The sequence below is a fragment of the Streptomyces sp. NBC_00271 genome, from assembly GCF_036178845.1.
GTDB lineage: Bacteria > Actinomycetota > Actinomycetes > Streptomycetales > Streptomycetaceae > Streptomyces.
Genome location: NZ_CP108070.1, coordinates 56084 through 111698, shown reverse-complemented (window position 1 = coordinate 111698; position 55615 = coordinate 56084). Strand labels below are relative to the sequence as shown.

The window sequence follows — 55615 nt, the reverse complement described above, 5'->3', positions numbered from 1 at the left end:
CCCGGAGGAGGTGGACCGGCTGCGGGCGGTCCTCGACCGGCGACTCGTGCGCGCGGACGGCGCCGAGGCGCCCGGAAGCCCGCGGAGCCGGGGCCGGGCCGTCGGCCGCGGGGTCGCCTCCGTCGGGCTGTTGCTGCTGGGGCTGCTGCTGTTCTTCTTCGCCTTCGCCGCCGTTCAACACGCCGCGCACCCAGGCCGCTTTCCCGGGATTCAGAAGAACACCGCCCCGATATCGGCCGTCATGCTGGGGCTGGGGGCGCTTGCGGTCGCCGGGGCTTGGTGGCTCGTGCGGCGGATGACCGCCATGCGGATTGTGACCGCACTGCTCGCCGTCCTTGTCCTGCTGGCCGGTGGCACCGCCCTGTACCGCGTCGGGCCAATGCTCCACTGCTGGGGCTCGGACCGGATTGCCCGCGGGCCTGAGGGCGCCTACGTCTGCTACGACTTCTGAGCGGGCCTCGGTCTCCGAGCGGGTCCGGAGATCATCTCTCGGCGGCGAGCCGCAGAAGCCGCGCAGTCAGCAGGGCGGTAAGAACCGTGTCACCGATCCTGCTGGCTTATTCGGTCACGCGGCGAGGGAGAGGTCGAGGCGGGCAAGCCGGGAGCTCGATCTCCTGCCCGGCGGCACCGAGACCGTCATGGGCGCCGACAGCACCCTCAAGGAGGCGGTCGACCGCATCATGCTCGACACCGGCTTGGTCGGCCTTCCCGCACTCGATCGCTAAGAGGGCATCTGATCTAGGTAGTTGGTAGTTAGGGATGTTTTTGTGACTGTCGGGGATGGCTGTCGTTGAGCGAGGCGTGAACGCTCGTCGCCTGTACCGCAGTGATGTCTCCGATGCCCGCTGGGCCTTGATCGAACCGGTTTTCACGGCCTGGCGAGCCGGCCGGACCGGCCCCGGTACGGCGGCCCGGGTCCACGACTTACGGGAGATCGTCAACGCGATCCTCTACGTCAACCGAACCGGCATTCCCTGGGAGTACCTGCCGCACGACTTCCCGCCGTACAAAACCGTCTATGACTACTACGCGAAGTGGGAAGCGGATGGCACGACCCAGCGGGTCCACGACCTGTTGCGTGAACGGACCCGACGTTCCCACGGCCGCAACGCGGAGCCAACCGCCGCCGTGATCGACGCGCAGAGCGTGAAGACTTCGGCAAACGTGGCCGAGACCAGCCAGGGCATCGACGCCGGCAAGAAGATCAAAGGACGCAAGAGGCACCTGATCACCGACACACTCGGCCTGGTGCTGGCCGTCCTCATCACCGCCGCCAACGTGCACGACACCGCCGGCGGCAAGCTCCTGCTCGACGACCTGGCCGCCGCCCATCCCGGCGTGACCAAGGTGTGGGCCGACGGCGGTTACCAGACCAGCATCCTCAACCACGGCGCCGGACTCGGCATCGACGTCGAGGTGGTGCAGCGGCCTCGGGCGAAGGGGTTCGAGCCCCTGCCGAAGCGATGGGTGATCGAGCGGACCTTCGGCTGGCTCATGCAGCACCGCCGCCTCGCGCGGGACTACGAAGCCCTCCCACAGAGATCCCGCACGATGATCCACTGGGCAATGGCTAACAAAATGTCCCGCGAGCTGACCGGAGAATCCACCCCAACGTGGCGAATCGAAACGGACAACACTGCCATAGCAATCTGAAAGCTGATCAGATGCTCTCTTAGTGCGTGTTTCTCAACTCGCAGCGTCGAAGACGTGGCGGGCCGGGGGCGATAGATAGAGAAGTTGACGGATGGCGACGCGGCCCACGTACGGGTGCCCGTCGATCTCCGCGCGCCGAGCGGCTTGCTCGGGGTCCTGCCGGTGAGGCTGCTGGACCGGGCGCTTGCGATGTCGGCTTGCCGCCTCCACTATTCCGTCTTGCTAAGTACCGGTAGTCAGCGTTACTGTGTACCGGTACTCAATAGCGCTGACTAGTGCAGGGAGGAGGTGTTCTGTGACCAAGCTGGAGACGGAGATGCTCAAGGGCACGCTGGAGGGCATCATCCTCGCGTCCCTGGCCGGTCGGCCTGCCTACGGCTACGAGATCACGGCGCGGCTGCGGGAGCAGGGTTTCTCCGACATCGCCGAAGGGACCATCTACGCGCTGCTTCTCAGGATGGAGAAGCGCGGTCTCGTCGACGTGGAGAAGGTTCCCTCAGAGAAGGGGCCGCCACGCAAGGTGCACTCCCTCAACGCTCAGGGACGGGAGTACCTCGAAGAGTTCTGGAGGACGTGGAGCTTCCTCACGGAACGACTGGAACAGCTCCGCGAAGGGGGAAAGTAGCCATGTCCGATGTGGAAAAGAGCGGCTTCATCTCGAAGGTGATCGGGCCCAAGAAGCGCTGGAGGGCGTACAAGGCGCGCGTCAAGGAGCTTCCCGAGAACTACCGTGCGGCGGTCGAGGCGATCGAGCGGTACCTGATGCACTTCGTGCCGACCGACGGCGAAAGCAACGCGTCGATGTTCGAAGACCTCGCCGACCTGTTCGAGCAGGCTGCGGTGAACGGAACTCCGATCCGCGAGGTTGTCGGGGAGGACCCGGTGGAGTTCGTCAACGCGTTCGCCGAGAACTACTCGGAGGGCGGCTACGTCCCCGCCCGTGCACGGAAGCAGCTGACCGACGAGATCGAGCGCGCCGCCGGCAACGAGACCGGAACAGACGACAAGACGGTCTGATCGCGCCTCAGCACATCGCCCCCCGAGGGGGGCCGAGCGCCACTTTCATCGCCTTTCTGCACAGTGCGGCCGCGGGGTCATGCCCGGCCGGCCGCCTCGCGTCGCATGCCCGCGGCGCCGTCGAGACCGACCACTGCGTGCAAGGAGATTCATGATGGGAAACGGCAACAACGGCTTGTCCGAAGCAGGGCTGCGCCGACTGCGCGAGGTACTGGAAGCGCATGTTGAGTCCAAGAAGATCCCCGGACTCGTCGCCCTGGTCGGCCGGGGCGGCGAGACCCATGTCGAGGTGATCGGGACGATGCGCCATGACGGTGGCCCGCCGATGCGCCGGGACACCATCTTCCGGATGGCCTCGACGACCAAGCCGGTCGCGGTCTCCGCGACGATGGTCCTGCTGGACGAGTGCCGGCTGCGACTTGACGACCCGATAGATCAGTGGCTACCGGAACTGGCCGACCGGCAGGTACTCAAGCGGCCCGACAGCCCGCTGGACGACACCGTGCCGGCACGGCGTCCGATCACCGTGCGGGACCTGCTCACCTCCACCTGCGGGCTCGGGCTGGACACGACGGCCATGGGCTCCCCGATGATGAGCGCGTACTTCGAGCAGAAGGTCTACGGCGAGAACGGATGGATGCTGCCGGCGGTGGAGCCGGATGAGTGGATGCGCCGCCTGGGCACGCTCCCGCTGATGTACCAGCCCGGAGAGCGGTGGCTGTACAACGTCAGCGACGACGTGCTCGGGGTGCTGGTGGCCAGGGTCACCGGCCAGTCGTTCGAGGCGTTCCTGCGCGAGCGCATCTTCGATCCGCTGGGCATGAAGGACACCGGTTTCCACGTGCCCGCCGACAAGATCGACCGGCTGCCGCCCCTGTACGCCCCCGATCCGCAGACCGGGGAGTTCACCGTGGAGGACAAGGCCGAGGGGGGACACCACAGCAGGCCTCCGGCGTTCCAGTCCGGCGGCGGCGGACTCGACTCCACCGCCGACGACTACCACGCCTACTTCCGGATGCTCCTCAACCACGGAATGCACGGCACCGAACGGATCCTGTCCCGGGCCGCCGTCGAGCTGATGACCACCAACCGCCTCACACCCGAGCAGACATCCGCCCTACAGGCCTGGGCCCGCAGCGTCATCCACCTGTCACACGGCCAGGGGCAGACCGGCGGCTGGGGCTTCGGGATGACCGTGCGCACCTACCGAGGCGACTACGCGCCCATCGGCCAGTTCGGCTGGGACGGCGGAGCCGGCACCACCACCTACGCCGACCCGCACAACCAACTCGTCGGCATCCTGCTCACCCAGACCGGGATGTCCACCCCGGACTCGGCACGGGCCATGCAGGACTTCTGGACCACCCTCTACCAGGCAATCGACAACTGACCTGCCTACCTGGTCGAGTCGGCTGGCACCGGATTCCTCGACCAGCTGGGGGTGGCGCCTTTCCGGGCCAGGCGCCTGGTCATGAGGGTGATGGCAGCCCAGGTGATCAGAGTCTCGGAGTGCTGGACGAGCCGTTCGTAGTCCCGGGCATGCCGGCGCGCGTGCATCATCCACGCAAGACTGCGTTCGACGACCCAACGACGAGGCAGCACGACGAAGCCTGAGGCGTCCTTGGGACGGCTGACCGGCTTGATCGTCAGGTTAAGGTGCTGTTTGGCCCAGTCGACGAGCTTGCCGGCATAGGCGGAGTCCGCCCACACGATCGTGATCTCGAGGTGCATCAGGCGCAGGCGGAACAGGACCTCCTTCGCCGCAGCCGAGTCGTGCAGGTCAGCGGGGGTGACCATCACCATGAGAGGCAGTCCGCGGGTATCGACGACCATATGGCGCTTGCGGCCGTTGATTTTCTTGCCCGCGTCGTAGCCGCGAGTGGCCTTGGAGACCGTCTCGGCAGCCTTCACGCTCTGGGAGTCGATCACGGTGGCGACCGCCCGGGGGCCTATGCCCATGCCCCGGCGGATCCGACCGGCGAGCTGGTCGCGGATCTGCCCGACAATCCCGGCCGCTGCCCAGCGGGCCATAAACCCCCAGACCGTGCGCCAGGGCGGGAAATCCGCAGGCAAGGCCCGCCACTTGCAGCCCGTATCGACGACATAGCGGATGGCATCGACGATCTCGCGGCGCGGATGCTTCTCCGGCCGCCCGCCGGTGGACGTCTCACAGGCCGGAGTGGGCAACAGCGGCTCGATCAGCGCCCATTCAGAGTTCGTGGTGTCCGAGGGGTAGCGGCGAGAGCGCATGACGAAGGCCTTCGAGCTGTGCGGTGGGGCCGCCCACAGGGCGGCCCCACCGCAGGTCAGGAGCTGGCGACGAGGTCGAGGGTGGATTCGATGGAGTTGAGCTGGGCGACGATGTGCTTGACCCACTTGTCACCCGGGTGGGCGGCGGCGTGCGGGGCGACCGTGCCGGTGATGAACCGGCGGAACTCGGTCAGCTTCTCCCTGACCACCGCCCGTTCGTATGCCTCCAGCACGTCCCGTTCCGCTCCGAGCTGGTAACCGCCCGCCCGGTTCCAAGTCAGCGGGGGCCATCCCTTCTCCGCGGCCTGGTCCTTCAGCGCAGCAAGTCCGGAGCGGACCTGGCTAGCGGTCAGGTCGCTGGCGCGTACCAGCTGGGGGAACTCAAGGCCGGCGGGTCTGGCCTCGAACAGCACGAACCGGAGAGTGTCCGCGTGACGTCTGGCTGCATCGCCCCGTCGCCGTGAGGGACGGGGCATCCTCATTCGCCCTTCAGAAGACGGGCGAGCTCGTCGTCGACGTCGACCCTGCCGGTGTCGACGGCCGTCTCGACCCAGTCGAGCGTCGCCCGGCAACGTGCGACGTTCTCGTGCACGATCGTGCGCTCGTCGTCGCTGAAGGTGTGGTTGCGCAGTCCGGGAACGATCCGCCCGGCCGCCGCGACGAAGGAGTGGAAGGCCGTGACCAGGTCCAGGAACTCCATGCTCCGCTCGATGTGCCGGACCGCGGGCGCGACCGGGCTGGTGCGTTCGAAGTCCTCGCGGGCTTGCCGGCTGCGTTCGTTCTGGGCATGGTTGACCTGGAACCGGGCGGTGTCGTCGCTCATCGCCCTGAACGCGACGTCCGGCCTGCGCAGCAGGCTGGTCGCGGCGTTAGCCGCGACCGACTCGTCGCGGGTGAACTCCTCCACCACCCGGGCCTTGTCCACCGTGGTCACCTTGGCGGTCACCTCGGGCCGCTTCAGGAAGTCACTCGTCACCGCCGCGGCGACCTGGTCGTCCTAGGCGAGCGAGTGAATCGCGGTGATCTTCTCCGTCGGCGTCACCGGCGTCTCGACTTGGTTGCCCACCCGCCGTTTGGCGTCGTCCGGTGTCCATCGCCCCTTGCCCTCGGGCGGCGTGAGGATCGCGGCGAACCGCTCCTCGTCGTCCTCGATGTAGGCCAGTGTCCGGTGAACCGTGTAGGAGACGCCCTTCTGCCGGCGCTCCGCCGGCCAGCGCGAGGACGTCCACCTCGCCGACTTCACTGTGCTGAACTTCAGGCCGATGTCCTCGGCAAGCCGCATCAGCGTCGCGGTCACCGACCATTCCGCATCGCCTCGGCTGTTGCCGCCGTGCTCCCGGATCGGCTCGATCTCCAGGGCGCGGTCCCCGATCGTGAACTGGCCACGAGTCTGCTGCTCCACCACGTCCCGCAGCTCGGCCACGATCTGCTCGTAACGGGACTGGCTTACGTTTCCGACGTTGTTGGTCTCCTCGGTCATGGTGTTTCACCACCAACTGCGGGCCGGGGCACGCGCCCGTCAAATCGGTACTCGGCTGGTTTTCGGCAACGGGGAGCAAGTGTCCACGGTGGCCGACCGACTGGCCTCCGGGCAGGATCCGCTCCCGGCTCTGGACGGGCTGGACTACGAACCGGACCCGCCGATCTTCACTCCCCGTCTGACCGTGATCGCGGACAACCACGAGGGCGGCGAGGCTTGGTTCGGTGCCGCGCGACGCAGCACCGCGGACCGCACCGCCACGAACAGGCTCACCCTGCACGTCAGCGACCTGGCTCCCGGCGAGGGAGTGCTCATGACGACCTATCGCTCGGATGGGCAGGAGATCGCCACCGGTGACCCATTCATGGAAATCCGCACCACCGCTGAGACGAGCAGTGATCTCCTCGACGAGCTGTGGTCGGGGCTGCCGTCCCAACTCCGCATTGCCGCGGCTGTCTTCATGCCCGGGGACTTGAAGAGTTCCGGCATGCGACAAGCCTCAGGCACTTGCGTCTGATCTTCCTCCGGTGCTGAGCCCCCGGGCTCAGCACCGAGAATCCACTCGGCAAGATCACTTCAAGAACAGACGCACGCCGACAGGCCAGAGGTTGGGGAATTACGTGACCACAGCCCCTGGGGAACTACGCGGCTCTGACCGCGATTTCGTGAACGATCTTGAGTTGGGCTGGCGCGCCAGGAGATGCTGCAGTTTGTGAGGAACGAGCGCGGAGACAAGCGGGCGGCGGTGGAGGACGAACTGCGGTTCATGCTGTCGCAGCCGCTGGCGCGGTTGGTCACCACTGAGGATCGGCCACTGTTCATCGGGGTAGCTCACGAGTGGGACATCCCCCAGGGCGACCGGATTGCCCTGAGCGAGTGGGGCCTGCCGCAACTGCCGCTCTTCACGCCCAGGCCGCAGGCCGGACCGGATCCAGTCCTGGTACCAAACGTGGCAGGCGAGCACGAGCGCCGGCTGGTCAAAGACGGCCAGCAGCTCTACGACCTGGGATTCTGGGGGCCCAGCGAGGACAGCTTCGTCGTCGGCGTGGTTCCCGGCGATGGCCGTGTCATGTGTCTTCGTCCCGCACCGATCACCGTCGACGACATCCCAGAGGTCCTCCGGCCATACCATGCAGGCCTGCACAAGCCAGCGGTCTCCTTCTTGAGCTCCTCGGTTGCCCAGTACGTCGAGACTGCCTGGCGCTGGAGCGCGGCGATCCAGATCCTCCGGAAGGTCGAGGAACCTGCATACACGGCTTCAGAAGCGGACCATGTCCGCCACTACGACCGTCTCTACGCATGCGTGGAGCTTGTCGTGGACGCCGCACGACGCCTCGACCATGCAGTCGCGGCTGAGGATCCTCAGCCGGTCTGGATCGAGCTGATTCGCGAGAACTCCATCTGACCTGGCAGTCATGAGCCTTCGCGGAACTGCGGTCAAAGCCAATTACGCCGTCGTCGACACGCCGTTACCTCCCGCTGGGCCTGGTCGTCCGGCAGCTGCGCCATGACCTCCACCGCGAGCTCCTCCACCACCACGCCGTACCGCATTCCGCACACCCCCGTGTGATCGACTTGGCCAGCAGCGTATGTAGGAACTGCCCATCACCGTCCGGCCCGTGGATAAGAGGTCATCTCAGTTGGCGAGTCAGCCGTCGCAGATCAGGGAGCGGGCGGTGGCGGCGAAGGCGAGGAGTGGTCGGCCGTGTCGCATGATCAGATATCGTGCGCGGCCATGGGTGAACTGATAGTGATCAGGCATGGCCAGACTGAATGGAGCCTGTCGGGCCAGCACGCTGGCCGTACCGACGTTCCGCTGACTGCCGCGGGCGAGGCCGCGGCGAAGGAGCTCGCTCCGAGGCTGGCACGACGCCATCTGGTGGCGGTTTTCAGCAGCCCGCTGAGCCGCGCTTTGCGGACGGCCGAGCTGGCGGGCCTGGCCGGCGTCCGGCCCGATCCCGGTCTGCTGGAGTGGGACTACGGCGGCTACGAGGGCCTGACCTCGGCGCAGATCCAGGAGATGAAGCCGGGTTGGGACCTGTGGCGGGACGGCGTCATTCCCGGCGACGACGACCATCCTGGCGAGCGGCTCCAGCAGGTGGCAGCGCGTACGGACGCGGTGCTGGACCGGATCCGGCCGCTGCTGGACGACGGCGATGTTGCCGTCGTCGCGCATGGTCATCTGGCGCGCGTGCTCACGGTGCGCTGGCTCGGCCTCGACGCCTCCGCCAGCCGGCTGCTCGGCCATCCGCATCCAGGCACGCTCAGCTTCCTGGCCACCGAGGACGGGCAGCCGTTCATCGCCGCCTGGAACGTCCCGTAGCGGCAGTGCCGCTGCCTCACGCCTGCGGCGAGAGGCGCCGGAAGCACATGAGTGCCGCGGCGAAGCCGTACAAGCTGCTGCGGATAGCACTGGAGCGGTCGTCGAAGGTGGCCATCGCCAAGTACGCCTGGTCCGGGCGGGAGCGGCTGGGCATGTTGCGGGTGCGGGACGACGTGATCGTGCTGCACGCCATGCGCTGGCCGGACGAGATCCGCGACCCCGCCGAGCTGGCTCCCGAGGCCGTCGAGCTCACCGACAACGAGATCGAAGAGGCTCAGCACCTCATCGAGCGGATGTCCCGTGACGGCCTCGAAGGAGACGAGTTCACCGACCGGTACACGGAGGCCGTGGAGAAGCTCATCGACGCGAAGCGGGAGCACAAGGAACCGCCCAAGGCGTCCGAGGAACAGGCAGCCCCAGGCGGGGTCGTCGACCTGATGGCCGCCCTCCAGGAGTCCGTGCGCAAGGCGCAGGCCTCCCGCGGCGAGGCCACCGTCAACGAGATACCCAAGAAGACGACGGCCAAGAAGACGACGAAGAGGGCGCCCACCAAGAACGCGGCTACCAAGAAGGCCACCAAGAAGCCGGCGCCGAAGAAGCCACACAGCGCCTAGTTGTCCGGGCCTGACCTTTCACCGCTTCGTGCAGTGGCTATGTTCATGAGAACGGGCTCTGGCGCAATTTCTGTGGCGTCAGCAGTCTTCCGCCACGTAGAGCATGCGGCGCCCCGGCTCGGTGCGGAATTCGTGAGCCAGGCAGCGCCCGGTCGATCCGCTTCCACCAGGTCCCCTGTAGTCGTTTTTGATCCGGTCCCAGAGTGCCGAGCGTTCGGTTTCGGTCGTGGGACGCGGTCTGATGCCGCCCATGTCCGCCCACACCACTGATGTGGCGGCGTCCTTGATGAGTCGGCGCACGATGCGGAGGTCCACCCGCCTACGGTGGAGCACCCAAGCGGTGCCCTGTTCGTCGAGGAGTGTCACAGGGTCGTGCAGGCTGTCAGGGTTCGCGGGGAAGGACTCCATCCGCCCAGCCTTCCACCGAGGCTTCCGCCGGCCTGCGGCTGGGTGACGCGGTCGACCAGCCCCTCGGCACGCAGCCTGGCCAGCCTGCGCCTCGTCTGTTCGAAGCGCGCCGAAGGGGCGATCATCCGGTGCATCTGCTCGGTGGTGGCCATCCGGTACTGCGTCAGCACGCCCAGCGCCAGCCGGTCTCCGCTGCCCGCGTCCACGCCGATCATCACGGATCTGCTCGCTTCCCGTCCGGTGCGGCACCGGCTTGTCCGGCGCCGCGCGTACCGGTCACAGCAGCAGCCAGCCCTCACCAGAACCCCGACCACGAAGGCCCGACCACGGTCACGAAGCGACAACGCCTCCGTGGACCAGGCTCACATCCCTTCCGACAACCCGGCCGACAACCGTCCGCACCCACTCCCGCACCCGCCCGGGAACGCGCAGGTCACCACGCTGGTGCGGCCGTGGTGGGGAGGCCGACATCCCCTCTACGCCCCCGGACACGCCCCACAGCAGGAAGAACAAGGAAAGTGGGTGGGTGGGACAGGTCCCGGGCGGCGGGCGAGGGGATCGGGCGCCGGCGGTGCTCCTCGCGCGTCGGCCGGGGCCGCCGCGCTGCGCCGCGTCAGAGCGGCGCCGTCAGACGGGCGACATCGGTGGGGAAGAGGTCGGGGCGGGCGCGGTGCCGGCCTGCAGGGTGGCACCACCGGCCGGCAGCGTCGCGTGCGACGTCGACTTTTATCACCAGCTCGGGTTCCACCAGCGTGACGTCCAACGTTTCCCGGCTGCCCCACCCGACGCTGAACGACCAGCCTGTCCACGGATGACCGCCCCGTCCCGGAGCGAGTAGGCCAGCGACCGCCGCACCTGCCGCCTGGGCGAGGGTGGTGGTGCGGCCCGACGTACTGAAGGCGGCCTTGGTCGTCGTACCTGCCGAGCAGCAGCGTGCGGGGAGTGGCCAGAGGGCCGGTGACTGTGCCGACGATCGCCTCGCTCGTCTCTCGGACCTTGTATTTCTGCCAGCCCCTCACCGAGGGCCGGTAGGCATCGTCCAGCCTCTTGAAGATCACCGCCTCCATCCCGACCGTCGACCCCGTCAGCCACTCGCGCACGACGTCGGCCTCTGCTGTCGACGGGCACAGCGTCCACGGCGCCGACAGTTGGCGGGCGGCGAACACGGACTCCAGCGCGGCCCTGCGCCGCCGGTACGGCCAGCCGGTCGTGTCCGCGGGGCGGCCAGGCCGGGTCACCAGGGGCGGGGGGCCGGGCCGCTCGCGCCGGGGAATGGACGTCCGGCGCCACAGCTCGCAGGACCTACCGGGACTGGATCGGGTCAGACCCGGGGCTTGCCCAACGGGACCAACTCTTCAGTTCAGGATGGCGGAGAGGGCGCCTGTCACGGCAGCAGCAAGGGTGAGGACTGCCGCGAAGGCGGCGGCGGACCGCATCAGGGCGGCCGGGTATGTGGCGCCGTCCAGACGGGCTAGCTTGCCGGTGCCGGCGGCTACCAGCAACGCGACGAGTACCACCAAGACGACGGCGAACAGTACAACAGCGACACTCGACACCACGAGCTCCCAGAGGACGGTGGGACATTGACGTGACCCAAGGTCCCGGAAGCGGTGTTCGCCGTGGTTCAGCCGGGCGAAGATGAACATCGGCGAACACACCGAGCAGGAGACGGTCGGATGCACGACGGGCGTACGAAGCGCGAGGCCGCGCACGTCGAGTTACGCCGCAGGCTGACCGACGGTCTGGCTTTGGCTGGACTGACCAAGACGGCACTCGCCCGCAGAGCAGCGTTGGGCCGTACCACTGTGCAGCTCGCGTTCCAGGCTGATGCTCCCGCACCCTCGGCTGAGACCGTCGCTGCTCTGGCTCGCGCCTTGCGGCTGCCAGAGCAGCCATTGTTGGATCTGCGCAGGACCGCGTCGGGGGACGACGACGAAACCGTCTTCGCTTCAGGTCTGGGCAAGCGAATCAGCGAGTGGGGCCCGCATCAGTTGGAGGTGCATCCGGCCGGGCCTCTTGGACGTGGGTATGCCTCCCACCCTGTGTCGGCGCTACCTCGATATGTGCCACGTGACCATGACCATCTACTGGCTGACGCAGTGCGAGATGTCCAGCAGAGCAAAAGCCGGATGGTGGTCTTGGTCGGCTCCTCGTCCACTGGCAAGACACGAGCGTGCTGGGAAGCGGTTCAACCTCTTGCCGATCAAGGATGGCGATTGTGGCACCCCTTCGACCCCACGCGCGCAGAGGCCGCTCTCGCCGATCTCGTGCGTGTAGAGCCGTTCACGGTGGTGTGGCTGAACGAAGCTCAGCACTACCTCGGCGCCATGGAAAGCGGCGAGCGGATCGCAGCCGCCCTGCACAGCCTGCTCACTGAACACGAACGCCAGCCAGTGCTCATCTTGGCCACTTTGTGGCCGGAGTACGCGAATCGGTTCACTGCCCTGCCTGGTGCCGGCGCCCCGGACCCCCATAGTCGAGTGAGGGAACTGCTCGCTGACCGCATGCTCTCCGTCCCAGAAGCCTTCAACCAAAGGGCTCTGCGGGCAGCGGCCGCTTTTGCTAGGGATGGAGACCGTCTCCTGGCTGATGCCCTCAGCCGGGCTGGCGGTGATGGGCGTGTGACACAAGACCTCGCGGGGGCGCCGGAGCTGCTGCGCCGGTTCGAGCACAGTTCGCCCGCGGCGAGAGCGGTCCTGGAGGTCGCCATGGACGCGCGTCGTCTCGGAGTGAGCTTGAACCTTCCACAGGCCTTCCTCGTGGATGCCGCGATCGACTACCTCAGTGAGAACGACCATGCCCAGCTCAGCGAGGACTGGGTACAGGCCGCATTGGCTGAACTTGCCCATCCGGTCCACGGGAAGCAGGCTCCCCTTCGCCACACTCCAGTCCGCCCCAAGCGGCGCTCGCCTGGCAGTCTTACGCAATCCGCTCTTCCGTCACCTCCGGAAGAGCCTGTGTTCCGGCTCGCCGACTATCTTGAACAGCACGGCCGGGCTACACGCGGCCTCGTCTGCCCGCTCGCATCGTTCTGGGACGCTGCGTACAGGCACCTCATGTCGGCGACGGGTGAATCGTGACCCTCTGACGGCGGATCAAAACTGACCCACTTCGTGGTCTTCTGACCAACCTGATCTTGATCGAAGGTCAGGAGAAGAGGGTGATTTCCGTGGAGGACTGGGCAGAGATCCGCAGGCTGCACCGGGCCGAGCAGATGCCGATCCGGGCGATCGCCCGGCAGCTGGGCATCTCGAAGAACACCGTGAAGCGGGCCCTGGCCACGGACCGGCCGCCGGTCTACTCGCGGCCGCCGAAGGGCTCGGCGGTCGACGCGGTCGAGCCGCAGATCCGGGAACTGCTGAAGCAGACCCCGACGATGCCGGCGACCGTGATCGCCGAGCGGATCGGCTGGGAGCGCGGGATGACCGTCCTCAAAGAACGCGTACGCGAGCTGCGGCCGGCCTATCTGCCCGTCGATCCGGTCTCGCGCACGACGTATCAGCCCGGCGAGCTGGCTCAGTGCGACCTGTGGTTCCCGCCCGTCGACATCCCGCTCGGATACGGGCAGAGCGGCCGGCCTCCGGTGCTCGTGATGGTGTCCGGCTACTCGCGGATCATCGCCGCGCGGATGCTGCCCACCCGCACCACCGGCGACCTGATCGACGGGCACTGGAAGCTTCTGACCGGCTGGGATGCAGTGCCGCGGATGCTGGTCTGGGACAACGAGGCCGGGATCGGCCGGGGCAAGGTGACCGGGGACTTCGCTGCGTTCGCGGGCCTGCTCGCCACCCGGATCTATCTCTGCCGGCCTCGCGATCCCGAAGCGAAAGGGCTGGTGGAGAGGGCGAATGGCTATCTGGAGACCAGCTTCCTTCCCGGCCGCACCTTCACCGGGGCCGATGACTTCAACACCCAGCTGACTGCCTGGCTGGCCGTCGCCAACCGGCGCCAGCACCGCACCCTGGGCGCCCGTCCGGTTGACCGGTGGGAGGCCGACCGGGCCCAGATGCTCGCCCTGCCGCCGGTCGACCCGCCACGCTGGTGGCGTTTCGCGACCCGCATCGGCCGCGACCACTACATCCGCGTCGACACCTGCGACTATTCCGTGCACCCCTTGGCCATCGGCAAGAAAGTCCAGGTCCGCACCGACACCGACGAAGTCATCGTCACTCTCACCCCCGGCGGGGCGGAAGTCGCGCGCCATCCGCGGTGCTGGGCCAAGCAGCAGACCATCACCGACCCGGACCATGCCCGCGCCGCCGCCCTCCTGCGCGGCGACTATCGCCACCACCAAGCCTCCCAGGCCCTCGCCGCCCGTGGGCAAAACGCTGCGACAGCCAGTGATCTCGTCGAGGTCGAGCAGCGCCAACTCGACTCCTATGACCGCATGTTCACCCTCATCGAGGGTGGCGGCGGACACGACGAGCCGGAGGTCTCCTGATGCCCGCCACCACCAAGACCGCCGCCGCGGACAAGCCCAGGACGGGCCGTCAGACCGCCGCCGACCTGTCCTTCCTCGCCCGGGCGATGAAGGCCCCGGCCCTGCTGGACGCTGCCGAGCGGCTGGCCGAACGCGCTTTGAAGGAGACCTGGACGCACACCGAGTTCCTCGTCGCCTGTCTCCAGCGGGAGGTCTCCGCCCGTGAGTCCCACGGCGGCGAGGCCCGCATCCGCACCGCCCGCTTCCCCGCGATCAAGACGATCGAGGAACTCGACGTCACCCATCTGCGCGGCATCACTCGCCAACAGCTCGCGCATCTGGGCACGTTGGACTTCATCGCCGCGAAGGAGAACACCGTCTTTCTGGGACCGCCGGGCACCGGGAAGACGCACCTGGCGATCGGGCTCGCGGTCCGCGCCTGCCAGGCCGGTCACCGGGTCGCGTTCGCCACTGCCGCCGAGTGGGTCGACCGCCTGGCCGCAGCCCACCACGCCGGACACCTCCAGACCGAGCTCACCAAACTGTCCCGCTATCCGCTGATCGTGGTCGACGAGGTCGGCTACATCCCCTTCGAAGCCGAGGCCGCGAACCTGTTCTTCCAGCTGGTCTCGAACCGCTATGAGAGAGCGAGCGTGATCGTCACGAGCAACAAGCCCTTCGGACGCTGGGGCGAGGTCTTCGGCGACGAGACCGTGGCCGCCGCCATGATCGACCGCCTCGTCCACCACGCCGAGGTCCACTCTCTCAAAGGCGACTCCTACCGCATGCGCGGACGCCAACTGGGACGCGTCCCCACCGCGACACACGACACCGACTGAACACCGGCAACCAGACCCGGTGGGTCAGAACTCGACCGTCCAAACTGGGTCAGGATTCAGCCGCCGCCGACACCTCACAAGGCCCGAAGACCTCAGATCGCTTGCTCAAGCAGCCAATGCGCGTGCGCGCTTCCAGTGGGCCTACTACCTCCTCTATCGCAGTGGTGAGGTCGGCAGCACGAGCGCCTTTATCCAGCTTGCGCGCCAACGTGCCGCGGTTGGGGAATCTGACGGGGCCGAGGCTCTCTATCGCAAAGCCGCTGAGGCTGGCGACATCGATGCTCTGATCACGCTTGCGCAGCATCGGGCAAGGACTGGAGACCATGAGGAGGCTCTGGAACTTGCCCAGCGAGCCGCTGATGCAGGGGACGCCACTGCATTTCATAACCTCGCACTCCTTCGCGCCAGTGCTCGGGATCATGACGCAGCCGAGGCCATCTACAGGAAGGCCGCTGATGCCGGTGACATCCAGGCTCTCGTCAAGCTCGTCTGGCTGCGCGAGGAGGCCGGAGATCATGACGAAGCTGAAGCCCTCGCCCAGCAAGCCGCCCAAGCGGGGGACACCGGCGCCTACTTCAGCATTGCCCTGCTACGGAGGCGGCTTGGAGACCGCGATGGCGCGGAGGCCGTCTACCGGCAGGCTGCCGAGATGGGAGACGTTCACGCACTGATCGCACTGGCGCGAGTCCGAGAAGAAGCCGGCGACGTTGGCGCGGTCGATACTTTGGCTGCCCGTGCTGCTCAAGTCGGCGACGCGCCGGCCCTCACTGCACTGGCGGAGGATCGGGCAGAGACTGGGGACCACGAGGCCGCCGAGGCGCTTTACGAGAACGCCGCAGATGCGGGCAGTGCCCCAGCGTTGTTCCGATTGATGCAGATCCGGGAAGTAGCCGGCGATTATGAGGGAGCGGAGGCCTACGCCCAGCGAGCCGTTGACGCCGGCGACAACAGCGCATTCTTCGACCTCATGCGAATCCGGGAAGTAGCCGGCGATTATGAGGGAGCGGAGGCGTACGCCCAGCGAGCCGTTGACGCCGGCGACAACAGCGCATTCTTCGACCTCGCGCTGTGGAGGGAAGAAGCTGAGGACTATGACCGGGCTGCGCGTCTCTTCCGTCGGGCAGCCGACGCCGGCGATGCCAGAGCGATCGCTCACCTAGTGCAGATCCGGGAGGAGGCTGAAGACCATGCCGACGCCGAAGCTCTCGCCCGAGAGGCGGCTGATGTCGGCGACGCGAGCGTCCTGGTCGTCCTCGCTCGGCTACGGGAGGAAGCCGGAGCCCACGATGATGCGGAAGCCCTCGCAGGGCAAGCCGCAGACACCGGTGACACCAGCGCCCTGTTCTACCTTGCTCTCCGTCGTGAGGACGCCAGAGACTACGACGGAGCAATGGCCTTCGCCCAACGGGCTGCTGAGGTCGGCGACACACAGGCCCTGCTGTCCCTGGCAAGAGCGCGAGGGCACTCAGGTGACCGTGACCGAGCGGAGGCGCTGTACAAGCGTGCGGCCGAGGCCGGTTCCGTCGCGGCATTGACAGCCCTCGCACGTCTACGGGAAGCGGCTGGAGCCCATGTCGAAGCCGAATCCCTCGCCCAACAGGCTGCCGACGCCGACGACACCAGCGCCCTCTTCGACCTCGCTCTGCGACGAGAGGAAAGTGGAGAGCATCTGCAGGCCGAGACCCTCGCTCGGCAGGCTGCCGACGCGGGCGACACCAGCGCCCTCGTGGACCTAGTCCGTCTTCGAGAAGCAGCCGGAGAACATGAGAGGGCTGAGTCACTCGCGCAGCAAGCCGCCGAAGCCGGTGACGCAAGTGCCGTCTTCGACTTGGCCCTTCGACGAGAAGAGTCCGGTGAGCACGACCGAGCAGATGCCCTCTACAAGTGCGCGGCCAAAGCCGGACTCGCTGCGGCCCTAACCCACCTCGCGGGTATGCGAGAAGAAGCCGGGGCCCATGCCGAAGCCGAGGCCCTCGCCCAACAGGCTGCCGACGCCGGCGACACCAACGCCCTCTTCGACCTGGCCTTGCGACGAGAGGAAACTGGCGACCGAGAGGGGGCTGAGGTTCTGGCCCAGCAAGCAGGTGCTGGGGGCGACACAAGCATATTGATCGCACTGGCACAGCTGCGTCGCGCTCAAGGCGACCAGGTGGGAGCAGACGCCCTCGACCGGCAAGCCGTCAACGCCGGCGAGCTGAACCACACTGGGCTCAAAGATCGCTGGCCGTACGGCTTGGACGCTGACGGCGAGCCAAGTCCCCCCTGGACCGCGGCAATCGCCAGCGCTGTAACCCACCCAGTGGACGCGTCGGCGGACTAGAGGGCTCCCGTGACCGCAGGAACGAACACAGCGCCCGCCCGCGCATCCAGCCCGGCACCGGCAGCAGCGGCCGGACCTCGGCCCACTCCGCGTCCGTCATGTCCGTCGGGTACCGGCGCTGCCGTTCGGGCCGGTCGGCCGCGTTGCCGTACACGTGCGCGAGGCAATCACACGTTGGAGCGGCCGAGTTGGACCGTCCGGCCATCGACACGGAAGACTGCAGCACAGGGGCCTCCTGTTGCTCTATGGATTCGACACCCACGAGCTGTTCAGGAGGCCCCGCCTTCATGCTCTGGCCACGACAGGATCACCCGACCGGGAATCCGCGTTCGACCGCCACCGCTCAAAATCGAAAAGACAACAGCTTCTACGTGGCTCCTGGGTGCGATGTGTCGGCTTCGTGTCAGTGAGAGCGTGTCAGTCACGGTTGAGTGGGAGAACTGTGTACCTGCTGGTCGTCGGCCTGTGGCTGGGGGCTTGCCACTGACACGGCGGTGGTACTTCGCGACCTCGCGGCTGTCATGGGGTGGTACATCCCCAGCTGGGTCACTGCCACGAAGCCGGCACATCGCAACCCGCCAGCGCGAACGCGCGATGAAAGGCATCCGCTCCGTCGGCGCGGCCCAGCGGTTCCTGTCCGCATTCAGCGGCATCTCACCCCCACTTCCGGCCCCACCGTCACCTGATGACCGCCTCCGACCACCGCGCCGAGATGACCATCCGCTTCGCCGTCTGGGACCACGTCACCGGAGTCGTCGCCACAGCCACCACGGCCTGACCACAGGCCGGCACCCGGGCCCCACCACGCTCCGACGCGCCATCAGGCACCCACACACACAGCAACGTGACAACGCCCTCAAAAGCCATACCCGGTGTCTCTGGGCCTCTGGACCTTACGATGGCCCGTCCAACCCACGAACAAGTTAGGACCGCTCAACTTTGAAGACCCACTTTGGCGAGGAGGTCGAGGATCAGGACTGGCTGCTCGGTGAGTTCACCCGTCGGCGCGGCGGGAAGCCGTGTCACGGGCGTGAGGCCACGTCCTGACATTGAGTGTCCCGGTCGGTGCCGCTCAGCCTGCGCTACCCTCCGCGGACGGTGGCGCCCCGGGAGACGAAGCCGCGTGCGAGCTGAGGGAGCCTGGCGGCCTCGAAAGCGCTGTACATCCCGCTCGCGACGAGTTGGAACTTGACGCCCTCGCGGCCATCGGGGCGCTCGTAGCCGTCGGGGAGGAATCGGCGGTAGTGCTCGCTGGCGCGTTGGAAGAACTGCGGGCGCTCGGCGCGGGAGAGGCACCCCTCAAGATTGAGAAGGAAGAGGTAGTGACGAATCATGCGAGTGAAGAGAAAGGGAGCCAGAGCGTCCAGGGCGGTGCGCTCCTGCAGCAGACCGAAGCTCTCTTCGTACCTGGCGAAGACGTCGAAGTGGGTGCCGCCTGGCGCGTCTGCGGGGTGTTGGGTGAGCCGGCGGCGGATTTGCACGCAGTTCCATCTCAGAACGCCGATCCGGTCAGCGGCGAGCATGGCGCGGTGGACGGCCGAGACCTCCTCGTAGAGACCGTCGGGAAATGAGAGGTGCTGCCGGATCCACATGTCGCGGCGGAACAAGCGGTCCCAGGAGTAGGCGGGGGCACCGAACAACTCAGGCAGATCGATCGGGGCGAAGGACTCACGCCCCTGCTGGGCAATCAGCTCGGCGGCGGCACCGTGCCAGGAGCGACGGTGATGCAGACGCGTATGCCCGAAGAGAAGAACGTCCGGCTCGTCTGTAGCTTGCAGCTGGTCGGCCATGGCCTGAAGTGTTGTACCCCCGACGATGTGATCGCTGTCCAGGAACAGCAGGTAATCACCGGCGGCGTGCTCCGCGCCTGCGTTACGTATCCGGCCGATGCCGACGACACCCTTCAAGCGCACGACGGACACGCGCCCGTCACGCTGAGCGTAGTCATCCACCACGTTCGCAGGGCACTCAGGCGACTGGTCCAGGACCGCGACGACCTCCAGATCCCGGAAGGACTGGTTCAGGATCGAACGCAGGCAGCTCTCCAGCTGACCCTGCAGGTCGTGAGCGGCGACTATGACGCTGATCATTGGGGATGTGCGCATGATCATCGAAACATAGGTCGGCAGCTCAAGGCATGACAAGCTATCGGACGTGAGGGTCTGGTGCACGACCGGGTGACATCTGAACTGGCTTGCCCTGTGGGGCGGGTCGGAAGGATGTCGCTGTGCCCAAGCCTTATCCCGAGGAGTTCCGCGGGGACGTCGCGCGGGTCGCGAGGAACCGCGGTCCGGACGTGACACTCGAGCAGGTGGCCGCCGACTTCGGCTGTGAGGTCTCACTGATGTTGCTGCGAGCGCCTTATCGTTGACCTGCGCCCCCGCAGGTAGATTGCGACGGGTTTTGCTACGTTGGCAGGCCGTTTGATCTGCGGTGCTGCAGGTCGGATGCGACGGCCGCATATGGATTGAGAACGGGGCGCGACCACCCGGATCCACGCACCGTTTCCCGTCGACATCGATCCCGCCGGGCTCACCCGCCAGTAGCCGGGCACCGCCGCAGTGAGAGCCAAGGCGACCGATGACCTGGAAAGGACCGCCCCGCAACGCGCGGCAGCCATACGTTGCCGCGCTATGAACTGGATCTCGAACGCACTGCTTTCACGAAGGGCGTCGTCATATGCGTCTGATGACCAGCACGGCCACGTCGTCGAGGTGGTCCACCGCGACCGCGGCGTCGAGGATTCGGTCAGCGATCGCCTCGGCGTTCAGCCCGTCGTGGAGGGCTTGGGCGGCCAGTGTTCCGGCTCGCTCCAGGCCGTCGTCCAGTGTGAGGCCCGGTCCTTCGACCACACCGTCGGTGACCATGATCAGCGCGGTGCCCTCCTCGAGCGTGAAGGTCTCCTCGAGGTAGTCGGTGCCTGACAGGACTCCCAGCACCGGACCGCCCGGCAGTTCGCGGATGTCGCTGCTGCCGTCCTCGCGTATGCAGAGCAACGGCACATGGCCTGCGCTGGTGCCGGTGACCTGTCCTTCGCGTGGGCCGATGTAGAGCATGGTGCAGCTGGCGAATCGTGCCGCGTTCATCGTGACGAGCAGTTCGTTGGTGCGCGTCAGCACGGTGGCCGGCTCCGGTTCGTGTGGGGCGATCGCGCGGATGGAGGTGCGTACTTGTCCCATGAAGGCAGCGGCATCCACGTCGTGTCCTTGGCTGTCGCCGATCTCCAGGGCCACCGCACCGCCGGGCATCACGAAGGCGTCGTACCAGTCCCCGCCGATGTCGAGCCCGTCGCGGCTGGGCCGGTAGCGGGCGGCGACCTCCAGGCCCGGGAGATGCTCGGGCAGCGTGGGCAGCATGCTCTGCTGGAGCGCCGCGGCCAGGTCGACGCGGGCCTGCTGCAATCGGATGCGTCTGAGTGCCTGGCCTGCCAGGTCGGCCAGAGTACTCATGAGGGCACGTTCGTCCGGGGGCGAGTGGTGCTCGCTGTCGTAGGTCACCGCCCAGGCCCCGAGCGGCTGGTCGCCGACCGGACTGAGCGGGGCGATCGAAATGGCGACGAAGGAGCCGAGCCACGGAATACTGGCTGTCTGCGGCCAGTCGCGTATGAGTTCTTCGTGATTGGGGATGAAGTGCGGCGTGCCGGTTCGGATCGCACAGGTCAGCGGTTGCGATTCATCCAGAGACACGCCTTCCATGGCGTCGGCCTGCCGCGGGTCGATCCTGGCATCGGAGGAGGCGTGCAGCCGCCCTGTCTCACCGTCGAGGAGCGTAAGCACGGCGCCCGTGCCGCCGAAGGTCGCGGCGACCCGTGTCAGGACGACCTGCTGGAGTTCCTGCTCCGTGGCGGCGGTGATCAGGGCGGCGGAGAAGGCGGCGATCTCGTCGGCACGCTGCCGCTCTGCCCAGAGCGTGGCCAGCGCTTTCTGTCGGCCCGCCTCGAGGAGGGTGTCGTCGCGGATCACCCCGAAGACCTGTTCAGGGCCGCCATAGCCCAGCTGGATCCGACGGGTCTGGCAGGCGATGTGGTTCCACCCGTTGTTCTCAGCACGGAACCGCAGGCTGATCCAGGAGGACTGGGCTCCGGTCGAGCGCACGAGCCGTCTCAGGGCCTCCCGGTCGCCTGGGTGAACCCGCCGGACCACCCTGGCCAAGGACGTCGAGGCATGCGGGAACAGCGAGGCCAGCGCGGGTGCGCCCCCCAGCCAGTCCAGCCGGCGCTTCCGGGGTTCGTACATCCACAGGCCGAGGTCCGCGGCTGCGGCCGCCAGCCGGAACGGGATCAGCAGGCCGCCCGGGTCGTTTCGCGCGTCCACCGAGTGCACCCACACCAGCCGCTCGCGACTTGCGGGATCCTTCACCGGCCGGGCTTCGATGAGGCTGACCACGGACGCTCTGTCCGGTCCGGAGAACTCCAGCACACGCATCGCGACCGTCTTCGTCGTGGCCCCGTGTATCAGCAGGCTCTCGGCCGAGGCTCGCTGCGTTTCGGGCAGCAAGTCGAGAAAGTCGTAACCTACGCACTGCTCCGCCGGCCTGCCCAGCGTCGCGGCCATCGGGGCGTTGAGGGAGTGGATGGTGCCATCTGGCGTCAGAAGAGCCGATGGGGTGGCCCAGCGAAGGAATTCGTCCCAGGTATCCATCTGCCGCTCCCTGACAATCCTCGAGCGATGGCCCAAACGATCCTTTTCCATCGTATTGCGGTCTTTTCGCTGAGCCGCTCGGCGTGGCGGGCAGCCCCTGCCGCGCTCACGCAGGACGCCCGGCAGCGTTCCGGCGCTCCGCTGACACCACTGCCGGTTGCTCAGCCCAGACGGTCTTTCCCCGGGCTTGATAGCGGGTGCCCCACTGTTCCGCGACGCTCGCGATGATGAACAGCCCTCGGCCTGTCTCGTCGATGGTGCGGGCATGTTTCACCTGCGGAGCGCTGGCCGCGGTGTCGCTGACCTCGCAGGTCAGCATCCGCTCCAGGACGAGGCGAAGTTGCAGGGGCGGAGCGCCGTAGCGGACAGCGTTGCCGACGAGCTCGCTGACGATGAGCTCGGTGGTGAACGCCGTTTCCTCGTCCACGCCCCAGGCTTCCAGTTGGCGGCGGGCCGCTGCGCGGGCGATCGGGGCAGCCTCGGGGTCCGCAGGCAGAGCGAGGGTCAGTACCCGGTCTTGGGGCAGCGCCTTCGTGCGGGCGAGCAGCATCTGGCTCTCGCCGGTCGGGTGGCCGGCTGTGAGCGCGTGCGCGATGTCGTCGCACACGTCCGGCAGGCGCCTTGTGCTGGCGCCGTCCAGGAGCGGGCGCAGGGGACCCGATGGTGCCAGGACCGCGTCCGCGAGCGCGGCCGTGCCCATCGCCAGAGTGCTTCCTTCGGGGAGGTCGACGGTGGTCGCGGGGAAAGGGGCGTTGCCCGTTTCGGCGAGTTGGGGGCCTGGGGGAACGGGCAAGCTGGCCGAGGTGCCGTCGGGAAAGACCGCGACCGGCTCGGGGAGGCCGGCGCGGGCGATGGTGCAGGTGAGATCGACCGGGTCGTAGATCGCGATGATGCAGCCGGCGGTGAGCGGCTCGCGGTTGAGGGGATCCGTGGGAGGAAGCGTTGCCCGCGCGGCCACGAGACGGGCTGCGGTGTCGCTGAGGCGGGCCAGCAGCTCGTCGGGCTGCAGATCCAGGGCGGCGAGCGTATGGACGGCCGTCCGCAGGAGTCCCATCGCGATGGCTGCGGCGATGCCTTGGCCTGCCACGTCGCCGACGATCAGCGCGGTCCGTGCACCGGGCAGCGCGATCGCGTCGGACCACGCGCCGCCGCCCTCCGGAGCGGGAAGGTGCAGTGGGGAGATCTCCACGGTGGAATGTGTGGCCGGTTGGTGCGGGAGAAGCCTGCGCTGGACGGTGCGCGCGATGATCCACTCGCGCATGAACTGACGGGCGTTGTCGATGCAGAGCGCAGCGTGCGTACACATCGCGGACGCCAACGCGACATCCTCCTCTTCAAAGGGGTCTTCTTGCTGGTGGCGGTAGAAGCTGACCACGCCCAGGGCATGACCGCGCAATGTCAGCGGTGCCACGATCAGGGAGTGGGCACCGGATCGCCTGATGACGTCGGCTCGGGCCGGGTCGGCGGCCAGCCACGAGCTGTCCTCCTCGATCGCCACGAGGCGCGGCCGAAGGTCGGACAGGACGTCCGAGAAGGGGGTGCCGACCGGCAGGGGCCGCACGGCTCCGAGCGGGTGACCCGCGATTGGGCCTTGGAATGCTGCTCGGCGCAGTGGGACGTCCCCGTGGACGGGTACCAGGGGAGGGTCCTCTCCGCGGACGACGTCTTCGATCACCTCGACGTCGGCGATGCCGGCGAAGGCTGGCACTACCGCCTCCACCAGTTCCCAGCAGACATCCATCACGCTCAGCCGGTGCCCCACTTGTGTGCGGACCGTGTCCAGGAGGGCCAGGCGGTTCTGTGCGTTCTCCCGCTCGGTGACGTCGACCGTGGACGCCACCAGTCCGACCACATTGCCGTGAGAGTCCTCCACACGGAAGTAGGAGACGGACTGGATACGCGCGGGCTGGCCTGGTGCCTTGATGCAATGGACGATCCGGTTCACGACCGGTTCTCCGCTCTCCAGGACCCTTTGCGCCACAGCGGTTTCTTCCTCGGAGTCCGCGAGTTCACACGCCTCGGTGAAATGCTTGCCCAGCAGGTGCCTCACTGGTGTGTCAGGCATCCCGCCGGTGGCGGTGCTCATGCGGACCACGCGCAGCTGATTGTCGAGGACGTGCAGTTCCACCGGGGAATGGGTGAACGCAGCCTTCAAGATCGCCACGTCCTGCCCCGACATGGTGTCCCCCGCTGCGAGCATCTGCCACACCACGGAAGTACCCCGCAACACCGGCTTGACCAGCACCGCGGCCGCATCCGAGAAGCTTTCCCCCCGATGTTTGCCGTCAGCGGCGAGCTCACGCATGAGTGCGGTCACGGACTGGCCGACGGCCTCTTCGGCGGACCAACCGAACAGCTCCTCGGCCGGACGCCCCCACTCGATCACCCGGCCACTCTCATCGACGAGTAGGAGCACGTCACCGGTGGGCATGCGAAAACACCTCCGCCCTCATCGTCACGCCGATCGGCTCAGCCCGCCTCTCACCAGGGATGTCGTACTGAAGGGAACCAGCGCAGCAGGTCACGGCTACGGTCGCCGTCCGCTACTACCGCAAGATCGGAAACCTTCAGACGCTGTCGAACTTCAAGGGCAACAACACCTGCAGCGAAACCACCGACATCCAGAGCAATCCGATCGTCCTCTTCACGGCATGCGTGGTCATCGACAGCGTCGACTACTGCAACTCCCCGTACGCAGACACCGGCCGGTAGCCCGCGCGCTCCCACGGGGTGCCGCACGGGCATGACCACCCCGGACAGCAGCCGTGCATTCAGGAGGGCGCCCGCCGGTCAGTCGACTGGCTGCTCGGCGGTGCGCAGCCCCGACGTCCACGCTGCCCGGTGTCTGCGGTGGCTGCGCCCGGTGCCTGAGGTGGGATCCAGTCAGGTTGCGACCGTGGCGCTGTCCCAGGAGTGCGGGCAGCCCGGACGCGCAGCTGGTCGGCACGGAGTCCAGGGTGTGGCTCCCCGCCGGTTGCGGCCCACGCGTTTGCCTTTGCCGCGTGGAACGTGGGTGAGAGGAGCGAGCAGAGCATGCCGCCTTTCGAGCTTGCGTGTTCTTCGGGTTCCCAACCCAGGCCGCGCGTCTCTGAGCGGGGTTGTTGACGTGGTGGCGTCGGCCGCCCCTGCTCTTCCCTCAGAGGTGCCTATCCGCGCTCTGCGACCGCGTGCCCCGGGCTGGGCACGCCTGAGGGGCCAGCACATCGTGCCGGCCCCTCAGGTTTCAGTAGCGGGGACAGGATTTGAACCTGCGACCTCTGGGTTATGAGCCCAGCGAGCTACCGAGCTGCTCCACCCCGCGTGAGCAACCAGAAGCGCCCAGCCTGACCGTCACCACAAAGGCGCAGAGAAATCCGGCGCTTCGCGCCTCCAGACCGAGGAGCGCATTCCCGCCCGGCCTGAAGACCGGGATTCCCTGCGTCTGATGGTGACCGCCCTCAGCGCCGGCGCGGCAGGAAACTGCTAAGCATATGGGTGAGGTCGTATCAGCAGCGCGCCTCCATCTTCGCCGGCCGCTTCCCAGCGGTCGCGGTCCGCTCCCTGGTATCGCGCGGCCCGACGCCGGCGACCTTGGCCGCCATGGCGACCTGGGCGCCGCGCCGCTCTTGCCGAGCGCGCGGGGCGAGTTCGCCGGTCTGCGTGCGTGACGATTTCAGCTGCGGGTGCTGTTCGCCGTGCTGGTCAGGATCGCGCTTGCGACCACGTCGAAGAGGTGATCGGCGCGGGGCGCGAGCGAGCGCTGATCGCCGAGCCAGGCGAGCGCCTCCACCAGCGCGAACAGATCGTCGCCGTCGATGTCGGTCCGCGCCAGGCCCGCGGCCTGGGCGCGGGCAAGGAGCCGGGCACCGGCCGCGCGCAGGGTGACGCACGAAGCGTGGAGTGCGGAATCGGGGTCCGCGATGGCGGCGGCCATCAGCACGACCGCGCCCCGGTACTCGGTTGTCCATCCGACGCATTCGCGCAGCCATGAAACGAGAGCATCGCCGGGCGAGTCGTCCGTTGCGAGGGCGTCCGCCTTGGCGGTCAGCTCGCCGAAGCTCGTGTGGAGCAGGGCATCGAGCAGCGCCTCGCGTGTCGAAAAGTGCCGCAGCAGCGTCGCGAGACCGACATCGGCTCTGCGCGCGATGTCGCGCAGTGACACGTCGACGCCGTGCTCGCTGATGGCGGCGCCCGCTACTGCGAGCAGGTGGTCGCGGTTCTTCCTGGCATCGGCCCGCATCTGTCCCCTTGAGTATCCGGATCAGTGATCCATTTATTAGGATCAGTGGTCCGATTACATGGATCACTGATCCGGATAAGGGTATCGTGTAGCGCGGGCAGGGGCGAGCCGCCTCCTGCGGCCTTTACCGCCGTCCGTGCTGATGCGTCAATTGACGCGGAGTGCGTCGTGCGGCCGAGGTCCCTGTCGAGACGGGGACGGTCCGTCCAAGCGCAGGCGCGGGTGCTTGCTCGCGGCGCGCCGGAGGATGGCTCCCTGGACGGTTCGTTGCGCGGGCGGCGGGTGGGAAAGCGAGTGTCATCCGTAGGCCCGGGATGAAGCTCATCGGCGACGTCGCCTTCAGCGCCAACGACGAGAGCCGGCCTTACCTGGAAACCTGCCATCACGGGGCAGCTTCAGGTGTGACACGAGGTCTCTGCCGGCGGTCTGGATGTCTCCTCATCAGGCCGTCCCGTGTAGCAGCCGGGACAGCTCGGCATTCAGGTCGATGCCGTCACCCTCCCGCCCGGACGGCACCAGGTGGTAGGTGCGCTCCAACCAGTGCGTCACCACTGAGAGGGAGGCTGTGAGGTGGGCGGCCCTGTGCGGAGGGGGCAGTACGTGACTCAGCACGGCATCCGGCCGTGTGTGGGTGGGCCAATGTCGCACGTCTCCTTCTCCGCTCGGCCGGAGTATGCCCTGCGCCAGCAGATCGCGGTCGAACACCCAGGCGACCGGTTCGTCGGTATCGGCATAGAAGATGATGTGCACGGCATAGGGTCGCGCGGTTCGTACAGGAGACGGGTCGGCACCTTCACCCGCTGGTCCGGCGTGAGTGTGAACTCGGCATAAAGAGATTGATCTATGCAACGCTCATGATTCCAGCTGTAGGTTGACGGGCTGACGGGTGCACCACTGCAGCCGGCAGCGGTGCACCCACACCCTCCGAAGTCGGTGCCCGCGCATGTCCGGGCACACGCACGTACCTGTCCTGTGCTCCGACGGTCAGCGGGAGGTGTGGTCGTTGAGCCCGTGTGCCTTGGCACTCACGGTGACCCACTTGTCGGCGTTCCAGTGGTGGAACTGCTGGCCGTCGTAGGAGTGTTGCTGGCCGCCGTTGTTGTGGTGCCACTTGTTGTCGTTCCGCTCCCACCTGCGGTGGCTGTCGTAGACATACAGGTCGCTGCTGTCGCGGTCGATGCGACGGTTGCTGCTCTCGCGGTCGCGGTCGCTGTCACGGTCGCCTCCGCGATTGTCGCCGTACTGGACGGTGATGCTGGAGGAGTGAGAGGCGTCCGCAGTGCGGTCGACGGACGGGTCGGACGTCGCCGATGCCCTGCCGCCTACTGCCAGCAGGGTGGTTGCTGCGACAGCGAGAGTGGCGGCCATGGTGGTGGCCCGTCGTCCAAACATGTGATTCATGATCATTTTCCTTGGTCTGCGCCCTCTGACAGAGGGTCTGGCTATGGTCCGAGAAGGTGGTAGAGGGCTGGCTATTGCCCCGAGAAGGAGGGGCGTCGGAGGTCCGTTCCTTGCCTGCGGACGGCTGGGTCGCCGGGCGCGGGCCAGGACCGCCCCGCATGCCGGCGGGAGCATGTTCAGCCGCGGTGAGTCTCGAGCAGTCGCAGCCAGATTTCGCCGAGGGTGGGGAAGGCGGGGACGGCGTGCCAGAGCCGGTCGAGGGGGACTTCGCCGGCGACGGCGATGGTGGCGGAGTGGACGAGTTCGCCGACGCCGGGGCCGGCGAAGGTGACGCCGGCGACGGTGCCCCGGTCGGTGTCGATGAGCATGCGGGCGTGGCCGCGGTAGTCCTCGCCGTACTGGTGGGCACCGGCGACGTGGGCGAGGTTGTAGTCGACGACCTTGATGCGGCGGCCGCTCTGTTCGATCTCGCGGCTGGTCAGGCCGACGGAGGCGACTTCGGGGGTGGTGAAGATGACCTGGGGGACGGCGGCCGTGTCGGCGGTGGCGACGTGCGCGCCCCAGGGGGCGTCGTCGACCTGCTCGCTGTTGGCGCGGGCGCCGATGACGGCGCCGGCGATGCGGGCCTGGTACTTGCCCTGATGCGTCATCAGGGCGCGGCGGTTGACGTCGCCGACGGCGTAGAGCCAGCCGCCGTCGACGCCGGTGACACGGAAGGTGTCGTCGACGGTGAGCCAGTCGCCGGGGGTGAGGTCGACGCTTTCCAGGCCGATGTCGCGGGTCTGTGGGGCGCGGCCGGTCGCCAGCAGGATCTCGTCCGTGGCCAGCTGTCCGCCGTCGGACAGCGTGATCCGCACTTCGCCGTCCTCGCGTGTCATGGAGGTGGCGGTGGTGTTGAAGCGGATGTCGACGCCTGCTTCGAGCAGCCCCTCGGTGACCAGGTCGCCGGCGAAGGGTTCCATACGCTCCAGGATCCCGTTTTCGAGGACGAGCATGGTGACCTGGGAGCCGAGGGCCTGCCAGGCGGTGGCCATCTCGACGGCGACGACGCCGCCGCCGACGATGGCGAGGCGGCCGGGTGCCTTGGTGGCGGTGGTGGCCTCGCGGCTGGTCCAGGGGCGGACGGTGTCGTATCCGGGGATGGGGGGCAGGGCGGCGCGGGTGCCGGTGGAGACGGCGACGGCGTGCCGGGCGGTCAGGTGGACGGTGTCGCCCTCCGGGGTCTGCACGGCGACCTGTTTGGGGCCGGTGAGGCGGCCGTGACCGCGTATGAGGTCGACGTTGACGGAGTTGAGCCAGTCGACCTGGTCCTCGTCCTTCCAGTAGGAGGACATCTTGTCGCGGTGTGCGAGGACCGCCTCGACGTCCAGGGGGCCGGCGACGGCCGGGTCGAGTCCGGGTACGCGGCTCGCGTCGGCACGTGCGACCACCGGCCGCAGCAGCGCCTTGCTGGGGTCGCAGGCCCAGAACGAGCATTCGCCGCCGATGAGGTCGCGCTCGATGATCACGGTGCTGAGTCCGGCGGAGCGGGCGCGTTCGGCCACGTTCTCGCCGACCGGCCCTGCGCCGATGACGATCACGTCGTAGGTGCGGGTGGTCTCGTTCGTCACTGCTGCGTTCGTCACTGCTGCGTTCGTCACTGCTGTGTTCCTCACTGTTTCGTTCGTCATTGCTTGCGTGCCTGGGCCGGACTCTCCACGGCCGCGGCCCCTTGCCGGCCGCGTTCGCCGTTGCCTGCCGCCGGACGGCGGGGCCGCCGCACCGCACGGGGTCGAGGGGCGGTCACGGGCTGGGTCGGCCGTGGCGGCCAGCGCGGCCCCGTGGCAGCCGGACTGCCGGGCGGCGGAGAGCACCCACCCGTGCGCTCGCCCGGCGGTCCGGTGCCGGTCTTCGGTCCGGACCGCGAGAGGTGCTGGTCCGGACTGGCTGTCGTCCGGGCCGGCGACGGCCTGTTGCAGCCCTTGGACGGTGGCTTGGCGGCTTGTGGGGGAGGTCAGCGGCCGGGGAGGCGCTCCGAGATTTCCTGGAGCACCCAGCCGTTGCCGTCCGGGTCGCTGAAGGTGGCGAAGGAGCCGTAGGAGGCGCGCTCGGGGTGCAGGCCGGCCAGCCGCTCCTGGCCGGGGCGGCGGTGGGTGACGTTCCCGTCCTCGTGGCCGTGGAAGAGGCCGCCTGCGTCGTGGAAGATCTCGCTGACCTCGATGCCGCGGCCGGTGAGCTCCGCGCGGGCTTCCTCGATGTCCGAGACGATGAGGTACAGGCCCTGGAAAGAGCCGGGCGTGATGGGGGTCATCCCCTCGCCGAAGATGATCGAGCACTCGGAGCCGGGCGGTGTGAAGTGCACGACCCGGACGTCCTCGCTGGCCTTGTAGTCGACGTCCAGGCGGAATCCGGCCTTCGCGTAGAAGGCCTTGGCCTGGTCGATGTCGGAGACGGGCAGCACGATCATTTCGAGCTTCAGTTTCATGGGGGGTGTCCTTGTTTCTTGACGTCGGTGGATTACGCCCAATGCGTCACCGGTTCAACAGGTGGTGGTCGCGGCCGGGGTCTCGTTGCCTCCGGCTGCTGCGGCGGGCGGCGTGACGCCGAAGGGGGAGTGGCTGATCCGCTGCAGTCCGACCTGAACCAATGGTCCGTTTTGCCGGACCACTGATCCGAATATATGGACCACTGATCCGAATGGTCAAGAGGGGGAGATGTGGGCTGATGCATGAGCGGGGCGTCGATGTGTCGCTGCGCGAGATCGCGCGCAAGGCGGAGGCCGGACTCGAGACGCTGCTGCGTCACGGTGCGCGACTCCTTGCCCGCGCCTGGGGCGCGGTCATGGCGCGGATTGATGGCGCCGACTTGTTTGCACTGTCGGCGACGCTTCGCTCGGCTCGGCGATCAGCGCTCGCTCGTACCATGCGCCGACCGCCTCTTCGGGGTCCCGTCGGCTCGCGGTAGCTGCTGAGTCGACCCGGGCCGGCGAGAAGCAGGGAGCGAACAAGGTGCCCTGGGTCTCGAACTGTTCGTGCGCGCCGCCATCGTCAGCCGATTCGCGGCGATCGCGGTCCGCTCCCGGGGGGGCTCGATGCCGGCACCCTTTGACCGTCTTGGCGAACGCGGCCTCGAACCGCTCCCGTCGAGCGTGCGGCCCAGTTTGTCGGTCTGCGAGCGAGACGGTTTCGTCTGCAGGCTTGAGGGTGACGCTCCCCGTCGGGCCCGGACGCTCCTTGCGGTCGTCGGAATCTCGCTCGCGCCAGGCCTCAGGCCTTCGAAGTGACGCCCACGCGTGCTGAGTTGGAGCAGCCTCGCGAGCCTGACGTCGGCCCTGCGCGCGATGTCGCGCCGTGAATGTCGACGCCCTGCTCGCTGATGGCGGTCCCCGCTGCGGCGAACAGGTGGTCGGGGTCCGTCCTGGCGTCGGCCCGCGTCTGCCCCCTCTTGACTATTCGGATCAGTGGTCCATATATTCGGATCAGTGGTCCGGAAAAGTGGATCACTGATTCACTTCATTTGTCCCCGCGAGAGACGCAGGAAGAGCGCTGTGCCAAGACAGACCATGAAAGCGATCCGGCTGCACGAGTTCGGCGGCCCTGAGGTGCTGCGCTACGAGGAGGTGCCGGTTCCTGTGCCGGGGTCGGGTGAGGTGCTCGTGCGCGTGCACGCGGTCGGCATCAACCCTCCTGACCGGTATGCACGCGAGGGGATGCCCGACATACCTCCCGAGATCAGGCCCGAGTTCCAGCTCCCCCTGATTCCGGGGACCGACGTCTCAGGCGTCGTGGAAGCCGTCGCCGCCGACGTCAACGGCTTCGCGGTCGGAGACGAGGTGATCGGCCTTCTGCGTTTTCCCACCCTTCTCCAGAGCAGCGCGTACGCCGAGTACGTCACCGCGCCGGCGTCCGACCTCGCCCGCAAGCTGACCGGCATCGACCACGTGCGCGCCGCCGCCCTGGTCATGTCGGGATTGACGGCGTGGCAGTTCCTGATCGAGCTCGGGCACGATCATCCCTCGCCGTTCCAGGAGGCCCAGCACCGCCCGATGGCACTCGGCAGCAAGAGCACGGTGCTCATCAACGGCGCTGCCGGTGGCGTGGGGCACCTCGCTCTCCAGCTGGCCAAGTGGAAGGGGGCCCGCGTCATCGCCGTGGCCTCCGGCGCTAACGAGACGTTCCTGCGCGAGCTCGGCGCCGACGAGTTCATCGACTACACCAAGGAGCGGCCCGAGGAGGTTGTTCGTGACGTCGACCTGGTCCTGGACACCGTCGGGGGTCCCGACAGCAGGCGCTTTTTGCGCACCCTTAAGCGCGGCGGGTTCCTCTACCCGGTGTACTTCGGCCAGTTCGACGACGAGGAGAACGCGAAACTGGGTGTCACGGTCACGGCCGTGTCGGTTCGCTCGAGCGGCGCGCAGCTCGCCGAACTGCAGAGCTTGGTCGACGCGGGGAAGATTCGCGTCGCGATCGACAGCATGTTCCCGCTCGCGGATGCCAGGGCGGCGCACGAGCGCGTCGCCCGGGGGCACATCCGGGGCAAGGTTGTGCTCACGGTCGCTTAGGGACGAGCCGAGAGGTGGCGGCGTTGGCGGCGCCCGCCTCGTGGAAGAGCCGGAAGGGCAGCTGTGCGACTGGCACCGGCCGCGCGATCTGCTGCCCGACGGGTTCGAGACCGTCCTCGGCGCCGACAGCGCCCTGCACGAGACCGTCGACCGCATCATGTTCGACACCGGCCTTGCCACCTGCCCGCACTGGACCGCTGAGAGGACCGGCCGGCTCCGTGTGCCGCCCGCTGATGGGCTGGCGGAGCAGGTCCGTACGGCTCCAGGCCCTGGCCCTGGTGCTGATAGCCGTCATGACAGCCCGCACGGCAGGCAGGGGACAACCTCGCCAGTGGCGGTGAGCCGGCCGCCTCGGAGAGGCTACCGGCTGGGCGGCGGGGCCCGGCTGCGGGCCAGGGCTGCACGGGATCGGCCGCACCGCGAGCGGTGCGGGGTGCGGCGCGACATGCACTGCGTGGCGGCCAGGAGGACATCATGAGGCTAATTGACAGGGCCCTGCGGCTGACGGTGTTCATCGAGGAATCCGACACCTGGGGGCACAGGCCGCTGGTTGCGGAGATCGTGCACCGGGCCCACCAGGCCGGACTGGCCGGCGCGTCCGTCTTCCGCGGGTCCGTCTTCCGCGGAGTGGAGGGCTACGGGGCATCCACGGTCATCCACGGCTACCGGCTGTGGTCGGTCAAGCAGGATCTGCCGCTCGCGATCGTCATCGTCGACGAAGAGGAACGCATCCGGTGCTTCCTGCCCACGCTGAAGGAACTGGTCACCGAGGGCCTGGTGATCGTCGAAGAGGTCGAGGTGGGCCGCATCGGCCAGACGCACGCCGACGCCGTCTGACGCGGGCGGCGCTGCCGGAGCGAACGGTGGCCCTAGCGGTGTCCGGATGGTGAGGGCGGGGCCTATCCGAACACCGCCTTGGCCACGGCCAAGCCGATGAACACCGCTCCGAGCCCGGCGATGACCGAAGCCGCCACGTTGGCGAACGCCAGGAACCTCGCGCCAGCCGCGGCCAGGCTCAGCGTTTCGTAGGAGAACGTCGAGTACGTGGTCAGCGCCCCGCACAGCCCCGTCCCCAGGAACAGCTGCACGTCCTTCGACGCGGCGCCGGACAGCGCCGCCCCCGTCAGCACGCCGAGGATCACCGAGCCGGTGATGTTGGCGGCGAAGGTGCCCCAGGGGAAGACCGTGTCGTGGCGCGCCTGGACCGCCCGGTCGGTCAGGTACCGCAGCGGGGCCCCGATGGCGCCGCCCAGCAGCACCAGCAGGAGCCTCATCGGCTCACGGCCTCCCGTCCCACGTAGTGCACCACCTGAACCTCCTCCAGGGTCACCAGGCCTTCGATGGCCAGTTCGTCCAGCTGTGGCAGGAAGGAACGGATCCGGTCTTCCTCGTCCACGATGACAACCGCGGTCGGCAGGTCGTCCGCCATCGACAGCAACCGGGTGGTGTGCACGATCGAGGACGCCCCGAACCCCTCCACCCCGCGGAAGACCGACGCCCCGGCCAGTCCCGCCGCGTGAGCACGATGCACGATCTCGGTGTAAAGCGGCTTGTGGTGCCAGGTGTCTGTGTCGTCCACGAAGACCGTCATGCGCAACGCGCGACCAGTGAGCTTCATTACTGCATCCTTCCGGCTAGGGCGCGGCGCCCGGCCGCCACGCCGATCGTCACCGCAACCATCGCGGCCACGACGGTCACCGCCAGGTAGGCCAGCGCAATACCGGCCCGCTCCTGTGCGACCAGGCGCTCGATGTCGGCGCAGTACGTGGAGAAGGTGGTGAAGCCGCCCAGCACCCCGGTGCCGAAGAACGGCCGCAACAGATGGTGCGGCGACCACACCTCGGTGACCGCCACCAGAAACACGCCGATGATCAGGCAGCCAACGGCATTGATCCCCAGCGTTGTCCACGGAAACGCGCTGCTGCCGGTGGGCCACAGCTGCCCCGCCTCGTAGCGGGCGCCCGCCCCTACCGCCCCACCGACGGCGATCACAGAGAGCACCGCGAACTCCCGGCGGCGCGCTGCACGCCGCAGCTGCGCCTCCTCGCCTGCCGTAGCCCGCTCGGCCGGCCCGGCAACCGTCCTCAGCCCTCCGGCCACACTCCTCAAACCGCTACGTCCCGCGCGCCTCTGCACACCGACCACCGTGCACCCGTCCCTGCTCCAGGTGAGCAAGGACCGTCGTCGCGTCACTGCCGCCCTTCGGGCACCATCTCCTGCGACCCCACCGATGCCGTACGACCACCCTAAACCTCGCTCCTGGGGATGCGCGGCATCATGCCCACCCGCACTCCCGTCTCGCAAACAACGAAGAGCGGGACGGTCACACCCCAAAGCTCACTCAGCGGCAACAAGACCTGGGACAGGACAGGCCGGTGATCTCACCGGGAATTACCTATCTGCTGGTCGCCCTGCCGCCCGGGAGGGAAATTCGAACGGGACGGGACACCCCCGTGGAGAGCGCGGACCGCTCCAGCCGACGTATGCGACGTCCTCGACCCGGTCGTCCAGCTCTTCGATCCGACTACGCCGGGCCGGAGTCCCGTGCCAGAAAGACCATGAGGACGGGCATCAGCGCATCTCCTCTCCGGCGGCAGGGCGAGGCACGCCGGTGAGATGGCAGACCGCCTGCAGCGGCTCCAGGGTGACCAGCGCCTCGGGGGCGACGTCGCGGACCTGTGGGAGGAAGGCACGCACGCGGTCCTCCTCGTCGATAACCACAATGGTCAGGGGGAGGTCTTCGGCGAGGTCGAGCAGGCGGGTGGTGTGCACGAGCGAGGAGGCACCGAAGCCCTCGAAGCCGCGGAAGACGCTGGCGCCGGCGAGCCCGGCGCGGTGCGCGCGGTGGAAGATTTCGGTGTAGGCCGGCTTGTGGTGGTACTGGTCCCACTCGCCGAGGTAGACGGTCATGCGCAGGACCGGGCCTTTGAGGGGCGCACGGGGCGCGCGCGGAGGGAGGTCGTCGTCCCCGTGGTGGTGCCGGGGAAGGTGCGGGGTCATCGCAAGCTTCCTTTCCGGGGAGGATCGCCGGGATGGGGCGGATGGCCGCAGGCGGGGGCGTTCACCACTCGTGCGCATCGCAGCTGGCCCCGGCGGAGATATCGACGACCTCGACGGGTTGGAGGGTCGCCAGCAGAACCGCCTGCATACGGTCCAGGCGGGTCAAGAAGGCCTGCAGGACGACCATGTCGTCGGCGAGGACGATCTCGGCTGGCAGATGCTGAACAAGCGGGAGCACACTCTGCCTGCGTACGGTGCCGGCATCGCCGAACCCTGCAATACCACGGCGCACGCTTGCCCCCCGCAGCTTGCCTTCCCACGCACGGAGCACGACCTCCTCGACCAGCGACCGACCCCGCCACTGCCGCGCTTCATCGAGGTAGATCGTCAGCCGGCCCCAGCCAGCCGATGAGGACATCACGCCTCCTCCCTTCGGCAGAGCGGGACACGCCTGTGGCTCCAGGCGCGGGAGAGGCCCACTCCCAGGGTGCACCGGGTACGTCCCGGGGTGCCATTGCGGTGGGGGAGACGTTCCTCCATGCGTCACCGCCCCCGCTCGGCTGGACCTGACTCCCAAGCCCGGCACCGGCCCGGACGCCGCGATCCTCGGCGACCTCACCGGCGCCCTGGCGGTAGAGCTGGGCCACACGCGTACTCTTGCACCGCCTCAAGCCCGAGGGCGCGAACTCATCGCCCGAGCCGAACGCGAAGGGCTCTCCTATGCGGGCTTTCTCGCCGAGTAGCTGATGGCCGAGTGCGAGGACCGCGACCGCCGCCGGGCCGAACGCCGCATCCGGGCCGCCCACTTCCCGCGCGAGAAGTCCCTGCGTGACTTCGACTACCGCGCCAACCCCAACGTCGACCCGGCGGTGATCCACTCCCTGGCCACCTGCGACTGGATCACCAAGGGCTACCCGCTGTGTCTGATCGGGGACTCCGGCACCGGCAAGTCCCACCTGCTGATCGGCCTGGGCACCGCGGCCGCGATGGCCGGCTACCGCGTCCGCTACACCACCGCCGCCGCCCTGGTGAACGAGCTGGTCGAAGCGGCCGACGACAAGCAGCTGGGCAAGACCATCGCCCGCTACGGACGCGTCGACCTCCTGGAGATCGACGAGCTCGGCTATCTCGAACTTGACCGTCGCGGCGCAGAGATGCTCTTCCAGGTTCTGACGGAGCGTGAGGAGAAGAACAGCATCGCGATTGCCTCCAACGAGGCGTTCACGGGCTGGTCCAAGACCTTTACTGATCCGCGGCTTTGCGCGGCGATCGTGGACCGGCTCACCTTCAATGCCAGCCTCATCGAGACCGGCACCGAGTCCTATCGCCTGGCTCGCACCAGGGCGAACAAAGCCGACGGGACCAAGTGATCGCCTGTGATCAGCAGGGACGAGGGGCCCTAAGCAGCCGTGATCGCGGCGAGCAGTCCCTCGGCTGCGTCGAAGGCGATCGCCCCGTCGAGCGGATTGGAGTAGATGCGCGACCAGGTGATCAGTCCGTCCCGGATGCGGGCGAACATCACCATGTCGAAGGCGAACTGCTTCCCGGTGGCCAGGACGCGGCCGTGGAGGCGGTAGTCGGCGACGACGAGTTCGGGATCGGTCGTCTCGTGCACCTGGACGTGGTCCACGGCCGTGAACTTCTGCAGCTTCGCCCCTTCGTGAAGGTGGGCCCGGAAGGCGTCCCGTCCCGGCTCCTGCACGGGTGCGCCCGGCGGCAGGTAGGGCATCTCGAAGACGGCGTCCGTGGTGAACAGGTCGGCCATCGCCTCGCTGGGGCCGTCGGCGGTCAGACGGAGGAAATGCTGGAGGACTTCACACGGTGCTGCAGTGGTCATGGGACACTCCTCTCGACGCAACCGGGGCGATGGCCCCGGTTACGTGATTGAATATACGGGGCGCAGGCCCCGCTTATCAATACTCCAAACCCCCGTCCCTGGAGGGCACTTGACCACCGAGCGACAGCGCCCCTTGCGCGCAGACGCACGCCGCAACCGGGAGCGCATCCTGCAAACGGCCCGCACAGCCTTCGCCGCCGAGGGCCTCGCGGTCCCGCTGGACGAAATCGCCCGGCGGGCCGGGGTCGGGCCGGGCACAGTCCACCGCCACTTCCCCACCAAGGAGGTGCTGTTCGAAGCGGTCGTGCGCGAGCACCTGGAGCAGCTGACGCTCGACGCCCGCGCCACCCTGGCCGAGGCAGAGGCCGGGCCGGCGTTCTTCGCCTTCCTCGCCCGGATGACCGCCGAGGCCGATGCGAAGCAGGACCTGACCGAGGCCATCACGGCGGCGGGCGCCCCCATGGGCGTCGAGGCCGAGGAACTGGCGGCACAGCTGCGCGAGTTGTTCGGCACGCTCCTCTCCCGCGCCCAGCAGGCCGGGGCGGTGCGCGACGACGTGGACGCAGCAGACGTGCAGGCCATCGTCGTGGCCGCACTGACGGCCGGCCGCCGACGCGGCACGAGTGAGAGGCCCGGGAGGCTGGCAGAGGTCGTCTTCGACTGCCTGCTCCCACGCCACACCCACGCCGACGGGAATACGGCATGACGCGCTCGCTCGACGCGCCGAAGATCACCGCCCGCGCTGAAATCCGACCAGGCGCTCGCCGCTCCGCACCTTTGTCAGCGGTGGTCCCAAATCAAGCCGCCCACCGGGGCCACCACACAGCGCCCAATCTTCACGAATCATCCGCGAACCGGGGCCAGTTCAACTCGCCTCGGTGGGGCCGATAGCGGACGCCCTAGCCAGGTCGCGGGCTGCCGCGAGCGCTCGACTCCTTCGTGGGGCGACGCCAGGAACTCTCCGTCCTGCGCACCCTGCTGAGGACATCGCGCTTGCTCACGCTGACCGGAGCCGGAGGCGTCGGCAAGACGCGGCTGGCGCTGGAGTTCGCCAAAGGGCTGCCTGGGCGCTACGCGCGGGTTGACCTGATCGAACTCGACTCGCTGCACGACGACGCTCCGCTCGCGCAGTCCGTGGCCACCGCGCTGGGCGTGGGCGAGCGAGCGGGGCGATCCGGCACCGACGCCCTGGTCCGTGCGATCGGCAACACCTCCTGGCTTGTCATCCTGGACAACTGCGAACATCTGGCAGAGCCGTGCGCTCAGCTGGCCGCGACCCTGCTGAGTCACTGCCCCCGGTTGCGGATCCTGGCCACCAGCCGGGAGGCGCTGCGGGTTCCCGGAGAGACCGTGTTCCGGGTCGGCGAGCTGTCTCTGCCGCCTACCAGCACCGGTGACGACCCTGCCGCCCTCATGCGCTCGGACGCCGTCCGCTTGTTCGTCGAACGCGCCGCCAGCCGTGTGCCCGGCTTCACCCTCTGGCGTAGCAACGCTGCGACCGTTGCCGAGATATGCCGTCGGTTGGACGGTCTGACGCTCGGCATCGAACTCGCGGCGCACCGCGTCGGCACGCTCCCACTGGGCGACATCCTCGCCGGACTGGACAACCGGCTGTTCCAGCTGTCGCTTCTGACCGACGGAAGCCGGACCGGTCCCCGTCGTCACAACGGACTGACCGCCGCGATCGACTGGAGCCATCGGCTGCTCGAGCCGACGGAACAGGCGGTTTTCCGGCGCCTCGCGGTGCTCGTCGGAGGATTCGACACAGGCGCCGCCGAGGCAGTCTGCGCCGGCGGCGGCGTCGCCCCATGCCAAATTCTCGGCATCTTGTGCGGACTTGAGGCCAAGTCGCTGATCGTACGGCTGCCGGGCAACGCGTACCCCGCGCGCTTCCGGCAGCTGAACGCCGTTCGCGCCTGCGCCATGGAGCGTCTGATCGTGTCGGGCGAGCTGGACGCCGTACGGCGGCGGTCCCTCGACTGGCTGGGCAGCCTCGCGGAACTCACCGGTGGCGAGGTGTTCGCCGACCAGGCAGGTGGGCCGCTCACCGGCGAACGGGACAATCTCGCAGCGGCCCTGGCCAGCGCCAACGGCAGCGATGGCCCCTTGAGTGACCGGCTGGCCCTGGAACTGGCCCGCGTGTACTACCAGCATGAACAGCCTTCGGCCGCTCGCTCGCTACTGGACGGACTTCTGCGGCTGCCTGCCGGGCCTGGCCTCGGCCGCGCGGTAGCGGCACTCGCCACCCGTGTCGCCTGCCAGCAGACCGACCTGGCCGCAGCGCTACGCCTTGGTGAGCAGGCGGTACGCCAGGAACGCACGCGTGACCACCCCGCTGGTCTCGCCAATGCACTGGACGCGCGGGCGGCAGCACGGCTGTGCCGTGGTGAATTCGCCGCCGCCGTCGCGGACCTGCGCTATTGCCTGCGTGTCGTCTCCGCGCTCGGCCGACGGGAGGACACAGCATGGTGCACCCATCACCTGGCTTGGGCCCTGCTTCAGGCGGGCGAGGAGGCCGAGGCCGACTTGCTCATGGCTCGCTGTCTTCCGGTGCTCAGGGCGCAGGCGCACTGGAGCCGGGCTGCCGCCGCCCTACACACCGCCGGCGCCGTACGGCTGTCCCTGGGCCGTCTGGACAACGCCGAGGCACTGTTCGGCGAGGTGCTCCGGATCGTCCCCGAAGCAAGCTTCCACGCGCTGTACCCGGTCGAGGGCCTGGCCCTCGTGGCCGCCGAGAGCGGTGACTTGCGGCGAGCCCTGCGTTTGTACGAGGCGAGCGCGCAGGCACGCCGTCGGCTGGACACCGAGCCGGAGGACCCGTGGCGCCGACGGGTGGAACTGACCGCGGCTCGTGCGCGAGCAGGGCTGTCGGCCGCTGCGCAGGACGCTGCTGTCAGCGGTGGCCGGCGACTGCGGGGAGACCGGCTCGTCGCATACGCCCTGCGGAGAGGGAGCGGCTACCCTAGCTCGGCCTCTGACGCCACGGCGGTCGTCGTGGACCAGTTCCCGCTCACGGGCCGGGAGTTCACGGTCGCCGAGCTCGTCGCCGAGGGACTGACCAACCGCCAGATCGCTGCACGGTTAGGTCTTTCAGAGCGTACTGTCGCCACCCACCTGGACAAGGTCCGCGACAAACTGGGCCTGCGCTCACGCACCCGGATCGCTCTGTGGGTGGCCGCACGAACCAGGGACAATTCCTGACGACGCAGGGCCTCAGTAATTACCCAACAAGTGCGCGTATCGGACCCGAGTTCCTGCCTCGGCAAGACGGGTCCTTCTCGGACGAGGCCGGTGCCGCTCAGGCAGTGAGCTGGACTCCCGCGAGGCAGGTCGTCTGGAATGATCATAACGTCGTTCACGGGGAGCTGGGGCACCTTGCTTCGTCCTCCGCATCGCTCTGGGTTGTTCTGGCCAGACGCGTGTACGTCTGGCCAGAACTTGCGCTACTGCCAGCCGTGTTCCACGAGAGGGCTGCTCTCGCTCAGGTAGCCGTTCAGGCCGGCTTCCGGTTACTCGATGATGTCGTCGGGCAGGTCGTGGACAGTGAACCATTCGAGTGTCATGCACTTTTCTGGCTCCTTGTTGACGGGCTGTCCCTCCCACTTCGTGGCTTCGAAGAAGAAGCCGATCCGCTCGACGTCCTGACTCTGCCGGTGGTGTACAACCTGGACCAGGCGAAGGTGCGCCGGGTCGACGGTGATGCCGGTCTCCTCGTACAGCTCGCGGGCAGCGCCGACGGGCAGGGGCTCGCCCTGGTCGAGCTTCCCGGAAGGCATGTGCCACCGGCCGTAGCCGTACGGGCCGCCCGCGTGGCTCACCCTGGGTTCGGTGAGGGCCCAGCTCAGCGGTGCATCTCGACTACAGCAAACCGCCGTTGATTGTGATTGACCGCACGATGTGTCACGGGCTATGGCACGTGCCGACAGCCGCTTCAGCCTTCGGTATCGTCCGCCGCGTCGCTCAAGACACGGACACGTTAAGAGCTAACAGTCGATCATGAGGCTGGCTTCACTACGTGCCCCAAGGCGATGAGGCCGATTCCGACCACGAGAAACGACGAATGCTCGAACCCGCTCCACGCAACGAACAGGGCACCCGCTCCCCAGAGTCTCGGCTGCCGAACATGGCGCTGTAGCCATCGGCCTGGCATACGTCCCAGGAGCAGGGCGTGGAGGCCGAGAACAGCACAAGCAAGCCAGATCGCCCCCACCATGGCAATCAGCGGCAGAAGCATGCCCGCAAACGACGTTGACATGGTCATCCCCCGGTAGACCTCGCTGGCGGCCCTGTTACCCACCCGCGAGTCTCCCACGTCCTTACAGACCGCGGTCGATGGAAGCAAGGCCAGAGGGTCCTCACCGATTCGGTAAGGACCCTCTGATCCGTCACTTCTCTACCGGGGATTTGAACCCAAGATGCCTTCGTCCCGAAGCAACTTGGGCGGGGGCTCTGCCGTGGAGTGGTGTGGCTCTCGACTTGTCGCAGATCAACTCCGCCAGCCCAGGCCAGAGCGGGGTGGGGGCGGTCGCCTGTGGGTGTCGCCTGTCGTCGCCGGTCGGCCTCGCACGGCCCAGGGACGGCCCAGCGCGGTACTCGGTCGGAGCCTCGTGGCGATGTCAGTGCCAGTGGTTACGACCGGTGGGACAAAGCGCTCTTTCAGACTAAAACTGCTTGCCCAACCACTTGCCGATGAGGATCGCGCTGACCAGCAGCAGCACACCGGCCACGACCAGCAGGATCGTCGACGTGTTGTTGTTCTTCTTCTGCCGGCGACGGTCCGGGCGCTCGTTGTAGAGGTTCATCGGCGGCAGCATCGTGGTCGGGCCGGCGCTGGAGTCCGTGCGCAGAGCCGTCGTCGGCTGATCGTCGGGGTAGCCGCCGTAGCCGACGGAGCCCATGGCCGCTGCGGCGGCGACCGGCTGGCCGTCGAGGCAGGCCTCGATGTCGGAACGCATCTCGTCGGCGGACTGGTAGCGGTAGTTCGGGTCCTTGACCAGCGCCCGCATCACGATCGCGTCCATCTCGGGCGTGATCTCGGGGTTGAAGACGCTCGGCGGCTGCGGCTCCTCGCGGACGTGCTGGTAGGCCACCGCGACCGGGGAGTCGCCCACGAAGGGCGGGCGGACTGTCAGCAGCTCGTAGAGGAGGCAGCCGGTCGAGTAGAGGTCCGAGCGCGCGTCGACCTGCTCGCCCTTCGCCTGCTCCGGGGAGAGGTACTGGGCGGTGCCGATGACTGCGGCCGTCTGCGTCATCGTCATGCCGGAGTCGCCCATGGCGCGGGCGATGCCGAAGTCCATGACCTTGACCTGGCCGTTGCGCGTCAGCATGACGTTCGCGGGCTTGATGTCGCGGTGGACGATTCCGGCGCGGTGGGAGTACTCCAGGCCCTGGAGGATGCCGATGGTCATCTCCATGGACCGCTCCGGCAGCAGCTTGCGGCCGCTGTGAAGAAGCGTGCGGAACGTCGACCCGTCGACGTACTCCATCACGATGTACGGGATCGAGACCCCGTCGATGTGGTCCTCGCCCGTGTCGTGCACCGCGACGATCGTGGGATGGTTGAGCGAGGCGGCCGACTGGGCCTCCCGGCGAAACCGGGCCTGGAAGGACGGATCGCGTGCGAGGTCCGCGCGCAGCGTCTTCACCGCCACGGAGCGGCCGAGCCTGGTGTCGTGCGCCAGGTAGACCTCGGCCATGCCGCCACGGCCGAGCACATGGCCCAGCTCGTACCGGCCGCCGAGGCGACGCGGCTCTTCCATAGCTTTCCTACCAGCCCTCTCCGTCGGTCCCGACCACACCCGCGTGTGGTCCGGCGGTGTGCTGTTCGGGCATACGGTACCCGGCTCGCTGTGCGGGGTCGCTGCGATGGCGTTTGATGCCGAGGTATTTGGATCTAGACCGGCACTCAGTCGTACACCCTCGTTTCAGGTCGCCCGAAGCCAAACGTCGCAGTCAGACCTGATTAGGCATCAGTGATCCTGCAGTCCCACGGCGGTGCGCCAAGGGCCTGTCCGACGGGTCAGTGTGCGCAGAGATGGATGTCTGCCGCTGTCAGTGGTGTAGGAGAGGATGGGCCGTGTTGATCATTTGCGTCGAGGGGACAGCATGGCTGAGAAGCTGTTGTTTCCGGACTTGAGGGCTGTGTTTCCGCTGGTCGGGCGTAGGTTCGGAGATCCCGTGGGAGTAGTCGCCTGTCGTGCAGTCGCTCCTCGGGAGGTCGTGAATGCCGTCGGTGGTTGGGCTGTTGGAACAGCGTGAGCTGGGTGCTCGCCGTCGCGTGGACGAGCTGCGAGAGGAGGCCGACCGCATCCAGGCCGAGCTGGCCGCGGCCGAGCAGGAATGGCAGGAGTGGAGGATCGCCCGCAGGCGGGTCGATACGGTGCTCGCTCCGGATGGCGGCGACACCGCCGGCACGGAGATCACCCCGGGTGCGCTGGATGCGGACGCACCGTCGGCGCCCCGGGGTGCGGTGAAGCCGAAATCGCAGGTGCCGGTGTGGCGTGAGGAGTTGCCCTGGTCGGTGCTGTCGGTGGACTACCAGCGTATCCTTCAGGCGCTCGCGGACCGTGTCCGGCTTCATCAAGGGCCGGTGACCTGCCAGGAGATGGCCGCCGTGTTTGGCATGGATGTGGTGCCGGCGCGAGTGGAGGCACTGCGGTCGAAGGCGAAACGACTGGTCGCGCGCGGCTGGCTGGCCGAACCCGCGCCGGGCCGGTTCACGCTCGCGCAGGGTGTGGCCGGGCCAGGCGGCGGGTCATGAGCAGGATCATCGACCAGTAGACCATCGCCTCGGCGCTGGTGGTGCGCCGCTCGTAGTCCCGCGTCAGGCGGCGGGTGCGCATCAGGTGGGCGAAGAGGCGCTCGACGATCCACCGCTTGGGCAGCACCACGAACCCCTTCTGGCCGTCGCTGCGCTTGACGATCGCGAGGACCAGCGCGAGCGTGGCCAGGCAGTACTCGACGAGGCTGCCGGTGTATCCGCCGTCGGCCCAGACCATGGCCAGCCGGTGGTGTGCGTCGGCGACTTGGCGCAGCAGGACCTGGGCGGCGATGCGGTCGCCGGTGTCCGCGGCGGTGACCATCACCCCCAGCAGCAGACCGAGGGTGTCGACCACGACGTGCCGCTTGCGCCCATTGATCAGCTTGCCGCCGTCGAACCCGCGGCTGTCCGATCCGACGACGGCGTCCGCCTTGACGGACTGCGAGTCGATCACGCCGGCCGTCGGCTCCGTGTCCCGCCCCTCCCTCTCGCGGATCCTCGAGCGCAGCCGGTCGTGGAACTCCTTGACCAAGGCGTGGTCGCGCCAGCGGCGGAAGAACGCGTATACCCGGTCCCATGGCGGGAAGTCGGCGGGCATGGCCCGCCACTTGATGCCGTTGTCGACGAGGTAGCGGATTGCATCGAGTATCGCCCGGTGGCAGTACCCCTCGGGCTGCCCTCCCCGGCCGCGCATCCAGCCTGGCACCGGCAGCAGCGGCCGGACCACGGCCCATTCCGCGTCCGTCATGTCCGAGGGATACCGCCGAACACGTTCCGGGTGATCGGCCGCATTCCCGAACCGGTGAGCGACACAATCACACGTCGGTGCAGCCGAGTTGAACTCCACCGGCGCGAGCGCGTACAACTGCGGCAACAGGGTCTCCTGGATCTCGGTTGGCTTCGCAACCCCGAGCTACCAAGAGGCCCTGTACTCATGCCCGCAGCCAGCTGCGATCACCCGATCGAGACTCCCGTTCGATGCGCACCCCTCAAGATCGGAACGACAACAGCTACTGAGTTTTGACTCCGTCTGGCGGCGCCGAGAAAGTGTGTAAGTGAGCCTTGACTCCACTGGAGGGCTGGCGGGTGGGACCGGGGTGGCAAACACAGCCTCGGCCGCCGGCCGTGACCCTTACGGGGGTGTCTGTGGGACGTCGTCGACGCCCCAGTAGTGAGCGCAAATGGTGAAGCCGAGGTCGCTGGTGCCTTCAGGTAGGCGGCGTTGGCCTGCCGGTACAGGCCGACGTCGAGCGCGTAGCCGTCGCGGTCGCCTGCCTTTGCCCGGCCGATTGCGCCCTGGAGGAAGGAGTTGGCGGCGAAGTAGCTCGACTTGATCGATGCTAACGAGCCGATGTCCTTTGGGGCCATGCCCGTCGGGGCGGAATAGGTGGTCCAAACGAGGCCCATCTGCTGGCGTACTTTCAGGACGTCCAGATCATCGGCGGCGACCCGGGCGAATCCGGTGTCTTTGTTCTTGTTCGGAACCTGTCCCGCGTAGGGCTTGCAAAAGGTCTCGAGCGTTTTGACGAAGCTGTCCTTGGTCAACTGGGCGGGATCCGGGGGCGGTGCGGCGATACGGTTGCGCAGATCGGACCAGGTACCGATCCCGAAGAAGAACGCCGCAAGCGCCAGATACACGGTGAACGTGCTCCACTGCTGGAACCAGCTCTTTTCCGCCTTGCGCTGGTCGTCCACGTAGGCGGCTATGCGGTCGAGCTTCTCCCTATCGGTCTCATGCGCGCTGGTGGCTCCGGACCCGTGGTCGGCGGTTGTCATGAACGATGAATATCGGCTCCGCGGTCATACGGGAACTCCGTTGCCCGCGAAGGAGGAGACCAAGCAGGCCGAGGTGCAGTCCAGCAGGAGCCTGTGGTCGGGTCAGCGCAGGCGAACCACAGTGACGACCGCGTGCCGGGTGGTGCCTGCCACGACCTCTACGACGACCTTCCCGCTCGCGGGTGTGTAGGCGTCGCCGCCCTGCGTGTACGCGCGTCCGGACTGGGGGGCCAGGCGCGGGGCGATCCGGGTGGCCAAGGCCGTGGTCAGGCGCTGGGACAGCGCGACGCGGCCGTCGGGGAGCCGTACGGCGAGTGCCCGCGGCTGGCGCGCGGTGCCGGTGAATCCGGCCACGGTCGCCTCGATCGTGTCCGCGTGGCGGATCTTCAACCACGCTCCGGCACGGCCGGCCCGGTAGGGGGAGGTGGTGCGTTTGGCGACGATGCCTTCGACGCCCTGGTCGTGGAGGGTGTCGTACCAGGTGAGTGCGGTGTCGCGGTCGGTGGTGCTAGAGACGGCCTGGATCGGGGTGTTCGCGGGCAGGCCTGCCAGGAGGCTGAGAAGAGCAGCGCGGCGCTCGCTGTACGGCTGCGCTCGTATGTCCCCGTTCGGCGGTGGCAGTTGCAGTGCGTCGAAGGCGATGTAGTGCGCGGGGCGCTGGGCGGCCAGGCGGCGGGCGCGGGTGGGGGAGGAGGCGGCTCGGGCCTGTGCGGCCTCGAAGCTGATCCGTCCGTCCTCGGTGGTGATGACGGCCTCGCCGTCGAGAACGGTCCCGGCTGGGAGGTGGTGGCCGGCGAGGGCGAGGTCTCCCCATGCGGCGGTGACGTCGCGTCCGGAGCGGGCCTGCAGGCGGACCCCGGCTTCGGTCCGCCACATGATCATTCGGTGGCCGTCGAGTTTCACCTCATAGCTCCAGTCCGTTCCGGTGGGCAGTTCCGGTACGGGCTGGGCGAGGGCGACGGAGGCGGGCCAGTCCACCCGTCCAGCCTGCGGCGGTGTCAGCTGTGGTGCGCGTCGGTGTCGTCGGGAAGCGGGCCGCTCTGGGGGCTTCTAGGCTGGTGGGGCTCGGGGTTGTCGTGGAGGTCTGTGATGCCCCGACCGCTGTGGAGCGGCGCGATCAGCTTCGGTCTGGTGACCATTCCGGTGAAGCTGATGAGCGCCACCGAGGACCGTTCGGTCCGGTTCCATCAGGTCCATACGGAAGACCTGGGCCGGGTGCGGGTGCGCAAGTACTGCGAGGCGGAGGACCGCGAGGTGTCCGCGGCCGAGATCGGCAAGGGGTTCGAGGTCTCCAAGGACACGCTGGTCGCCGTCACGGACGAAGAGCTGGAGCAGATGCCGCTGCCGACCGCGAAGGCGATCGAGATCGTCGCGTTCGTGCCGGCTGCGTCGATCGACCCGGTGCGGCTGAGCGGAGACAGCTACTTCCTGCAGTACGACGGCCCGGTCGCGGCGAAGCCGTACGTCCTGATCGCGCGGGCGCTGGCCCGCAACACGAAGGTGGCCGTGGCGAAGCTGGCGTGGCACGGGCGTGAGCGCCTGGTGCTGTTGCGGGTGCGGGACGGGGCGCTGGTCGCGCACGTGCTCAAGTGGGACGACGAGGTGCGCGACCCCTCTGAGCTCGCCCCGAAGGAAGCCAAGGTCACGGACTCCGAGATCGACGAGGCGCTGCAGTTGGTCGACTCGATGACGACGGACGACATCTCCGGCTACCGGGACGAGTACCGGAAGGCTCTGGAAGCGCTGATCGAGGCGAAGGCCGAGGGCCGGCAGCCGCCCGAACCGACCGAGGCTGAGGAGACGGGCGGCCAGGTTGTCGACCTGATGGCCGCGCTGCAGGAGAGTGTCCGCAAGGCCCAGGCTTCGCGCGGCGAGGGTGCGGGTGATGCCGAGGTCCATGAGATGCCGGCGGCCAAGAAGAAGGCAGCGGGGAAGGCGCCCGCCAAGAGGACTGCGAAGAAGGCCGCGGCGGCGAAGAAGCCGGCCCGGCGGCAGCGGGGTGCCTAGGCCGAAGTCCCGTGCAGGACGGGGGAGTAGAGACGCGGCATCGGCGGCGGGTCAGTCGAGGATGCGGAGCTGGGCGTCGGGTTTGCAGTGGGTGCAGGCGCGCACGCCCGAGGTGAGGAGGCGGCGGGCTTCGTCGCGCGGGACGGGGCGTCGTCGTTTGCCCGCGGCGTAGCAGCCGCCGACATGGACTTCGATGGGCGGGCGTCCGTTGCCGATGCCGAGTTCGATGATCCAGTCCGGCTCCTGCGGCCGGTTCTTCTGGCCGTGTTCCTGTTCGGCTTCCCGCTTCTGAAGGGCGGCGATCTTGGTGTCGATGCGCTGCAGCCACATGGCGTGCCACACCCGCAGGGTGAGCAGTCGCGCCAGGTCAGGTGGCAGGTCATCGAACATGTTTCCGATTCTAGATCTGAGGGTGACCGGTCTCTCCGTCTCGCGTGTTCGAATTCTAGTTCGATAACGTGGGGTGGAGGAGGTGGGTGTCATGGAGGCAGGGACGGAGGCACGACGGGCGGGGAGTGTGATGCATGTGCGCTGCCCGGACCGGCTGGCGGAGGACGTCTACCGGCAGGTCCTTGAGCAGCTGGCGGAGCTGTCCCCGGTTGTCCAGGCGCTGCCCCCGTCGGCGGCCCTGGTGGAGCTGAAGGGCGCGCTGCGCTACCACGGCGTGGATGGGCGTCGGCTGGGGGAGGTGCTGCGGGTGCGGACCATTTCCCGGCTGGGTGTCGACGTGCGGGTCGGGATCGGCCCGTCCATCACGGTCGCGGCCACCGCCTCCGGCCAGATCACCGAGCCGGGCGGCGTCCTCGCCGTCGGCCCCGGCCAGGTGGCCGACTGGCTCGGACCGCTGCCCGTGGAAGCTCTCCACGGCATCGGCCCCCGCCAGGCCCAGGTCCTGCGCGACTACGGCGTGCACTGCGTCGGCCTGCTCGCCGCCGTTCCGCCGGCGACGGTGCAGCGCCTCCTGGGCGGCCGGGCCGGCCGCCAGGCGGCCGACCGGGCCCGCGGCATCGACCCCCGCCCTGTGGCCCCGCGCGCCCTGCCCGCCTCCGCGAGCGTGAGCCGCACCTTCCCCCGGCACATCCTGGACGGCGCCGCCGTCCGCGCGGCCCTGCTCGACCTGGTCGTCACCCTCGCCCTCCAGCTGCGTCGCCGTGGCCAGGCGGCCCGCGGCCTGACCCTGGCGCTGCGCTTCGCCCAAGGCACCACGTGGGAGAAGACCCGCCGGCTCCCGGAGGCCTCCGCCCACGACGACGACCTCCGCACGCTCGCCTACCGGCTGATCGACGCGGCAGGACTCCAGCGCGGCTGCCTCACCGGGATCACCCTGAAAGGCGAGGACCTCATCGCCGCCGACCAGGTTGCCGAGCAGATCAGCTTCGACGGCGCGCGCGAGGCCCGGCTGGTCGCCGAAGAAGTCAGCGACCGCATCCGCGCCAAGTTCGGGCCCGGCGCGATCCGCCCCGCCACCACACTCCTGCGCGTCTCCTGACCCGCCCGACCCCACCCGTGGAGGCGAGGCCCATGCTGCTGGGGCCGCCGGTGGTGGCCCGCCGCTGGAGTGCTGAGGCGGTCAAGGCCGCGATCGCCGATCCGCTGGCCGGGCGGCTGCGGGATGTGGAGGCCACCGTGCACGAGCCGCGGACTTTCGACATCGCGGACCGGCTGCGCAGGATGGGCTGGGAGCAGGCTGAGCCTGGTGGCGAGGACGGCTTCGCCGCCGGGCAGCCGCGGTATGTATTCCAAGTTCCCTTCGCCGGGCGGTCGTTGGAGGAGGTCCAGCGGGGTTTGAACCAGCAGTGGCGCCGTAACATCAAGAAGGCGGAGAAGGCCGGCGTCGAGATCGTGCGGGGCGGATACGAGGACCTGCCCGCCTTTCATGAGATCTACATCGAGACCGCCGAGCGGGACCGGTTCATCCCGCGCCCGCTGGCCTACTTCCAGAGGATGTGGACTGCGCTGACGGCTGAGGACCCGGACCGCATGCGCCTTTACCTCGCTCACCAAGAGGGTGAGGTGCTTGCGGCGGCCACCATGCTGACCGTCGGCGAACACGTCTGGTACTCCTACGGAGCTTCCACCAGCCGCAAGCGCGAGGTCCAGCCGAACAACGCGATCCAGTGGCGGATGATGTCCGACGCCCACGAACTCGACGCGAGCATCTATGACTTCCGCGGCATCACCGACACCCTGGAGGAGGACAATCACCTGCTGGGCCTGCTCCGGTTCAAGGCCGGCACCGGCGGCGAGGCCGTGGAATACCTCGGCGAGTGGGACTTTCCGCTCAGCAAGGCCCTGCACAAGGCCCTCGACCTCTACATGTCCCGGCGCTGAGTTCACGGCAGCCTCGTGCGGATCGTCGATGACTGTGTCGTGTGCGTGGGGCGCCAGTTTGAGGGCGGGTCAATTGAATGGTCCGTTTGAACAAGGTGGTCCTCGTGCCGTGGGGCACGGCCGGCCGCGGGAAGTGCACGGTGATCTCGGGTCCCGTCTGCTCGTACGCCCGCGCCGGCCGCGGTGTTCGGACTGCGGCATCCGCACGTGCTGCTCCCGGAGACCATCTGGCCGCGGTGGGCGGATGCGGCCGAGGTGAAAAGGGGCTGGTCTGGAAACGTCCCCCGGGTTCTGGGGCCACCGCCAGGCCGCCGCCACGCATCTGGACCGGGCTGAGCGCACGGTCCGACGCTGGATCCGCCGCTTCCGCGGGCAGTCGGAGGACGATCGCCGGTACTTCACTGTCGCGCCGGTCGCGGCCGCTGATGATCCGGTGATGCCCGACCCGTCCCGGACTCCGCTGACGGACGCCGTCTCGGACACCCCGGCCGCCCATCGGGAGGCCGGGGTGAACTGGGGCCGCGTGAACACGGTGTCGCGGTGGGAGTTCGACGGCCGGTCGGCCCCGCTCCGGTGTTCCCGGATGGCACCGGCGGCCTGATCCACCTCACTAGTCACGGCCTGCCCGGCTCGGTTAACAACATCGCCTTGTAGGCGCTGATCGCTGCTTTCGCTGACGAGAGGAGCGTCGTGGAGGGCTCTTCCTCCCGCCTCGGCATCACCAAGACGTACGCGACAGCGCGGACCACGAAAGCGTCACCGGGGCCACGAAGACTGCGGCGGCCTGGCGGCCGCCGGGGCCTTCTCGTCCTGTCGGGACGGAGAGCGAGGCCAGATACGCTGGCGGGGTGATCGAGAATCTTCCTCCCTGTCCGAAGTGCTCGTGTGAGTACACCTACGAGATGAACGCCCTGGTGGTGTGCCCGGAGTGCGGCCACGAATGGGTGCCCGCCGAGGGCGGCACGGATTCCGGCGCCCCCGCGGAGCGGGTCGTCAAGGATGTCGTCGGCAATGTGCTGCAGGACGGCGACTCCGTGGTCGTGGTGAAGGCGCTCAAGGTCAAGGGCAGCCCCTCGGGGATCAAGGCCGGCACGAAGGTGCGCAGCATCCGACTGGTCGACGGAGTCGACGGACACGACATCGACTGCAAGATCGACGGTTTCGGGGCGATGCAGCTGAAGTCGAGCGTGGTCAAGAAGGGCTGACCAGCCCGCCCCAGTCGCCGGGGCGCCCCGGCAGCAGTCGGATGCCGAATTGCAAAATTTCGCAATTGATTAGATGCTGTCATAGCTATGCCTGCAGGTAGTCGCGGGCGCAGCCTTCGCTTGCCCCGGGTGGGGCGCTGCCGGGGAAGTCGAGGAGTCGTGTCCGTTCCGCTGTACCAGGCCAAGGCCGAGTTCTTCCGGATGCTGGGGCATCCCGTACGGATACGGGTGCTGGAGCTGCTGCAGGACGGGCCGATGCCGGTACGTGCGCTGCTCGCCGAGATCGAGGTGGAGCCCGCCAGCCTGTCGCAGCAGCTGGCGGTGTTGCGGCGCTCGGGCATCGTCACCTCCCGGCGCGAAGGCTCGACGGTGGTCTACGAACTGGCCAGCGGAGATGTCGCCGACCTGATGGGGGCCGCGCGCCGCATTCTGACCGAGATGCTGGCAGGGAAGAACGAGCTGCTGGCAGAGCTGCGGGAAACTCAGGTCGCCGGGCGATGAGACTCTCGTTCGGCCGGGCCGGGGCCCGGCTCACCGCGCTGCTGCCGGGCCGTACGGATCTGGCGGAGATACGCCGCGACCCGCGCCGGGACCTGCTGGCCGGCCTCACGGTGGCGATCGTCGCGCTGCCGCTCGCGCTCGGTTTCGGCGTCTCCTCCGGGCTGGGCGCGGAGGCGGGTCTGGCGACCGCGGTCATCGCCGGCGCGCTGGCCGCGGTGTTCGGTGGTTCGAATCTGCAGGTGTCCGGACCGACGGGCGCGATGACGGTCGTGCTGGTGCCGATCGTCGCCGAGCACGGGCCGTCCGGGGTTCTCACCGTCGGGCTGATGGCGGGCGTGATGCTCGTCGCGCTCGCCCTGCTCCGGGCCGGGAAATACATGCAATACGTGCCCGCGCCCGTTGTGGAGGGCTTCACGCTGGGCATCGCCTGTGTGATCGGTCTGCAGCAGATCCCGAATGCCCTCGGGGTACCCAAGCCGGAGGGCGACCGTGTCCTCGTGGTGACCTGGCGCGCCCTGGAGGCGTTCACGAAGAACCCGAACTGGACCGCCGTAGCTTTCGCCCTGGCGGTCGCCGCCGTCATGCTTGCCGGGGCTCGCTGGCGGCCCATGGTGCCCTTCTCCATCCTCGCGGTGATCGCGGCCACCGTCGTCGCCCAGGTAGCCGGTCTGGACGCGGCGAAGCCGATCGGTGCCCTGCCATCAGGCCTGCCCGCCCCCTCGCTGGCCTTCCTCGACATCGGCGCACTCGGCTCGCTGCTCGCTCCAGCGGCCGCTGTGGCGGCACTGGCCGCGCTGGAGTCGCTGCTGTCGGCCTCCGTGGCCGATGGCATGACGGTCGGCCAGAAGCACGACGCGGACCGTGAGCTGTTCGGCCAGGGCCTGGCCAACATCGCCGCCCCGCTGTTCGGCGGGGTGCCCGCGACCGGCGCGATCGCGCGGACCGCGGTCAACGTCCGTACCGGGGCGGGGTCCCGGCTGGCGGCCCTCACCCACGCCGCGATCCTCGCCGTGATCGTCTTTGCTGCCGCGCCCCTCGTCTCCAGGATCCCGCTCGCCGCGCTCGCCGGAGTGCTGCTGGCTACCGCTGTCCGCATGGTCGAGGTCGGCTCGCTCAAGGCGATGGCGAAGGCCACCCGCTCCGACGCCCTGATCCTCGTATTGACCGCCCTGGCCACCCTCGCCCTCGACCTCGTCTACGCCGTGGTCCTCGGCCTGATGGTCGCGGGCACGCTCGCCCTGCGCGCCGTGGCCAAACAGGCGCGCCTGGACCAGATACCCCTCGACCAGGGCGACCACAGCGCCGAGGAACATGCCTTGCTCGCCGAGCACATCGTCGCCTACCGGATCGACGGGCCGCTGTTCTTCGCCGCCGCCCACCGCTTCCTGCTGGAGCTGGCCGAGGTCGCCGACGTACGCGTCGTCATCCTGCGCATGTCCCGCGTGACCACCATCGACGCCACCGGCGCACTGGTCCTCAAGGACGCGGTGGAGAAACTCAACCGGCGCGGCATCGCCGTTCTGGCCTCCGGAATACGCCCCAGCCAGCGCCAGGTCCTGGACTCCGTGGGCGCATTGGAGCTGCTGCGTCTGGAGGGACGCGAATACGCCACCACGCCGGAGGCGATCCAGGGCGCGCGCAGCTACCTGGAATCCGCCGGTGTCATGCCGCCCCGCCCCGCCCAGATGTCCCGGCCCAGCAGCGAGGAAACAGAGGAAACCGTCCGATGAGCACTCCCCCCGCATCCCTGCGCATGGTCGAGGTCTCAGGTGCCGAGGCCCTGTGGCTGCTGGAGGGCAGTGCGCTGGGACGGCTGGTGTACGCGCAGCGGGACCTGACCGTCCTGCGCCCGGGCCGGCACACCTGGGAGTACGGCCGCCTGGTGGTGCGCACCCCGGCACCTGCCGCTGCGGTCCCCGCCACGGCGACCTACCACGTGGATGAGGTCCGCGCGGCGACCGGTACCGGCTGGAGCGTCACGGTCGCCGGGCCGGTCGACGTGATCACCGAGCCTGACGAGGCCGCCCACTACCAGCGCACCCTCGCAGGCTGGAGCCACGGCCCGCACGACACCCTGCTGCGCCTGCACCCCAAGACGGTGACCGGTTTCCGTCTCGCCCGCGCGGAGGCGTGATGAGCACTCAGCTCGAAACCCTGCCCTACCGGCATGTCCTCACGCTGCCGACGATGCCGTCCGCGGTCCGCATGGCCCGGGAAACCGCCGAGCAGGCGCTGGCCGAGTGGGGTATCAGCCTGCGTCACCCCAGCGTCGATCCGGCCCTGCTGATCCTCGGTGAACTGGTCACCAACACCGTCCGGCATGCCGTCGACCTCTCTCCGCAGCTGACCGTCATCTACGCGGCGGGCAAGGACTGTCTGGCCTTCGCCGTCCATGACCGTCACCCCTACCAGCCGGCGTTGTACGGCGCGGTCACCCAAACCGGTGTCGGCGGTCTGGGCACGGTCATGGAGCTCACCCTCGGCCTGGGCGGCACGGCCGTCGTACGGGGTGATGCCGACGGCCAGGGCAAAAGCATCTGGATCACCCTCCCTCTCTGAATCAACGGGCTGACCGCGCAAGGAAGTTGACGAACATGACCATCGAGTGGCGCTATACCGTCGAGCGGGACCTCGGCATCCTCTCCGTCTCCGGCTACCTGGGCCCGGACGCCGTCCACCGCTTCACCGGTGCCGTTGGCTGGGCGCTGGCCCGCGGCACCGGTCCGGTCATCGTCGACCTCACCGGACTGCGCGGCTGGTCGGCCGAGGGGCAGCTGGCGGTCACCGAGGCCGCGCGCCGTCTCGCCGCAGCGGGCCGCAGCCTGGAACTGGCCGCGATCCCCGCCGACGGATCCCTCGTCCCCGGCGGAGACTGCCCGCTCATCCCCGTGCACGCCGACCTGGCCGGCGCGCTCGCCGCACACAGCACACGGCACGGCGAGCCGCCGCAGGGCCGCCACGAGTGGCGGCCGACAGGGCGGCCGACCGGAGACCAGCAGCGGGACTGATCCTGCCCGGGCTCAGCCGGGGGAGAAGGCTCCGTCCCCGTCCCGTACGGGCACGGCAGCGCAGATGTCTCCTTCTGTGGCGATGGCCACGTCCTGGACGAAGCCCCTGGCTGCCAGCTCCCGCCCGGAGACACCGGCGGCGACCGCGCGGGTGAGGTCGGCAGTGCCCTCGTAGGCCGCTCTCGCGGCGGCTGCCTCGGCGGACAGCGGTCCCGCGCCCTGGGCGTGCAGGTCGGAGATGAGGCCGCCGGCGCCCAGCAGGTCCTCCAGCGCGGGGCGCAGGCTGCCGTCCGGCCATCGCTCGCCCGCTGCGATCACGGCGACCGGATGCGCGGGCGTGCCGTAGCCGCGGGTGGTGAGCCAGCTGCCGACCGCGGTGATGTTGCGCAGACAGGCGGCGACCACCCGCACGTGGGGTGGTGCGGCCGCGGCGATGGCCGCGCCGTTCGGGGACGGCAGCACCAGGCGCGCGACGAACGGGGCGCGGCGCATGTGGGCCGGTGAGAGGGACCAGGGACTGTCGGGCGTGACGGCGTGGCGGGCGACGGCCAGCCGTGCTCCGGATTGCTGCGCGTAGACGGCGGCGGCCTTCTCTGATGCGGCCCGCTCGACCGTGGTGGCGGGGCCGTCCGGCAGCCAGAACGGGAGAACCCGGATGCCCTTCTCGGCGGCGACGCTCACCGCCGTGGTGAAGGACAGCACGTCAACGGCGATCAGACAGGCAGCCTTTCCGGCGAGGCGCCCCGCGCCGGCGGGTCCCCACTCGAAGCGGATCCCGGTGCCGGACTGAACCGTCCAGTCACCCATGGTCCATCCCCCCCGTTGCGGAGCCGCGTGCGGGTCAGCTCCGGCCGCCGTCCGGCGCGGTGGCCCGGCCGCCGAACGACAGCTTCAGCATGCGGGCCCCGCCGCACCGCGGGCACTGTCCGTCCGGGCCGACGGCGGTGGGCCGGCACTTGAGGCGGCAGGCGGGGCACTTGAACCAGGCGACGCCCGCGCCACGCAGCGGAATGATTCTCACGCCAGCCTCCCTCACATCGCGTATAGAGTTGCTAATCTTAGCAAT

The 55615-nt window shown here is 68.5% G+C and carries 55 protein-coding genes, 1 tRNA gene and 6 pseudogenes (1 of these 62 only partly in view); 31 read left to right on the top strand and 31 right to left on the bottom strand.

What is annotated here, in order from left to right:
• From OG798_RS00605 to OG798_RS00585, 5 genes are all read left to right on the top strand, one after another.
• Positions 1–451 carry the 3' end of a YcxB family protein gene (locus OG798_RS00605; RefSeq protein ID WP_121413762.1) on the top strand. Its footprint begins 488 nt before the window's first position, so only the last 451 of its 939 coding nucleotides appear in the window; the start codon falls outside the window, past its left edge; the stop codon is at positions 449–451.
• 350 nt (positions 452–801) lie between these two features.
• Positions 802–1653, top strand: a complete 852-nt coding sequence (locus OG798_RS00600; protein ID WP_121413298.1) for an IS5 family transposase — start codon at positions 802–804, stop codon at positions 1651–1653.
• A 295-nt stretch (positions 1654–1948) separates the two neighbouring features.
• A complete protein-coding gene (locus OG798_RS00595) occupies positions 1949–2278 on the top strand; it encodes a PadR family transcriptional regulator (RefSeq protein ID WP_267059823.1) in 330 nt (109 codons plus the stop codon).
• A gap of 2 nt (positions 2279–2280) precedes the next feature.
• The gene (locus OG798_RS00590) at positions 2281–2670 is read left to right on the top strand and encodes a DUF1048 domain-containing protein (protein WP_121413759.1); all 390 of its coding nucleotides are present in this window, start codon (positions 2281–2283) and stop codon (positions 2668–2670) included.
• Positions 2671–2824: 154 nt separating this feature from the next.
• Positions 2825–4060 (top strand): serine hydrolase domain-containing protein, encoded by a 1236-nt coding sequence (locus tag OG798_RS00585; RefSeq protein ID WP_121413758.1) that lies wholly within the window; start codon positions 2825–2827, stop codon positions 4058–4060.
• Between the two features lie 5 nt (positions 4061–4065).
• Here OG798_RS00585 and OG798_RS00580 read toward each other — a convergent pair whose 3' ends face one another.
• The 3 genes and pseudogenes from OG798_RS00580 to OG798_RS00570 all read right to left on the bottom strand — a co-directional run bounded on the left by OG798_RS00580 (position 4066) and on the right by OG798_RS00570 (position 6400).
• Entirely contained in the window at positions 4066–4920 is an 855-nt protein-coding gene (locus OG798_RS00580; protein WP_328755823.1) for an IS5 family transposase, read from the bottom strand.
• A gap of 56 nt (positions 4921–4976) precedes the next feature.
• The gene (locus tag OG798_RS00575) at positions 4977–5396 is read right to left on the bottom strand and encodes a RacP protein (RefSeq protein WP_267059851.1); all 420 of its coding nucleotides are present in this window, start codon (positions 5394–5396) and stop codon (positions 4977–4979) included.
• Between the two features lie 2 nt (positions 5397–5398).
• Positions 5399–6400: pseudogene (locus tag OG798_RS00570) on the bottom strand (DUF6192 family protein).
• On the opposite strand from OG798_RS00570, the gene OG798_RS00565 reads away from it, so the two are divergent.
• The 4 genes from OG798_RS00565 to OG798_RS00550 all read left to right on the top strand — a co-directional run bounded on the left by OG798_RS00565 (position 6399) and on the right by OG798_RS00550 (position 9337).
• On the top strand, positions 6399–6917 hold the full coding sequence (locus OG798_RS00565) for an IMP cyclohydrolase (RefSeq protein ID WP_328755821.1): 519 nt from the start codon (positions 6399–6401) through the stop codon (positions 6915–6917). The pseudogene OG798_RS00570 and the gene OG798_RS00565 overlap by 2 nt on opposite strands.
• Before the next feature lie 183 nt (positions 6918–7100).
• Positions 7101–7805, top strand: coding sequence for an SUKH-4 family immunity protein (locus tag OG798_RS00560; RefSeq protein WP_328755820.1), 705 nt, complete (start codon positions 7101–7103; stop codon positions 7803–7805).
• A gap of 330 nt (positions 7806–8135) precedes the next feature.
• On the top strand, positions 8136–8723 hold the full coding sequence (locus OG798_RS00555; protein ID WP_121413752.1) for a histidine phosphatase family protein: 588 nt from the start codon (positions 8136–8138) through the stop codon (positions 8721–8723).
• 47 nt (positions 8724–8770) lie between these two features.
• Complete coding sequence (locus OG798_RS00550; protein ID WP_328755819.1) at positions 8771–9337, top strand: Ku protein; 567 nt, start codon at positions 8771–8773, stop codon at positions 9335–9337.
• Between the two features lie 78 nt (positions 9338–9415).
• Here OG798_RS00550 and OG798_RS00545 read toward each other — a convergent pair whose 3' ends face one another.
• The 3 genes from OG798_RS00545 to OG798_RS00535 all read right to left on the bottom strand — a co-directional run bounded on the left by OG798_RS00545 (position 9416) and on the right by OG798_RS00535 (position 11391).
• A complete protein-coding gene (locus OG798_RS00545) occupies positions 9416–9652 on the bottom strand; it encodes a hypothetical protein (protein ID WP_328755817.1) in 237 nt (78 codons plus the stop codon).
• Positions 9653–9699: 47 nt separating this feature from the next.
• Entirely contained in the window at positions 9700–9960 is a 261-nt protein-coding gene (locus tag OG798_RS00540; protein WP_328755815.1) for a replication-relaxation family protein, read from the bottom strand.
• 1140 nt (positions 9961–11100) lie between these two features.
• The gene (locus OG798_RS00535) at positions 11101–11391 is read right to left on the bottom strand and encodes a hypothetical protein (RefSeq protein WP_328755813.1); all 291 of its coding nucleotides are present in this window, start codon (positions 11389–11391) and stop codon (positions 11101–11103) included.
• Between the two features lie 30 nt (positions 11392–11421).
• Between OG798_RS00535 and OG798_RS00530 the strand changes: the two genes are divergently transcribed.
• The 3 genes from OG798_RS00530 (at position 11422) to istB (OG798_RS00520) (ending at position 15004) form a co-directional block, all read left to right on the top strand.
• Entirely contained in the window at positions 11422–12825 is a 1404-nt protein-coding gene (locus OG798_RS00530) for a helix-turn-helix domain-containing protein (RefSeq protein ID WP_328755812.1), read from the top strand.
• Between the two features lie 80 nt (positions 12826–12905).
• Positions 12906–14186 carry an IS21 family transposase gene (gene istA, locus OG798_RS00525; protein WP_328755811.1) on the top strand — a complete coding sequence of 427 codons (1281 nt, stop codon included), beginning with the start codon at positions 12906–12908 and terminating at the stop codon, positions 14184–14186.
• Positions 14186–15004, top strand: coding sequence for an IS21-like element helper ATPase IstB (gene istB / locus OG798_RS00520; RefSeq protein WP_328755810.1), 819 nt, complete (start codon positions 14186–14188; stop codon positions 15002–15004). Before istA ends, istB (OG798_RS00520) begins: the two co-directional genes overlap by 1 nt.
• Positions 15005–15053: 49 nt before the next feature.
• Here istB (OG798_RS00520) and OG798_RS00515 read toward each other — a convergent pair whose 3' ends face one another.
• On the bottom strand, positions 15054–15557 hold the full coding sequence (locus OG798_RS00515; RefSeq protein WP_328755808.1) for a hypothetical protein: 504 nt from the start codon (positions 15555–15557) through the stop codon (positions 15054–15056).
• Between the two features lie 96 nt (positions 15558–15653).
• Between OG798_RS00515 and OG798_RS00510 the strand changes: the two genes are divergently transcribed.
• Together OG798_RS00510 and OG798_RS00505 are read left to right on the top strand one after the other, a co-directional pair.
• A complete protein-coding gene (locus tag OG798_RS00510) occupies positions 15654–17324 on the top strand; it encodes a tetratricopeptide repeat protein (RefSeq protein ID WP_328755807.1) in 1671 nt (556 codons plus the stop codon).
• Between the two features lie 564 nt (positions 17325–17888).
• Positions 17889–18102, top strand: a pseudogene (locus tag OG798_RS00505) (IS6 family transposase); the annotation flags it as partial.
• 304 nt (positions 18103–18406) lie between these two features.
• Here OG798_RS00505 and OG798_RS00500 read toward each other — a convergent pair.
• From OG798_RS00500 to OG798_RS00460, 9 genes are all read right to left on the bottom strand, one after another.
• Complete coding sequence (locus OG798_RS00500; RefSeq protein WP_075033438.1) at positions 18407–19495, bottom strand: glycosyltransferase family 2 protein; 1089 nt, start codon at positions 19493–19495, stop codon at positions 18407–18409.
• A 504-nt stretch (positions 19496–19999) separates the two neighbouring features.
• Positions 20000–21964, bottom strand: coding sequence for a SpoIIE family protein phosphatase (locus OG798_RS00495; RefSeq protein ID WP_267059821.1), 1965 nt, complete (start codon positions 21962–21964; stop codon positions 20000–20002).
• Between the two features lie 106 nt (positions 21965–22070).
• On the bottom strand, positions 22071–24395 hold the full coding sequence (locus OG798_RS00490; RefSeq protein ID WP_328755806.1) for a SpoIIE family protein phosphatase: 2325 nt from the start codon (positions 24393–24395) through the stop codon (positions 22071–22073).
• 796 nt (positions 24396–25191) lie between these two features.
• Positions 25192–25265 (bottom strand) — tRNA-Met (locus OG798_RS00485).
• 351 nt (positions 25266–25616) lie between these two features.
• Positions 25617–26183: a TetR/AcrR family transcriptional regulator gene (locus OG798_RS00480; RefSeq protein WP_121413747.1), complete on the bottom strand. Its 567-nt coding sequence runs from the start codon at positions 26181–26183 to the stop codon at positions 25617–25619.
• 441 nt (positions 26184–26624) lie between these two features.
• Positions 26625–27032 carry an SsgA family sporulation/cell division regulator gene (locus OG798_RS00475; RefSeq protein WP_267059819.1) on the bottom strand — a complete coding sequence of 136 codons (408 nt, stop codon included), beginning with the start codon at positions 27030–27032 and terminating at the stop codon, positions 26625–26627.
• A 135-nt stretch (positions 27033–27167) separates the two neighbouring features.
• Positions 27168–27584 (bottom strand): hypothetical protein, encoded by a 417-nt coding sequence (locus OG798_RS00470; protein WP_147474116.1) that lies wholly within the window; start codon positions 27582–27584, stop codon positions 27168–27170.
• 176 nt (positions 27585–27760) lie between these two features.
• Positions 27761–29194, bottom strand: coding sequence for a dihydrolipoyl dehydrogenase family protein (locus OG798_RS00465; RefSeq protein WP_443054176.1), 1434 nt, complete (start codon positions 29192–29194; stop codon positions 27761–27763).
• 383 nt (positions 29195–29577) lie between these two features.
• Positions 29578–30048 carry a VOC family protein gene (locus OG798_RS00460; RefSeq protein WP_328755803.1) on the bottom strand — a complete coding sequence of 157 codons (471 nt, stop codon included), beginning with the start codon at positions 30046–30048 and terminating at the stop codon, positions 29578–29580.
• A 245-nt stretch (positions 30049–30293) separates the two neighbouring features.
• Here OG798_RS00460 and OG798_RS56325 point away from each other — a divergent pair.
• Positions 30294–30534, top strand: a pseudogene (locus OG798_RS56325) (hypothetical protein); the annotation flags it as partial.
• 591 nt (positions 30535–31125) lie between these two features.
• Entirely contained in the window at positions 31126–32124 is a 999-nt protein-coding gene (locus OG798_RS00455) for an NADP-dependent oxidoreductase (RefSeq protein WP_121413742.1), read from the top strand.
• Here the strand turns inward: OG798_RS00455 and OG798_RS56320 are convergent.
• Complete coding sequence (locus OG798_RS56320; protein WP_413253495.1) at positions 32111–32419, bottom strand: hypothetical protein; 309 nt, start codon at positions 32417–32419, stop codon at positions 32111–32113. The genes OG798_RS00455 and OG798_RS56320 overlap by 14 nt on opposite strands.
• A gap of 176 nt (positions 32420–32595) precedes the next feature.
• On the opposite strand from OG798_RS56320, the gene OG798_RS00445 reads away from it, so the two are divergent.
• Positions 32596–32961, top strand: a complete 366-nt coding sequence (locus tag OG798_RS00445) for a DUF190 domain-containing protein (protein WP_435864178.1) — start codon at positions 32596–32598, stop codon at positions 32959–32961.
• 62 nt (positions 32962–33023) lie between these two features.
• Here OG798_RS00445 and crcB (OG798_RS00440) read toward each other — a convergent pair whose 3' ends face one another.
• From crcB (OG798_RS00440) to OG798_RS00420, 5 genes are all read right to left on the bottom strand, one after another.
• Entirely contained in the window at positions 33024–33398 is a 375-nt protein-coding gene (crcB, locus tag OG798_RS00440) for a fluoride efflux transporter CrcB (protein ID WP_121413740.1), read from the bottom strand.
• Positions 33395–33742, bottom strand: a complete 348-nt coding sequence (locus OG798_RS00435; RefSeq protein ID WP_121413739.1) for a DUF190 domain-containing protein — start codon at positions 33740–33742, stop codon at positions 33395–33397. The genes crcB (OG798_RS00440) and OG798_RS00435 overlap by 4 nt, the downstream gene beginning before the upstream one ends.
• On the bottom strand, positions 33742–34125 hold the full coding sequence (gene crcB, locus OG798_RS00430; RefSeq protein ID WP_323138664.1) for a fluoride efflux transporter CrcB: 384 nt from the start codon (positions 34123–34125) through the stop codon (positions 33742–33744). Before crcB (OG798_RS00430) ends, OG798_RS00435 begins: the two co-directional genes overlap by 1 nt.
• A gap of 570 nt (positions 34126–34695) precedes the next feature.
• A complete protein-coding gene (locus tag OG798_RS00425; RefSeq protein WP_267063688.1) occupies positions 34696–35034 on the bottom strand; it encodes a DUF190 domain-containing protein in 339 nt (112 codons plus the stop codon).
• Between the two features lie 151 nt (positions 35035–35185).
• Complete coding sequence (locus OG798_RS00420) at positions 35186–35542, bottom strand: DUF190 domain-containing protein (protein WP_328755801.1); 357 nt, start codon at positions 35540–35542, stop codon at positions 35186–35188.
• Between the two features lie 286 nt (positions 35543–35828).
• Here OG798_RS00420 and istB (OG798_RS00415) point away from each other — a divergent pair.
• Positions 35829–36494: pseudogene (gene istB / locus OG798_RS00415) on the top strand (IS21-like element helper ATPase IstB); the annotation flags it as partial.
• A gap of 29 nt (positions 36495–36523) precedes the next feature.
• Here istB (OG798_RS00415) and OG798_RS00410 read toward each other — a convergent pair.
• Entirely contained in the window at positions 36524–36961 is a 438-nt protein-coding gene (locus tag OG798_RS00410) for a nuclear transport factor 2 family protein (protein WP_120984829.1), read from the bottom strand.
• 109 nt (positions 36962–37070) lie between these two features.
• On the opposite strand from OG798_RS00410, the gene OG798_RS00405 reads away from it, so the two are divergent.
• On the top strand, positions 37071–37667 hold the full coding sequence (locus tag OG798_RS00405; RefSeq protein ID WP_121413735.1) for a TetR/AcrR family transcriptional regulator: 597 nt from the start codon (positions 37071–37073) through the stop codon (positions 37665–37667).
• 287 nt (positions 37668–37954) lie between these two features.
• On the top strand, positions 37955–40162 hold the full coding sequence (locus tag OG798_RS00400; protein ID WP_328755799.1) for an ATP-binding protein: 2208 nt from the start codon (positions 37955–37957) through the stop codon (positions 40160–40162).
• Between the two features lie 308 nt (positions 40163–40470).
• Here OG798_RS00400 and OG798_RS00395 read toward each other — a convergent pair whose 3' ends face one another.
• The gene (locus OG798_RS00395; protein WP_323138663.1) at positions 40471–40779 is read right to left on the bottom strand and encodes an NUDIX domain-containing protein; all 309 of its coding nucleotides are present in this window, start codon (positions 40777–40779) and stop codon (positions 40471–40473) included.
• A gap of 861 nt (positions 40780–41640) precedes the next feature.
• Positions 41641–42720 (bottom strand): annotated as a pseudogene (gene pknB / locus OG798_RS00390) (Stk1 family PASTA domain-containing Ser/Thr kinase); the annotation flags it as partial.
• 464 nt (positions 42721–43184) lie between these two features.
• Between pknB and OG798_RS00385 the strand changes: the two are divergent.
• Positions 43185–43721, top strand: a complete 537-nt coding sequence (locus tag OG798_RS00385; RefSeq protein ID WP_328755797.1) for a hypothetical protein — start codon at positions 43185–43187, stop codon at positions 43719–43721.
• Here the strand turns inward: OG798_RS00385 and OG798_RS00380 are convergent.
• From OG798_RS00380 to OG798_RS00370, 3 genes are all read right to left on the bottom strand, one after another.
• On the bottom strand, positions 43678–44469 hold the full coding sequence (locus OG798_RS00380; protein ID WP_267059812.1) for an IS5 family transposase: 792 nt from the start codon (positions 44467–44469) through the stop codon (positions 43678–43680). The genes OG798_RS00385 and OG798_RS00380 overlap by 44 nt on opposite strands.
• A gap of 206 nt (positions 44470–44675) precedes the next feature.
• A complete protein-coding gene (locus OG798_RS00375) occupies positions 44676–45497 on the bottom strand; it encodes a hypothetical protein (RefSeq protein ID WP_328755796.1) in 822 nt (273 codons plus the stop codon).
• A 102-nt stretch (positions 45498–45599) separates the two neighbouring features.
• Complete coding sequence (locus OG798_RS00370) at positions 45600–46475, bottom strand: ATP-dependent DNA ligase (RefSeq protein WP_267059809.1); 876 nt, start codon at positions 46473–46475, stop codon at positions 45600–45602.
• A 111-nt stretch (positions 46476–46586) separates the two neighbouring features.
• Between OG798_RS00370 and ku the strand changes: the two genes are divergently transcribed.
• Positions 46587–47504, top strand: coding sequence for a non-homologous end joining protein Ku (ku, locus tag OG798_RS00365; RefSeq protein WP_267059808.1), 918 nt, complete (start codon positions 46587–46589; stop codon positions 47502–47504).
• A gap of 51 nt (positions 47505–47555) precedes the next feature.
• On the opposite strand, the gene OG798_RS00360 is transcribed toward ku, so the two are convergent.
• On the bottom strand, positions 47556–47894 hold the full coding sequence (locus OG798_RS00360; RefSeq protein ID WP_267059807.1) for a DUF6233 domain-containing protein: 339 nt from the start codon (positions 47892–47894) through the stop codon (positions 47556–47558).
• Between the two features lie 91 nt (positions 47895–47985).
• Here OG798_RS00360 and OG798_RS00355 point away from each other — a divergent pair, with 91 nt between their 5' ends.
• From OG798_RS00355 to OG798_RS00315, 9 genes and pseudogenes are all read left to right on the top strand, one after another.
• Positions 47986–48993: a DNA polymerase Y family protein gene (locus OG798_RS00355; RefSeq protein ID WP_267059806.1), complete on the top strand. Its 1008-nt coding sequence runs from the start codon at positions 47986–47988 to the stop codon at positions 48991–48993.
• Positions 48994–49031: 38 nt separating this feature from the next.
• Positions 49032–49835 (top strand): annotated as a pseudogene (locus OG798_RS00350) (lipid II:glycine glycyltransferase FemX); the annotation flags it as partial.
• A 436-nt stretch (positions 49836–50271) separates the two neighbouring features.
• Positions 50272–50436 (top strand): hypothetical protein, encoded by a 165-nt coding sequence (locus OG798_RS00345; protein WP_267059805.1) that lies wholly within the window; start codon positions 50272–50274, stop codon positions 50434–50436.
• A 247-nt stretch (positions 50437–50683) separates the two neighbouring features.
• Positions 50684–51040 carry a zinc ribbon domain-containing protein YjdM gene (locus tag OG798_RS00340; protein WP_323138662.1) on the top strand — a complete coding sequence of 119 codons (357 nt, stop codon included), beginning with the start codon at positions 50684–50686 and terminating at the stop codon, positions 51038–51040.
• Positions 51041–51199: 159 nt separating this feature from the next.
• Entirely contained in the window at positions 51200–51541 is a 342-nt protein-coding gene (locus tag OG798_RS00335) for an ArsR/SmtB family transcription factor (RefSeq protein ID WP_267059804.1), read from the top strand.
• The gene (locus OG798_RS00330) at positions 51538–53271 is read left to right on the top strand and encodes a SulP family inorganic anion transporter (protein WP_267059802.1); all 1734 of its coding nucleotides are present in this window, start codon (positions 51538–51540) and stop codon (positions 53269–53271) included. The genes OG798_RS00335 and OG798_RS00330 overlap by 4 nt, the downstream gene beginning before the upstream one ends.
• Positions 53268–53675: a pyridoxamine 5'-phosphate oxidase family protein gene (locus OG798_RS00325; RefSeq protein ID WP_267059800.1), complete on the top strand. Its 408-nt coding sequence runs from the start codon at positions 53268–53270 to the stop codon at positions 53673–53675. The genes OG798_RS00330 and OG798_RS00325 overlap by 4 nt, the downstream gene beginning before the upstream one ends.
• A complete protein-coding gene (locus tag OG798_RS00320) occupies positions 53675–54100 on the top strand; it encodes an ATP-binding protein (RefSeq protein ID WP_328755794.1) in 426 nt (141 codons plus the stop codon). Before OG798_RS00325 ends, OG798_RS00320 begins: the two co-directional genes overlap by 1 nt.
• Positions 54101–54135: 35 nt before the next feature.
• Entirely contained in the window at positions 54136–54549 is a 414-nt protein-coding gene (locus OG798_RS00315) for an anti-sigma factor antagonist (RefSeq protein WP_267059798.1), read from the top strand.
• Between the two features lie 12 nt (positions 54550–54561).
• On the opposite strand, the gene OG798_RS00310 is transcribed toward OG798_RS00315, so the two are convergent.
• The gene (locus tag OG798_RS00310; RefSeq protein ID WP_267059796.1) at positions 54562–55356 is read right to left on the bottom strand and encodes a 2-phosphosulfolactate phosphatase; all 795 of its coding nucleotides are present in this window, start codon (positions 55354–55356) and stop codon (positions 54562–54564) included.
• 34 nt (positions 55357–55390) lie between these two features.
• Positions 55391–55570 (bottom strand): hypothetical protein, encoded by a 180-nt coding sequence (locus OG798_RS00305; protein WP_267059794.1) that lies wholly within the window; start codon positions 55568–55570, stop codon positions 55391–55393.
• Positions 55571–55615: the final 45 nt, after the last annotated feature.

Excerpts from the sequence above, each read along its gene's own strand:
- OG798_RS00590 (WP_121413759.1), top strand. The coding sequence starts at position 2,281 with ATGTCCGATGTGGAAAAGAGCGGCTTCATCTCGAAGGTGATCGGGCCC.
- OG798_RS00585 (WP_121413758.1), top strand. The coding sequence starts at position 2,825 with ATGGGAAACGGCAACAACGGCTTGTCCGAAGCAGGGCTGCGCCGACTG.
- OG798_RS00580 (WP_328755823.1), bottom strand. The coding sequence starts at position 4,920 with ATGCGCTCTCGCCGCTACCCCTCGGACACCACGAACTCTGAATGGGCG.
- OG798_RS00575 (WP_267059851.1), bottom strand. The coding sequence starts at position 5,396 with ATGCCCCGTCCCTCACGGCGACGGGGCGATGCAGCCAGACGTCACGCG.
- OG798_RS00565 (WP_328755821.1), top strand. The coding sequence starts at position 6,399 with ATGGTGTTTCACCACCAACTGCGGGCCGGGGCACGCGCCCGTCAAATC.
- OG798_RS00560 (WP_328755820.1), top strand. The coding sequence starts at position 7,101 with ATGCTGCAGTTTGTGAGGAACGAGCGCGGAGACAAGCGGGCGGCGGTG.
- OG798_RS00555 (WP_121413752.1), top strand. The coding sequence starts at position 8,136 with ATGGGTGAACTGATAGTGATCAGGCATGGCCAGACTGAATGGAGCCTG.
- OG798_RS00550 (WP_328755819.1), top strand. The coding sequence starts at position 8,771 with ATGAGTGCCGCGGCGAAGCCGTACAAGCTGCTGCGGATAGCACTGGAG.
- OG798_RS00540 (WP_328755815.1), bottom strand. The coding sequence starts at position 9,960 with ATGATCGGCGTGGACGCGGGCAGCGGAGACCGGCTGGCGCTGGGCGTG.
- OG798_RS00535 (WP_328755813.1), bottom strand. The coding sequence starts at position 11,391 with ATGTTCATCTTCGCCCGGCTGAACCACGGCGAACACCGCTTCCGGGAC.
- OG798_RS00530 (WP_328755812.1), top strand. The coding sequence starts at position 11,422 with ATGCACGACGGGCGTACGAAGCGCGAGGCCGCGCACGTCGAGTTACGC.
- istB (WP_328755810.1), top strand. The coding sequence starts at position 14,186 with ATGCCCGCCACCACCAAGACCGCCGCCGCGGACAAGCCCAGGACGGGC.
- OG798_RS00510 (WP_328755807.1), top strand. The coding sequence starts at position 15,654 with ATGGGAGACGTTCACGCACTGATCGCACTGGCGCGAGTCCGAGAAGAA.
- OG798_RS00495 (WP_267059821.1), bottom strand. The coding sequence starts at position 21,964 with ATGGATACCTGGGACGAATTCCTTCGCTGGGCCACCCCATCGGCTCTT.
- OG798_RS00490 (WP_328755806.1), bottom strand. The coding sequence starts at position 24,395 with ATGCCCACCGGTGACGTGCTCCTACTCGTCGATGAGAGTGGCCGGGTG.
- OG798_RS00480 (WP_121413747.1), bottom strand. The coding sequence starts at position 26,183 with ATGCGGGCCGATGCCAGGAAGAACCGCGACCACCTGCTCGCAGTAGCG.
- OG798_RS00470 (WP_147474116.1), bottom strand. The coding sequence starts at position 27,584 with ATGAATCACATGTTTGGACGACGGGCCACCACCATGGCCGCCACTCTC.
- OG798_RS00460 (WP_328755803.1), bottom strand. The coding sequence starts at position 30,048 with ATGAAACTGAAGCTCGAAATGATCGTGCTGCCCGTCTCCGACATCGAC.
- OG798_RS00455 (WP_121413742.1), top strand. The coding sequence starts at position 31,126 with ATGAAAGCGATCCGGCTGCACGAGTTCGGCGGCCCTGAGGTGCTGCGC.
- OG798_RS56320 (WP_413253495.1), bottom strand. The coding sequence starts at position 32,419 with ATGACGGCTATCAGCACCAGGGCCAGGGCCTGGAGCCGTACGGACCTG.
- crcB (WP_121413740.1), bottom strand. The coding sequence starts at position 33,398 with ATGAGGCTCCTGCTGGTGCTGCTGGGCGGCGCCATCGGGGCCCCGCTG.
- OG798_RS00435 (WP_121413739.1), bottom strand. The coding sequence starts at position 33,742 with ATGAAGCTCACTGGTCGCGCGTTGCGCATGACGGTCTTCGTGGACGAC.
- OG798_RS00425 (WP_267063688.1), bottom strand. The coding sequence starts at position 35,034 with ATGACCGTCTACCTCGGCGAGTGGGACCAGTACCACCACAAGCCGGCC.
- OG798_RS00420 (WP_328755801.1), bottom strand. The coding sequence starts at position 35,542 with ATGTCCTCATCGGCTGGCTGGGGCCGGCTGACGATCTACCTCGATGAA.
- OG798_RS00410 (WP_120984829.1), bottom strand. The coding sequence starts at position 36,961 with ATGACCACTGCAGCACCGTGTGAAGTCCTCCAGCATTTCCTCCGTCTG.
- OG798_RS00385 (WP_328755797.1), top strand. The coding sequence starts at position 43,185 with ATGCCGTCGGTGGTTGGGCTGTTGGAACAGCGTGAGCTGGGTGCTCGC.
- OG798_RS00380 (WP_267059812.1), bottom strand. The coding sequence starts at position 44,469 with ATGACGGACGCGGAATGGGCCGTGGTCCGGCCGCTGCTGCCGGTGCCA.
- OG798_RS00375 (WP_328755796.1), bottom strand. The coding sequence starts at position 45,497 with ATGACAACCGCCGACCACGGGTCCGGAGCCACCAGCGCGCATGAGACC.
- ku (WP_267059808.1), top strand. The coding sequence starts at position 46,587 with ATGCCCCGACCGCTGTGGAGCGGCGCGATCAGCTTCGGTCTGGTGACC.
- OG798_RS00360 (WP_267059807.1), bottom strand. The coding sequence starts at position 47,894 with ATGTTCGATGACCTGCCACCTGACCTGGCGCGACTGCTCACCCTGCGG.
- OG798_RS00355 (WP_267059806.1), top strand. The coding sequence starts at position 47,986 with ATGGAGGCAGGGACGGAGGCACGACGGGCGGGGAGTGTGATGCATGTG.
- OG798_RS00345 (WP_267059805.1), top strand. The coding sequence starts at position 50,272 with ATGCCCGACCCGTCCCGGACTCCGCTGACGGACGCCGTCTCGGACACC.
- OG798_RS00330 (WP_267059802.1), top strand. The coding sequence starts at position 51,538 with ATGAGACTCTCGTTCGGCCGGGCCGGGGCCCGGCTCACCGCGCTGCTG.
- OG798_RS00325 (WP_267059800.1), top strand. The coding sequence starts at position 53,268 with ATGAGCACTCCCCCCGCATCCCTGCGCATGGTCGAGGTCTCAGGTGCC.
- OG798_RS00320 (WP_328755794.1), top strand. The coding sequence starts at position 53,675 with ATGAGCACTCAGCTCGAAACCCTGCCCTACCGGCATGTCCTCACGCTG.
- OG798_RS00315 (WP_267059798.1), top strand. The coding sequence starts at position 54,136 with ATGACCATCGAGTGGCGCTATACCGTCGAGCGGGACCTCGGCATCCTC.
- OG798_RS00310 (WP_267059796.1), bottom strand. The coding sequence starts at position 55,356 with ATGGGTGACTGGACGGTTCAGTCCGGCACCGGGATCCGCTTCGAGTGG.